This is a genomic window from Microvirga solisilvae, assembly GCF_022808595.1.
Taxonomy (GTDB): domain Bacteria; phylum Pseudomonadota; class Alphaproteobacteria; order Rhizobiales; family Beijerinckiaceae; genus Microvirga; species Microvirga solisilvae.
The window spans coordinates 110,201-167,871 of sequence record NZ_JAKUCN010000003.1 but is presented as its reverse complement, the minus strand read 5'-3'; the positions used below and the strand labels follow the sequence as shown (position 1 = coordinate 167,871).

The following is a 57,671-nucleotide window of genomic DNA, read 5'->3' as shown; positions in this document are numbered from 1 at the left end:
CGCACGAAAAACACGACATCCCCGTTATCCCGATAAGAACCCACTTCGATATGAGATGTATCCCGAGTTCGGGAATATTTGACGGCATTATCCAAAAGATTCTCAAAAACAAGCCGAATCAGCACTGGATCGGCAACGATGGGCGGCAGGTTCCCAATGCTCCATTCGATCTTCTGGTCGCCCACATGCATAATCAGATTCCGGCGAACTCCCTCGACAAGCTCAGCCGTATCGACGGCTCGGGGCTTGAGAGCCGTCCGTCCCATCTGGGAAAAGCGGAGCAAGTTGTCGACGAGAGTTCCCGCCGTATAGGCCGATTCGATGATGGTATCGATGTACCGTTTGCCACGCTCGGACAGATCGGACCATTCCTGCTTCTTCAGGAGTTCCGAATAACCCACGATATGCCGGAAGGGTGCCCGCAGGTCGTGCGAGACGGAATAAGAGAAAGCTTCCAGCTCCTTGTTCGAGCGGCGCAGCTCATCGGCGAGAGCCGCCAGCTCCTCCGCCCGGCGCAGAACGATGCCGACGACGGCGTTGCGCAATTCCTTGACCGCCTCGATCTCGCTTCTGTCCCACGCCAGCGAGCGGCCACTTACCGTCTCCTTCCAGATCTCGAATGACAACCGCGGATGAAGCCGCGTGGCGCCGGCCTCCTCCCGAACGGGTTTTTCGGGATTGCCACCCCATTTCACGGTCTGCACGATCTCGGGGCGGAACCAGAGTATGTAGCTCGACCGCATCTTGGAAATGGAGATGGAGAGGAGCCCGCTGGCCTTGTCCACATAGGCTTGCGCCTGCGGAAAGGTCTCGGCGAGCCGGTCGGTGACGAACACATCTTCCGGATGATGCTCGGAGAGCCAGGCATAGAGCGCCTTGACCTGCCGTTCGCCGGGCGTTTCGCCCAGGCACCAGCAATGATCCTCCGTGACGATGGCGACGCCTTGGGCTCCCGCGAGCCGCATAAGATCGTCAGGATTGTTCACGAGACCGTCGATAAAGAAATTCTCGCCCGCCATGTAGGCGAGAAGACGGGCCTGAACGGCGCGCAGACGAACGCGATTTTCCGCCAGCGTCGTATTTTCCCGCGCTTCAAGCTGAAGCGAGAAGATCTGGGTGAGGAAGTCGCAGGCACTGCGCACCGGCAGCGAGACGCGCTTCGGCACGCTGTTATGGCAGGAAATGAGCCCCCAAAGCGCGCCGTCCCGCAGGATCGAGATCGACATGGAAGCGGGCGTTCCCATGTTGCGCATGTATTCGAGATGGACCGGCGACACGCTGCGCAGAACCGAGTCGCTTAAGTCGAGCGGTGCGGGATCATGCGACTGGATCGGCACCGGAATGTAGGCCGCATCCGGGATGATGCGCAGGCGGTTGCGGCGGTAAAGCTCGCGCGCCTGGGCCGGAATGTCGGATGCCGGGAAGCGCAAATCGAGATAGGACGGCAGCGCGTCGTTCCGGTCCTCCGCAATCACGGTTCCGTTCCACTGCTCGTCGAAGCGGTAGATGAGCACCCGGTCGAACCCGGTCATGCGGCGGATATCCGCGGCCGCCAATTGGCAGAGCCGATCCACGGTGGAAGCGCCATGCAGCTCTTCCACGAAGCGTCGGAGAGTCGGATAGAGCGCGTCGATGCTGGAGATCGTGTCTTCCGGCACCATTTCGAGTTCGAGAACCACATGGCCGTCGGAATGGGAGACCACCGCATCGAAAGCGATTTCTCCGTTCGCCGTCTTCAGAAGAACCGTCCGGATGAAGCGGGCCGTACCGGAGGGCATCGGCTCGGTCACATCTTCCGCAAGAACGGCGGCGATGTTCGGCAATGCCTCATGAAAGGGCTTTCCAAGCAGCGAGGGCGGATCGATTCCGAAAACGGAAGCAATGTTCGCAGTCGCATGGGTCACCGTCATGTCCGTGCGCGACAGAGCGAACAGCACGCCATGGGGCTGGATGCTGCCGGGGATGTGGATGGGCTCCCGCTCGCAGGCAGTGAGGTCGATTTCTTGCGGTTCTTGGCTGCTCATGGAATCTCACATAGCCAATCGTGCATCACGTCGAAGGTTTTCTGTGCCGTGCTCACGATTTCGTCATCGGTATCGGGAGACGACACCTCCAGAAGCCTTGCGCCGAACTGCTTCCACATCATAGCCGTCTCACGCCCGTAGCTTTTGAAATAGGCACAGCCCGTCTGTTCATCGAAGCCCAGCTTCCGCTCCACTTCGCGCGCGATGATCGCGCCGCCCAAGGTGGCTCCCTCGACCACATACATGCTGCCGAGCACCGCGGAGGGCGACGGCAAGGGCATGAGAGGGTCGCATTGCGGCAATCGAATGATCTCTTCTTCCGACAGGCCCAGAGTCACAAGATCTTTCACCAGGAGTTTCGTCTTGCACCGGCTCTCGAAGAACGTCTTGTCAGGCGCGATGGCTCCGGCCGCTTTTTCCCAGGCGCTGTGGAAGCCGTAGAAGCGGATCAGCAAATCCTTGTAGCCGTCGCGGGCGGCGATGCGGCGTTCGAGATCCATTGCGGTCTCGATGCGATCGTGGGCGGGCCGGGTTTCCGTTTTCAACCGCTCGAGCAGCGTCATGACACCTCATCCAGAGATCGGCCGAGCTTTCGCGCCGCGAGCCGTTCGATCAAGCCCAGCCCGTCGTGGATCAGAACCGCCAGCAATGCAACCACCAACCCGCCCTGCAGAACGAAAGCGATGTTGTTCGACTGCAATCCTGCGATGATCACCTCGCCGAGCCCTTTTGCCGCCACCGTCGATCCGATGGTGGCGGTGCCGAGGCTGATGATGACCGACAGGCGAATGCCGGCGAGAATCAAAGGAAAGGCCAAAGGCAATTCCACCTGGAACAGGCGCTGGCGATCGTTCATCCCCATGCCGCGTGCCGCTTCCAGCGTTTGCGGCGAAACCTGCGTCAGGCCTGTGAGGGTATTTTCGAAAATCGGCAAAAGGCCATAGAGAAACAACGCGATGAAGGTGGGCTTCTCGCCGAAACCCACGAGAGGCACGGCGATGGCGAGCACCGCGATGGGTGGGAAGGTCTGCCCGATATTCACGAGGCTGCGTGAGAGCGGCAGGAACTCTGTCCCTGACGGGCGCGTGACGAAGATGCCGAGCGCGACCGCGATGACCGTGCTGGCAAGTGTCGCGAGAACCACTGTTCGCAGGTGCTGCAGGGTCAGGGTCAGAAGACTGCCCTGGTTATAGATGGCAGGCGCGCGATTGACGGTCAGGGGCTCGAACACGAACGCGAAAGCATGCGGCATGACGATGAAGGCCACGAGCAGGATCAGAGCCGTCAACCGGATGAGCGAGGAGAGCTTCATGGGAGTGACCGCCCATGCTCCAGAATGCCGTCCACACTGACCCTGCCGATGATCGCACCCTTGGCATCCGCCACAGGCAGCGCCCTGTGACCGGTCCACATGAGGCGCGAGAGCGCATCGTGGAGACTGTCCGACACGGCAATCGGCTCGCCTTCGGCAGCGCCCGGCTCGACGGCCTCCTGCACCTTCGCAAGCGAGAGGAGACGGAAGGGGCGCTCCGCCGTTCCCACGAGGCGCTCCACGAAATCATCCGCCGGATGCATCAGTAATTCGGCGGGCGAGGCATATTGCAGAAGACGCGCCTGATCCATGACGGCGATGCGGTCGCCGAGATGAAAGGCCTCGTTCATGTCGTGGGTGACGAGCATGATGGTCGTGCCCAGGCGTCTTTGGATGGCGAGAAGATCGTCCTGGGCTTTTGCGCGGATCACGGCATCGAGAGCGCCGAACGGCTCATCCATCAAAAGAAGCGCAGGCCGCGCTGCCAGCGCGCGCGCCACACCCACGCGCTGCTGCTGGCCGCCGGACAATTCATGCGGAAATTTTCGCGCGAACTCCGCCGGGTCGAGCTGGAAGAGATCGAGCAATTCCTCGACGCGCTGCGCGATGCGCTTACGGTCCCATCCGAGCAGGCGCGGCACCGTGGCGATGTTGTCGGCCACGTTGCGATGGGGGAACAGGCCATAACCCTGGATCACATAACCGATGCGGTGCCTGAGGGTATCCTCCGGGATCCTGCGCGTATCCTCGCCGTCGATGAGTACCCGGCCCGATGTGGGCTCGACGAGACGATTGATCATGCGGAGCAGGGTCGACTTGCCCGCGCCCGACGTGCCGACGACGACGGTAAGCGTGCCTTCCTCAACCTCGAAAGATACGTCTTCCACCACGGTGTTGGTGCCGTAGCGCTTGGTGAGATGTTCGATCTCGATCATGCGAGCGCTCCCTTGGCGATGTCGACCAGCGCATCGAGAACGATGGAGGCCACGAATGAAAGACCGACGGTGGGAAGGGCGCCGAGCAGCACAAGGTCGATGGCTGTCTGGCCGATGCCCTGGAAGACGAAAGTGCCCAATCCCCCTCCTCCGATGAGCGCCGCCACCGTCGCAAGGCCGAGATTTTGTACTGATACGATCCGGATGCCCGCAAGGATCACCGGCAATGCCAGAGGCATCTCGACTTCCAGGAGACGCTGGCGCTCCGAGAGGCCCATTCCGCGCGCGGCATCCACGACGGAAGCAGGCACCTGGCTCAGTCCGGCAATCGTATTCGCCACGATGGGAAGCAGCGCATAAAGAACGAGAGCGATGAACGCTGGAGCAGCGCCGATGCCCTTGATGCCGAGAGCCGCAGCAAGCGGCACGCTGGCGGCAAGGGCTCCGAGCGGCGCCATGAGCAGGCCGAACAGGGCAATGCTCGGAATCGTCTGCACGATCCCCAAACCTTGCAGCATCGCGATGCGCAACGTTCTGAATCGATGGCCGGCAATACCGATGGGAATTCCCAAAAGGCACGCTACCGCCATGGAGCCGAAGGCCAACACGAGATGCTGTCTCGCCTCACGCCAGAACGTGTCGGCGCGCGTGTGATATTCTTTAAGAATCGAGAGCTCGTTCCAGATCCCCGAAAACAACAGCAAGGCCACGGCGCTGATGCCGACAGCCAGGGCGGCGAGCCTTCCATAAGGGCCGAGTCTCATGCGCGCCAGCGCATCGATGGCGAGAATCGAGAAGGCCGCCGTCAGAAGCCAGAAGCCCGTAGACGGCGAGACGCGCGCGAAAGTGTTGTCCGCAGGCGTGAGATACCCGGCGGACAAGCCGAGGGAAGGTAAAAGTACGGCAAGGCCGATCACGGCGGAGCCCAAACGCCCCAACGGATCGCGCACGATTGCGGCCCCCGCCGCAACGGCCAGCGCCACGATCGCGACGACGGCACTCATGGTGAAAGGCAGCGCCTCGATCAGCAGGCGCGACTGTCCTGACGCGATGCGGGTTGCGCGATAGGTAGCGAAAGGAGCGGCAAAGAGCGCGACGCCGATGAGAATGGCGATCACGGTGCCGAGCCGGTCGAGAGAAAGCATGGGGCGTGGAGGAACCACGCCCAGCACACTCGTCCTTGATTTTGCGGAACTCACGTTGAACCTTTGTCTTGGCCGTCCCGCCGCCTGTTTCGCGAGAGAAGCCTTACGCCTTATTTAAGAAACCCTTTGGACTTCAGATAGTCGCTCGCAACCGCCTTTGCAGCCTCACCGCCCACCTGCACACGTGCATTCAGCTTCTGAAGAGTTGTGAGATCGAGCGAGGCGAAGACGGGCTTCAGGACCTCGGCGATCTTCGGATTTTCCTTCAACACGGATTCGCGAATGATCGGCGCGGGCGCATAAACCGGCTGCACGCCCTTGTCATCCTCCAGCACTACGAGACCCGAAGGCGCGATGCCGCCATCGGTGCCGTAGACCATCGCGGCATTCGCACCGCTGGTCTGCTCGGCCGCCGCCTTGATGGTGGCCGCCGTATCGCCACCGGACAGCACGATGAGCTGTTCGGGCTTCATGGTGAAGCCGTAGACTTTCTGGAAGGAGGGAAGAGCCGCATCCGAATTCACGAATTCGGCGGAAGCCGCGAGTTTAACCTGCCCGCCGCCGGACACCCATTTGCCGAAATCGGACAGGGTCTTGAGCTTGTTGGCCTCGGTCACGTCGCGACGCAGCGCGATGGCCCAGGTGTTGTTGGCGGGAGCCGGATCGAGCCAGACGATCTTGTTGGCGTCGTAATCCAGCTTCTTGGCGGTCTCGAAACCCTTGGCCGCGTCCTTCCAGACCGCATCGTCCGCCTTGTTGAAGAAGAAGCCGGCATTACCGGTATATTCGGGATAGATGTCGATCTCGCCCGCCGTGATCGCCTTGCGCACCACCGGGGTCGCGCCGAGCTGGATGCGGTCCTGCGTTTTGATGCCGTTGGCCTCCAGGGTCAGGAGAATCATGTTCCCCAGGACCGATCCTTCCGTGTCGATCTTCGAGGAAACCACCACATCGGCTTTAGCGGGGCTCAGGGCCGCCAGACCCAGGCCCAGGGCAACGACAACGGTTTTCAAAGCGGGCTTCATGCTTGTTCCTCAGCGTGATCGAACGAGAGACAGACTCATTCTAGGTCACGACACGGATTTAGGCAGAGGGCTGCGCCTCTGAGTCCTGTTCACCCGCATAAAAACTTCGTGCTGAAACGCAATCGCCCACCGCCGGGGCATTCCGGCGATGGACGATGATGAATTCGGAAAAATTCGGTTCAGGCCGTCAGAACCGCCGGGGGCTCCTGCGCGATGGTGAAGCGCACCTGGGCCTGCGGGCGGTGATCCTCGGACAGCGTGCGCCAGGTACGCTCGGCTTCCGTACGGCTCTCGAAGGGGCCGACCACCCGCTCGGTTCCCTTCACGATGGTTTCGCACTCGCAAGACGTGTACTCGCCGCCCACCACCCAGAATCGCGATTGTTGCATGGCCGTTCTCCTTGCCGATCCAGGGGCTATGCCCCTTTTTGCTGATTTTACATCCGTTGACAAAAGCTCTTCCAAACCCACAAACTCATAAGATCGGCAGAGCATCTGAAGGGTATAATTCCAGAAGAAGCCTTTGTTTCAATGGCTGATTTCAAAAGAAAAGTGGCCTTGTAAATTGCCGACACGAACTAGCGAGTAAACTTGTAAAAAGATTTACAAAATGGATGAGAGCAGAAAACTCTTCGTCGGCCCCCGCCTCAAGCGCCTGCGCCGGGACCTGAACCTGAGCCAAGCTCGTATGGCCGAGGAACTCGGGCTCTCGCCCAGCTACCTGAACCTGATGGAGCGCAACCAGCGCCCGATCACGGCCCAGGTGCTGATCCGTCTCGCCCATGCCTATTCCCTCGACCCGCGCGAATTCGCCAATGACGACCACGAGCGCACCGCGTCGGAGCTGGAGGAAATCTTCGCCGATCCGCTCTTTCGCAGCGCACCTGTCTCCCGCATCGAGCTGCGCGAAACCATCGAGCACGCGCCGTCCCTCGTGGATGCGGTCAACCGCCTTTACCGCGCCTATCAGGCCATGCGCGGCGCGCGCGAGGCGATGACGCCGAATCTGAATGACCGCGACCGCGCGGAGGATGCGCCGCAGGTCAATCCGGTGGACCGGGTGCGCGAACTGATCCACGAGGCGAAGAACCATTTTCCGGAACTCGACGAGGCCGCCGAGACGCTTGCCTCGGATCTCGCCGTCACGGGTCACGAGCCTTTCTTCGCGATTGCGGAGCGGCTGCGCTCCAAGCATGGCATCCGCGTGCGCGTCATGCCCATCGACGTGATGTCGGATAATTTGCGGCGCTACGATCACCACCGCCGCCAACTCCTCATCTCGGAACTGGTCGATCCGTCCGGCCGGACCTTCCAGGCCGCCTATCAGCTTGCCTTCGCCGAGATGCGCGCGACCATCGATGCGCTTGCCCTCAAACTCGAGCCGACGGACGGGCCCGCGCGGCGATTGCTGCGCGTGTCTTTCGGCAATTATTTCGCCGGCGCGCTGATGATGCCCTACGGCAAGTTCCACGCGGCGGCCGAAGCCCTCGGCTATGATGTGGAAGTGCTCGGCGCGCGCTTCGGCGCGAGCTTCGAGCAGGTGGCGCACCGCCTCACCACCCTGGCCCGGCCCGGCGCACGCGGCATCCCGTTCTTCCTCGTGCGTGTGGATGCGGCAGGCAACGTGTCGAAGCGCTTTTCATCAGGCCGTTTTCCGTTTTCGCAATTCGGCGGCACTTGCCCGCTCTGGAACCTGCATTCGACCTTCAAGATGCCCGGACAGGTGGTGACGCAGATCGTCGAATTGCCCGACAGCTCGCGCTGGTTCTCCATGGCGCGCGCGGTGAAGCGCGCGTTCAATCCCTGGGGCATGCCGGATCCGCAATTCGTGGTGGGCCTCGGCTGCGAACTGAAATACGCGCATCGTCTCGTCTATGCGCGCGGTCTCGATCTCGCCGCTGCGGACGCCACGCCCATCGGCATCAATTGCCGCCTGTGCGAGCGCGTCGCCTGCCCGCAGCGCGCCGCACCGCCCATGATGCATGCCCTGATCGTGGACGAGATGAAGCGCGGCGTCTCGCCGTTCGAATTCGATGCGACCTGATCAGGATCGAGGCCGGTCGTGCCGGTAGAAGGCGTTGGGGATGCCGTTGAGATCGCGCGCATCCGTGAGCTTCATGCCGACTTTCTCGAGCACGCGGCGTGAAGCCTTGTGATCGGCGACTGCAAACCCGATCACGTGATCGCGGGATGTCGTCCGGTAGATCCATTGAAGCAGGGCGCCGGCCACTTCCGTGGCATAGCCCTGCCCCCAGAAATCGCGCTTAAGGCTGTAGCCGAGTTCGAGTTCGTCAGTGTCACCATGAAGACCGAAGCCGGCCCGGCCAACGAACCGTCCCTGCATGTCGAAGATCTTGAACTTCGACCAGCCATAGGCAGCATAATCGGCGCGAAACCTGGCGAGCTTATCTCGAAGAATCGCCTCATCCCAAATTGGTTCTCCGGCTTCGAGGAAGTGCTGCACTTCAGGGTCGCCGTGCAATTCGGCGAGCAAGGGGAAATCGTCTTCCTCCCAGGGATAAAGCCGCAAGCGCTCCGTCGTGAGAACAGGATCGGTCATCAGGCGTTCGCTCTCTCATCGAGCCAGTGATCGAGAAAACGGTTGATCCAGAGCGACACATGCGGATCGTACTGAAAGCGCCCGTCGATCTGGCGGATGCGGTCCTGGGCGCCCGGCATGGAGAGACGTTCTTCTGCCACCACGGTCCAGCGGCACATCATGGCGTGGGTGACTTCGGGGTGAAACTGCAGGCCGAAGGCCTTGACGCCGACCTGAATCGCTTGGGTCGGAAAATCGTCGCCCATGGCAAGCGTTTCCGCTCCGGACGGGCAATCGAATCCTTCGCGATGCCAATGATAGACATGGCTGGGCCAAGGCATGTCCCAGGCCTCGCTCAGGCGCATACCGGCTTCCGTCGGGACCAGGGGATAATAGCCGATCTCGGCGCGGCCTTCCGGATGCTGCCAGACACCTGCTCCCATATGCTTCGCGAGCATCTGAGCGCCCAGGCATAATCCGAGGAAGGGCTTGTTCTCCTTCAGGGGCACGCCGATCCAGTCGATCTCCGTCTTGATGAAATCGTCGGGATCGTTGGCGCTCATCGGACCGCCGAAGATCACGGCGCCGGCATGCTCGCTCAGGGTCTCGGGCAGAGGATCGCCGAAACGGGGACGGCGTATGTCGAGCCGGTGTCCGCGTTCCGCGAGCAGACGCCCGACCCGGCCGGGCGTCGAATGCTCCTGATGCAGGACGATGAGAACCGGCGCTTTGGCCTTCCGCCTAGGCATGACTGCACTTTCTTGCAGCGTCATCCCAGACCCGTTGCGGACAAGCACGGAGAGACGCCGGAACCCTTCGACTGAACATGGCTCGATTATTCAGGAGAAAGGACGCCTTTCGCAAGACCCTTCAAGCCGGGCCCATCTCAAGGCGAGGTTCTTGGACCCGGCGCTGCTTTACCCAACGTGTCGAGATAGCGCCGGGCCACGTCTTGCGGGGTTTTCTCCTCGACGACGATCTCCGCGTTGAGGGATTGGAGTTTTGCCGTCGTGAGGGAGGCAAAAACCGGAGCAAGCGCTTGGGTGATCTTGGGGTAGCGCTGCAGAATCTCCGCGCGGATGACGGGCGCGGGCTCATAGACGATCTGCGCGCCCTTCATGTCCTTCATCACCACGAGATCGAATGTGGCGATGGCCCCGTCCGTCCCGTAGACCATCGCTGCGTTTACGCCTTCGATATTGCGCACGGCGGCGCGCATGGTCTTCATGGTGTCGCCCCCCGGTTGAATGACGATGCGGTCGCGGGGGAAATGGAAGTTATAGATCCGTTCGAATGACGGAAGAGCCGCAGGGCTCTCCACGAATTCCGCGGAGGCGGCGAGCTTGAGATCGGCCGAGCGTTTCACCGCTTCCGCGAAATCCGCCATGGTGATCAGATTCCGACGCCGCGCCACATCGCCCCTAACGGCGATCAGCCAGGTGTTGTTGGCCGGGGCCCGGGGGAGCCACACGAGCTTGTGCCGTTCGTGATCCAATCGCCTGACGGTTTGGAAGGCGGTTTCCGGCGTCTTCCATGCCGGATCGTCGGGCATATTGTGGAAGAACGCCCCGTTTCCCGTGTATTCGGGATAGATATGGATTTCGCCTGCCAGAATGGCCTCGCGGACCCTTTGAGTCGGCCCGAAATGCAGCTTGCGGTCGACGGGAATGCCTTGCCGCTCCAGCACCAGGGCAATCATGCTCCCAAGCAGCGCCCCTTCCGTGTCGGCCTTGGAAGCCACCACCACCCGTGGTCCATCCTGAGCCGCGAGCGGCGCGCAAGACATGATACCAATGAGACATAAGGCGAAGAGTCGCATGAAAACCTTGAATAACCGGAATTTCCCCATCGCTTTACCTAATAAAGTCAAGCTCTTCGGGACCTATGCAATTGGCATTGCCTGCTCTAAGATCAACTAGGCTATAAGGCGGGGAGATTGGCAAGGTTTCCATCGGCTTTTGCACCTTGGTGCAAGAATGATAGAACTTTGATTCTCAACGTCGTTTTCGGGGCGCGTCGATTAACATAAGTTAGTCAGAGAGCAACGAAAGCGGCTGAGTCTCTCTATAAGAGAAAGAGCAACGGTGACTGACGGCATGACCAGCGACGGTGATTTGAACGGCCTGCGCATCCTTGTGGTGGAAGACGAGGCTGCAATCTCGCTGCTGTTGGAAGACATGCTGCTCGATTTCGGCTGCGAGGTGATCGGCCCGGCCGCGCGCCTTTCCGCAGCGCTCGACGCGGTTTCCAAGGAGCAGGTGGATCTCGCCATCCTCGACGTGAATGTCGCCGGCGAGCCGATCTATCCGGTGGCCGAAGCCCTGGCCCAGCGCTCCATTCCCTTTGTTTTCTCGACAGGCTACGGCAGCGCCGGCATCCGCGATTCCTTCCGCGACCGCCCCGTCCTGCAGAAGCCTTTCGCCCAGCACGACCTGAAGCAGAAGCTGATCATGGCCCGGAGCACCAGCTCCTCCTGACCGGTCACCCTCTTCAAAGGCTGCATTCTCTCCGAGTTTACGCAACGGAAGAGGCATGTGCTCCAGAGCACAGCTGCTCCCGACTGATTCAGCTTTGATCCTGCAACATTCCTGCTAAGCTCGGATTCCCCAGGGTCAAGTAACGTTATCACGTCTGTTGCGGTAGCCATGCGTTCTCTCCAACTTCTTGCGGCGGCAAGCACCCTCGCGCTTTGTCTCAGCGAGGCTCATGCCCAGTCACCCGTCCCCCGACAGATTCCGGCCGTGGGCTCGATCGTGGCCGCCAAGGGCGGCGAGGAAATGCGCTTCGTCCGCGAGGATCTCTGGCGCGCGGCTGAAATCAGGCAGGACGTGATCGGCGGCGACGTGCTGCGCACCAACGCTATCGGCAATTTGGCGATCCTCTTTGCCGACCAGACCCAGATCCGCGTCGGCCGCAATTCCACGCTCACCGTGAACGGCGTCGCAGGCGGCGGCAGCGGCACCACGAACCTCAATCTCGATGCCGGCAACATCTGGGCCCGCGCTGCCCGTGGAGGAACCGGTGTCGATGTGAAGACGCCGGCGGCCGTAGCCGCCATTCGCGGCACCGATTGGTCGCTGTCCGTCGAAGGAGGCCGAACCTCTCTTGTCGTGCTCGAAGGCGTGGTGGAACTACGCAACCCGCAGGGCTCCGTGACGGTGCGCCAGGGCGAAGGCGCTGTTGCATCCATCGGTCAGGCGCCGACGAAATTCGTGCTCACGAATTCCGAGGATCGCGAGCAGATGCTCTTCTACATGAGCCTGCGCGATACCTTCTCGTCGATGCCGGTCTCGCCGCTGACGGGCCCTGCCCTGCGGGCCGAGCGTGTAAGAGTCGCAAGCATTGCGCCCGAGCGGCGCAGCACCGAGGACTGGCTGAGCCTTGCCGAGACAGCGCTCGTTCTCGATGGTCGCAACGTTGCAGCGCAGGCTCTGGCGGAAGCACGCGCCAAGGGTTTGAGCGCCACGCAGCGCGCGCGGGCCGATCTTGTGGAGGCAACCCTGCTCGGATCGGAGCACCGCTGGTCCGAGGCTGCCGCCCTCTTCGGCAAAGCCGAGCGCGGCGTCGATGCCAAGCGGCGCGTGATCGCTTCTTACGGACGCTACATCGCGCAATCGCTCGCCGATCCCAAGCGCGTTTATGCGGAACCGAAATTCTCCTCCAACGATCCTCTCGCCGCTTTGGCCCATGCCTATGTGGTCGCTTTCCGGCAGGATCTGAAAGCCGCCGCTGACGTTCTCAAGGCCGCAGAGAAACGCTTCCCAAACGATGCACGCATCGCCGTGATGTCGGCGCAGGTCTCCTACGCTCTCAACCGGCGCGAGGAGATGCGCGCATCGATCGCCCGTGCGAAAGCCATCGATCCTGACGATCCGGAAGTGATCTCTGCCGACAGCAATATTCGCGGCGACATCGACGGCGAGGTGAATGCCGCCGTCGAATCCTTGCGGAAAGCTGCCGCTATCGCGCCGGGCAACTCGAATATCTGGAACAGCCTCGGCCTGTTCGAATCCGACCGCGACCGGCCTCTCGCAGCAGAGGAAGCGCTGCGGCGCGCGATTGCTGAAGATCCCGGCAGTCCGGTCTCCTACGCCAATCTCGCCATTATTCTTCTCGACCAGAGCCGCGTCGAAGAGGCTGGCGCTCTGATCGACAAGGCGCTCGCGCTCGATCCCGGCTTCCACGTGGCCTACATTGCGCGTGGCCGTTACTTGCTGCAGAAGGGCGAAGCCGTGAAGGCCATCGAGGCCATTCTTGCTGGTTCCGCCGCCAATCCGGCCTTGTCTCAGGGCCTGCTGATGGCCGCCATCGCCTATTACCAGAATGGCGATGAGGACCTGGCCGATCAGGCCCTCGACAATGCCGACCGTCTCGATCCCAACGATCCCGTCGTATCGAGCGTCCGCACGGCCATCGCTATCGATCAGTACCAGGCCGATCAGGCCGTGCTCGCCGCACGTGAAACTCTGCGGCGTTACCGTGACCGTGGCGGCGATTTCGCAGGACTTGCAGTCAACAAGGATGGCGGCTCCTATCCGGCGCAAGCCTATCGCTTCCTGAACTTGAATGAGTGGTCGCGCTTTTATGGCGACCGCACGTTCGACCCGTTCAATGCAGCGAGCTATTTCGACCAGGCAGTCGTCGAGCGTCCCAACCTGTTCACCGCGCGGCCCGATGTCTCCACCATCGAAACCGGTGTCGATGCGGATCTGACGACGCTCAACCTCACGCTCCAAGGCCTGTTCTTCGATCCCCTCGCCGTCTCAGGCCGCATCGGGCGTCTCGACCTGATCCGCCGCCCCTTCCTCGATGCCGAAATTGGCGGCGGCGTACTGTCGCGCAACGGCCATGTGGGTTGGCTAGCGGAAGGCACTGTTCAGGGCTATTCCAACGAGCCGTTGCCGACTTCCTTCTCGCTGACGGCAGGCCGAGCCCGAGCAGGCCGCGGCGCTTCCATCGACCGCGAGGACGAAACCAGGGGCGCGTTCTTCATCGGCGCGGCCCCTTCTGCCTCGGATCGCTTCGTGCTGTTCGGCGCAGCCTCGGAGAGCGAGCCGGGCCTCGCAACCATCGACACGCCGACGACTGCGTTCACGGGTACGCAGGACACCACCACCGTTCTCGGCGGCGCGGGCTGGAGCCACAGCTTCAGCGACAGAAACGTGCTGACGGCAGCGGTTTTCGGCCAGCGCGGTCTCGACCTTCAATCTTCAACCTTCGGCCTTCTCACTCCAACCAGCCTTCTCTTGGGAAATCAGAGAAAGCGCATTCGCACAGAAGGCGCCATGGCGGCTCTGGCGCACACCATCGGCTTCGGCGATTTCACTCTGCGTTACGGTTTCGAGGCGCAACGCGGGAACACATTCAGCAGGACGACGGGCAGGCTCTACACCTTCGACATAACGGGCCAGCAAACGAGCGCTCCCATCGCTGAGGAATCCGACATCGATTTCAGCGCGAACCGCCTCTATGCCGATCTCTACTGGCGCCCGTCCGATTGGTTCGAAGCGCAAGCCGGCATCCAGCGTACCGCACTGGACACGGATTCAGGCGACACCGATGCCGTCTCACCACGTGTCGGCATCGGCTTCTCGCCGTTCGAGGGCCACTGGCTGCGGGCCGCCTATCGCAGCGACGGCCTGATGCCGTTGGCCTTTACGCTCTCGCCTGTGACCACCGTGGGTCTCGTTCCCAACAATCTGCCGCTGGCACTCGGCGGCGAGGTCGACACATTGGCCCTGCGTTGGGATGCGGAATGGTCGCCCTATCTGTTCACCGCGCTCGAATATCAGCGGCAGGAAGCGGAGAACCTCGATATCGGCGTGCCGAACACGTTCGGCACGATCCCCATCGACAAGGCGCGCATCGAGCGTTTTGCCGCAACGGCCAATCTCTGGCTGACCCATGGCTTCGGCGTCTTCGGCACTGTCGGCACACAATCGGCTGAAGTCACTGCCGGATTGGCGGACGGCAGGGACGTGCCGCTGATCGCAGGCAATTTCGCGCGGACCGGCGTGACTTTCGTTCACCCTTCGCGTCTCAAGTTGACAGTGGCAGCCACCTTCGTGGGTGATCTCACCGGCAATCTCGCCGGACGCGAGCTCGACGATTACTGGACGGCGGATGCTGCGCTCACCTGGGAAACGCCGGATCGCAGGTTGCTTGTGGGCCTGAGCGTCCTCAACATGTTCGATGAGCAATACGAGGTCGCCCCGGACGTTCCTGGATCGGGACGCACCTTCGCCGCAACCCTGAAGGCGCGGTTCTAAGAGTGGACGGTCGCGGCAACGCCCCGACATCGCGGATCGGAGAGCCGCTCTGGCGGCACTTCGTCATGGCGGGGCTCATCGCGGCCCTGCTGACGCCGCTCGTTTTCTTCGAGCCTTTCAAGCTCATCGAGGCGAAGGTGTTCGACATTCTCTCGATCATCTCGCCGCCGAAGCCTGATCCTTACGGTGTCGAGGTGGTGGCCATCGACGAGCCGTCCTTTTCCCAGATCGGGCAACGCTGGCCCTGGCCACGCACCTTGCATGCGCAGCTTGCCGAGCATCTGCGTGCAGCGGGCGCGAAGGTGATCGTCTTCGACGTGATCTTCTCCGAGCCTTCGACGGAGGAAGACGACAAGCGGCTCGCGGCCGCACTCGGCCCCGACGTGGTTCTGGCAGCCGACGATGTGCTGACCAAACTCGAACACGGCGTTCAGGTCACGCGCGTCAATCCCATCGACCCGTTCCTCGATGCAGGCGCAGTCCCCGGCGTTGCATCGGTTGCACCCGATGGCGATATTTACCTGCGCCAGATGCCTACCCAGGCCGACAGCTTCGCGGCGGAGGTTCTGCGCCTTGCCGGACATCCCGTGCAGCCGCCGCCGGAAGGGGCACTCATCCAGCACTTCGGCCCGACACGCACCTATCCCACCGTGTCCTATTATCAGGCGCTCGATCCGGAGGAATTCCTCCAGCCTGGACGCTTCAAGGACAAGATCGTGCTGGTGGGCTTGAGCCTGAAGGCCGCGACTTCCGCCGATGCCGGCGCGCCCGATACATTCGCAACCGCCTACACCCTGACGACAGGCGACCTGACCGCCGGCGTGGAAGTCCAGGCCACCATCATCGACAATCTGCGTCTCGGCCTGTTCGTCATCCCGCTGCCGCGCATCGCTGTTCTGGCCTTGCTCTTCGGCGGGGCCTTTCTCGCAGCCGCCCTGTCCATTCGCGGTGTCACATGGCGCACCGGGTTTGCCGCGCTCTTCGTGGTCATCCTTCTCGTCGCGGGCGCGTGGGTCGTTCTGCGTTTCGAGCGCGTGTGGATGCCGCCCGTCCTGCCTGCTGCAGCGGCGCTTGCCGTCTTCGGCACCCGTTTCGGTCTCGATTATGCCCGCGAACGCCAGTTGCGCCATGCGGTCTCGGAGGCTTTCTCGCGCTATCTGTCGCCAGATCTCGTCGCCGAACTCGCGCGCGATCCGAGCTCGCTGAAACTCGGCGGCGAACGACGCAATCTCTCGATTCTCTTCTGCGACGTGCGCGGCTTCACCTCCCTGTCGGAAAGATTGAAAGACCAGCCGGAGCGGCTGACCTCGCTCATCAACCGCCTGCTCGATCCGCTCTCGGAAGCCGTGCTCAAGGAAGGCGGCACCATCGACAAATACATGGGCGACTGCGTGATGGCCTTCTGGAACGCGCCGCTGCCGCGCCCGGATCATCCGCAGCGCGCGGTGAGCGCGGCCCTGCACATGATGGAGGCGGTGAGCGCGCTGAACGAAACCCTGCGCCGTGAGGAAGGCGAGGACGCGCCCGTCTTCGCGGTTGGCATCGGCATCAACACGGGCGACTGCGTCGTGGGCAATGTGGGCTCGCGCTGGCGCTACGATTATTCCGTACTCGGCGATACGGTGAATCTCGCCTCGCGCCTGGAGAGCCTGTCGAAGGAATACAAGGTCTCGCTCATCCTCGGCCCGGATACGGCGGAGGCCGTGCGCGATGATTACGTGCTGATCGAATTGGATCGCATCGCGGTGCGCGGACGCGCGACGGAATCCGCCATCTTCACCGTCGTGGCGCCGGCTTCGCAACGGCATGATCCGGCTATCGCGGAGCTTGCCGAGACGCATGCTCGGGCGATCGAGGCGATGCGCGAGGGGCGACGGGACATCGCTCTCACCCATGTGGTGCGATGCCAATCCCTCGCGCCTTCTCTTGCCGATTACTACCGTACACTCCTGTACAAGATCAGCGCGATGCGGGATTGAATGGGCCGCTCTTGCGAGCGAATTGCAAGTAACCAGAAGGACTTGCACTCGATCTGCCAGTCATTATAAGGGCGGCTCACGTCACCCGTCGCCCCGTTATCCGATTCAAGCCATGAGCCGCATTCAAAAGCTTGCCATGGGCAGCATATTCGTTGGAGCGCTCGTCTTCGCGCTCAAATATGCCGCCTATTATCTCACGGGGAGCATCGCGCTCTATTCGGATGCGCTCGAGAGCATCATCAATGTGGTGACGGCGGTTGCGGCCCTCATGGCCATTCGCGTCAGCGCCGCGCCGGCGGATGCCAACCATCCTTACGGCCACCACAAGGTGGAATATTTCTCCGCCGTTCTCGAAGGTGTGCTGATTATCGTCGCGGCGCTGATGATCCTGCGCGAGGCCTATTTCGGATTCTTCTCGCCCAAGATGCTCGACGCGCCGGGAATCGGACTTGCCGCCAACGCGATAGCCACGGCCATCAACGGCTTATGGTCATGGGTTCTGATCCGCCAGGGCCGCCGCATGCGCTCGCCCGCGCTCACCGCCGATGGGCGCCATCTCATGACCGACGTGGTTACCTCTATCGGTGTTCTCGTCGGCCTGGTCTTCGTCCCGATTACGGGCTGGGCGTGGCTTGACCCTGTGCTCGCGGCTTTTGTCGCCGTGAACATCCTCTGGTCGGGCTGGGGCCTGATCAAGGAAAGCATCGGCGGTCTCATGGACGAAGCCCTGCCGGAAGCCACCCTTTCCAAGGTGCGTGAGATCATCTCGAGCAATGCAGAAGGCGCCATCGAGGCGCATGACCTACGCACGCGTCATGCAGGCAAGATGACCTTCATCGATTTTCACCTCGTGGTGCCCGGTGCCATGAGCGTGACGAACGCACACGATATCTGCGACCGCATCGAGCGCGCGCTCAAGGACGAGATCGAGGATGCGCTCATCACGATCCACGTGGAGCCCGACAACAAGGCAAAGCACGCCGGAATCGTGGTTCTTTAAGGCTCCGGACGACATCTTCAGACAAGCCTCATCCCATATTTCTCAGCCGAATGTGTTTCGGCAGGCCGCCATGAATGATTGGTGGCAAGGATGAGGATCGAGATGTCTCAGGACAATATTGGCAATCGTTTGAAGTGGACCCGGGCGTTTACCGGAGTGGCGGGCCGGTTCTATGCCGGTATGACCGTCGGCATTCTGGCGTTGGTCGCGCTCTCTATTTTCGGATCGCTTACGATCTCCAATATCCTGCTCGAGCGGAAGCAGCTGGAGCTCAAGAGCCTCGCCCAGACAGCCACCACGCTCATTGCCGGCTACCAGGAGAGCGCCAAGAAGGGTGACATCTCGGTCGAAGAGGCAAAAAAGCGTTCCGCCGATGCCCTTCGCGCGATGCGCTATAACGGAAACGATTATTTCGTGGTGCTTGACTACAGCAATCTCGTTGTCGTGCATCCCAACAAGGACACGGAGGGCAAGAACCTCTCGGACATGAAGGATGTCAACGGAACCTACGTGACCCGCGAGCAGGTAGCGGCAGGCAGAAGAGGCGGCGACTTCGTGAGCTTCTATTGGCCGAAGTTGAATGAAACCGTGCCATCGCCGAAAACGGTCTACGCGATCGCCATCCCGCAATGGGAATGGGTCGTGGCGGCAGGCATGTATATCGACGATCTTGCTGTCATCAATGCCACCTACCGCAACATGTTTCTCGCTTTCGTCGGCATTTCCGCCATCGTTCTGATCGCGATTGCTTTCGGCCTCGGCCGCAGCATCTCCGGGCCGATCCAGAAACTCGTCGTCAGCATGCGCAGCCTCGCCAATGGCGATCTGACAGCGACGGTCGAAGGGGCATCCCGCCGGGACGAGATCGGTGTGATGGCAAAGGCCGTTCAGGTGTTCAAGGACAATGCCATCGAGGCACGTCATCTGGCGGAAGCACAGGAAGCGGAAACGCAAGCCAAGATGCGCCGCGCTCAGATGCTCGACGAGCTCACCAAACGCTTCGAGACAAAGGTGTCCTCTCTTACGCAGGGACTTACCTCGTCTGCGACGCAAATGGAAAGCACCGCGCAGTCGATGACCTCGGTCGCCAACCAAACGACGCAGCAATCGATGACCGTTTCCTCGGCGGCACAGCAGACTTCGGCTAATGTGCAGACGGTGGCAGCCGCCACGGAAGAGCTGTCGATCTCGATCCGCGAGATCGCTTCTCAGGTCGGCCAATCCTCACAGGTTGCCGAGCGTGCCGTGCAGGGCACCCAGCGTACCAACCAAACCGTGCAGGCGCTCGCCACATCCGCCGAGCGCATCGGCGACGTGGTGCAGCTCATCAACACTATCGCCGGCCAGACCAACCTCCTTGCGCTCAACGCCACCATCGAAGCGGCGCGTGCGGGCGAAGCCGGCAAGGGCTTTGCCGTGGTCGCTACCGAAGTGAAGGAGCTTGCCTCGCAGACAGCCAAGGCCACGGAGGAAATTTCCGCACAGATTTCCTCGGTGCAGCAGGCGACGCAGGAGACGGTGTCGGCAATCCAGGAGATTGCGCGCACCATCACCGAGATGTCGCAGATCTCGACCTCGATTGCGGCGGCAATGGAGGAACAGGGCGCGGCGACTGCCGAGATTGCCCGCAACGTGCAGGAGGCCGCCCGCGGCACCGAGGCCGTCACGGGAAGCATCAGCGATGTGCAGCAAGGCGCAGGTGAAACCGGCGCGGCCGCGAGCCAGGTTCTGGGCGCGGCCCAGGAGCTGTCCCGCCACTCCAACGAGTTGACCCTGGAAGTCTCGACCTTCCTCTCCGGCGTCAAAGCGGCCTGATAATCTCAAGCTTCTCCTAAAGCCCGGCAGTGCCGGGCTTTTTCTTTTCCGCTACGCTGAAACCAGGATCCTCTGTCGGCTTTTAGACAATGACAGGTCTTTTCTTCCATTCGAGGCATACCTGTCACGAGCAGCGGATCGGCATCATGGCGTCATGCGGGTTCCTTACAGCCGCCGACCGCAAGCATAACTGGCCGCGCACCCGCCCCGGCTTTGGAAGGATGGAGGCTGAGATCGTAAATCCGCCTGGGCTGAAAGCATCCTCCCCTCTGCAGGTTTGAGCGTGGGAAGGATTTTCCAGCTCCACAATCGCCTACGAAATAAACCGGTTGATCCGGATGAGCATCAATGATGCATGACCCTTGAGGTCACGACGGGCCCTGCACCTCCTCGCAAGGGCCCGTTTGCTTGAAGGCACGGTTCCGAGCGAGTAAAAGGCTCACTCATAGTAACCACCTAACTCCGCCAGAGCTTCGCACTGGGAGTATATCGACACGAGTTAGATTGTGATTAAGTTCACGTTATTCAGGCAATTTCTGGGGATTTTTTTCCATACCCAAGGGTTCGCCTGAAGAGGTCGATGCAGGCACTTCATCCCTAGCCCGCACGACTTCAAGTATTTGAGCGCGAAGCTGCTTGCTCTGCAAGACACCGAGGACTCGCTTTGAACGTTTCCGGACAAGCTTCCTCAAATAATCAATTGTCAGGGTTTTTGGTGCCCCGCATCCCAGCCAGTAATTGAGTTGTCGGGGATCGACCAGCCAAGCCTGTGGCGCTGTGCCTCGGGCAATTCGCACGTAACGTTCCGCGACTACCTCGGGAGCCCATTCTCGAGTGACATAGTTTTTCACCTCACGACCAAGATCCTGTCTGAGTGCTGGCGACAAGAGAAGATCTCTTACCCGATCCTTCATATGCTCCGGCTTTACATAGAGCGACATCGGAAGGTCTGTATCGCCGAGGAACCGGAGAGTTTCTTCCTGCGCATAACCACCAACCACAGCTGGCTTACCGAGAGTTGCAGCTTCAGTCGCAAGGCCGGCCAAGGGACCATCCGAGTACGCCTGGTCTATGACAAAGTCGCACTCGGAAAGCGCCTGCAGAACCTCGCTGTTACTCATTTTTGTCATCGAGGAGAAATCGATTGAAAAGCCTTCGGCTTTCAGTTCGGCAATGATCTGCTCAATGAAATCCGATCCCTTCACGGATCTGTTTGAAGGCGCATGGATGATACGGACAGGTCTAGGCTGATCTAACGGATCGAGCTCCTTCTGTGCTTCCGTTCCAGCGGCGCGTTGTGACAATGAAACGGGAAAGCCGATGATTGAGTGGTTGTAAAATGGCCGGGACTGCATTTGCCCGGCCGGCGGATTCTCAACGATAGCGGTACAATGCCTTGCAATCTTTTCGAGCTGAAGACGCTTGTCGTGACTATGCTGCACGGCTTTATTAAGCGACAATTCCTTCCCGGTATTCGTATAGACGCCATTGATGAAAATGGGGCGGGAAGCGCTTCCCAAGAAGGTGAAAATTGTCTTCTTGCGCAGGGCTCTAAGAATGAGGAGATCGTTCAATCCGTAGAAGGTTTCACCGATCGAAAATATGTAGACATCGCAGCGCAAAAGACTGAACACGAAGCAAAGAAACTTTGAGCAGGCAAGAAGCTGCCTCGTCCAGAACGAAGGGCTCAGCTTATGCTTACGATGCGCGCGCTCAAACCATCGCACTGGCAATGATGGTTTCTGGGATTGGAACTTTCGCAGGTAAGGATGATCATGTTCAAGGTCGATATACTCGACCCGATGCCCCAGCTTATCGAAGCCCTCTGCCAGAGAACTGAAATAACTTGCGGTGTTGGAGAACCCAATGAAGACACGGAAGTTTTTTGATTTCTTTGACATCTATATTAACTAGAACTTATGAAGACCACGAATTGCTGCTGTCATAGATCGAACTGCCGTCCTTGAAGCCCAGCAAGCGAGCCTTTTCCCAGCGATCTACGATATAATCGCCATATGGAACCGCACGATTGTAAAGCTCCCGCTTCTTCTTGAAAGCGCGCAACCAAGCAAAGCGTAGAAGTCGTTCAACCACGCGCTGCGGCATTTCTCAAAACCGTTTCCAGAGTAGCGCACACCGTTTCGATCTCGTCTGCTCTTAAGTTTTCGAACATCGGAATGGCGAGGCCCTGATGATAAAGTCGTCTAGCCACGGAGACGTTGCCGAGCAGGGTAGCCTCTCCGTAAAGGCCGATCGCGCTTAGACATTGCGCTCCAAGATTGACTTCCACGCCTTCGCTCCGCATTGCCTTCACAACGGCATCACGCTCGAACCTGTCAGGAAGAACCAGCATGAATGTCTGCCAGCTATGGCCCGGTGCCTGTGCTGGCAACTGCACACCCAGCTCTTCAGAGAGCGGCTTTAATCTTCCAATGTACCGTTCAGCAATTTTGCGGCGCGTTTCGATCCATTGATCGAGGGACGAAAGCTGAGAAAGTCCAAGAGCGGACTGGAAATCGGTAAGGCGATAATTCGTAGACGCCTCAACAAAGGTAAAACCGTCTGGGCCTCGTTCCATTCCGTGATTGCGCAGCCGACGCAATCTGGATGCGAGCTGAGCGTCGTTGGTACTCACCGCACCGCCCTCACCGGTGGTCAAGGTCTTTCGTGGATGGAATGAAAAGCATGACAGCAATGTCGACGGGCCGCCGATAAGAGCACCCTCATTCGAAGCACCCAAAGCACAAGCAGCATCTTCAATAATGTGAAGGTCATAGCGAGCTGCCAAATCTCGTAAAGCCGCCAGGTTTGCCGGCGAACCGAACTCATGCACCGGCATGATCGCCTTGAGCTTTGCATCACCTTTGTAGCTTCGAATTGCTTTCTCCAACGCCTCGGGTGAAATGTTGAAGTGAACCGGTTCGACATCGACGAGAACAGGTTCAGCTCCCGTCATCAATACTGCATTGGCGGTTGCAGGAAATGTGAAATCCGGAACGAGAACTGCATCACCCTTTCCTACATCCAGCGCCAAGAGCGCCAGATGGAGGGCTGCAGTCCCAGATGAGACGACGACCACATCTTGGCAGCCGAGATATGCCGACAGGGCTTGTTCAAAGTCTGCGCCGTTCTTTCCGTGGACCAGCATCCCGGATCGAAGGACATCAGACACCCGCTGATGTGCCTCGTCAGGGATATTGGGCCGCGATAGAGGGATCATCTCAATAGGTCCGGTCAGGAGCGGAAGATGTCGCTTAAGGCCGGCAGCGAGCCTTCGTTCTTCGATATCCACTCAGCGGTCCTGCGCACACCTTCATCCAGGTCGACTGATGCTGTGAACCCGATCTTATCCTGCGCCTTCTGCACGCTGGGTATGCGGATCTCGATATCAGCGGAGAGAGCATCACGGTAGATGATCCGAGATTGGCTTCCCACCACACGCTTCACCGTTTCGGCCAACCCGTGAATGGTCGTGACCGCACGCGAGTTGCCAATTGTTGAAGCTTTCTCCGACGGCATTTGGATGAGTAAGGCAGATCATGATCGCTTCGACCATATCATCCACGAAGCACCAAGCACGTATCTGGCTGCCATCGCCGAATATCAGCAGGTCTTCATTCTTCAGGGCCTTACGCACGAAGATCGACAGAGCACCTTCACCCATCTGTCCCGGCCCATACACGTTGAAGGGACGGACCGTGACCGTGGGAAGCCCGTACTGCTTGAAATAGGCATGAGCGAGATGCTCACCCGCCAGCTTGCTTGCAGCATAGGTCCACCGCGCCTCGCCAACGGCTCCCGTGACCGTATTGTTGCTCTCGTCGACCCTGAAAGCGAAGCTCCCGAAAACCTCTGATGTCGAGAAGTCGATCACCCGGCTGACATTTCCGCCTTCAAGTGCTGCTTCGAGCACATTGGCGGTGCCAATCATATTCACGCGCATTGTCGTGACGGGATTACGAACCGTCGCATCTATGCCGGCAATTGCGGCAGCGTGAACAACGATATCCACGCCCTTCATAGCCCGCTTCAACGCTTCTAAGTCGAGAACGTCACCTTTGATCGTTTCGACATTAGGATGGTTGTAATAAGGGGTCTTGCTCAATGTATCGCGGGTGAAATTGTCATAAACGACGATCCGGTTATTGTCGCATAGCCGCGACAGGAGCGTCGTACCGATGAAACCTGCTCCTCCGGTTATCAGAATTTTCTTATCATTGATCATTAGCGAGCCTCATCGGTCAGATTTTCTTTGCTAGGGCTGAATTCGCCCGAGGTCAATTCAACGTTCTATAATTGTGTTGGGGTAGATTGATGCCATTCACCCTGTGACTTCAAGCAAATCTGCCGGGCCGGTGCTGTCCGTGACTTTGCCTTGGTCTGGGGGATGGCTGAATGCGGATCCTTCTCGGGAGTCCACTGCAGCATTATCGACATTTCTAAAAAATGGAGCAGCGCAGCGACAGACCTGGCCAACGGGCCTCCAAGCGCATACGCCGGACACGCCACCTACTAAATTGCGCTTTCAGCATCCATCCGGCCTGGATGGATGCTCCATCATCAGGCGGCATTTTGGAAATGGAGCGGGCGAAGGGATTCGAACCCTCGACCCCAACCTTGGCAAGGTTGTGCTCTACCCCTGAGCTACACCCGCACGCTCCGTTTCTTCGCATCGGATGGATGGTGGAGCCAGGCGGGATCGAACCGCCGACCTCTTGCATGCCATGCAAGCGCTCTCCCAGCTGAGCTATGGCCCCCTTCCATGCCTCCCATCCGAAACAGCAACGCTGCCCGAAGGCCGCCTTGCTACATCGATTGGGAATGGTGCCGCAAGAGGGATTCGAACCCCCGACCCCCTCATTACGAATGAGGTGCTCTACCAGCTGAGCTATTGCGGCGTACCGATCATGCGATCGAAGAGGGCGTCCTCATACCCTCTCCCCTACCGCTTGGCAAGGGCGGGACTACGCTGAATTTCGCCTACCAGATGGAAAAAGCGCTGCGGCGCGCGGACGCTGGCTCCTCGGGCTTGGGCACGTCGGGCGGCGTCGCCGGAAAGACCACCGGCTCGGGCTTAGGCAGCGTCACCTCTTCCTGACCCTGCGCAGGCTCGGGCCAAACCGCTTCGACGGCCGCGGCGGGCTCGGTAGGTGCGGGCTCGGGCGCTAGTGAAGCGGCAGGGGCAGGCTCCGGCTCTTGCACGGCCACAGGCAAGGCCCTGGGCTCGTCATCGAGATCAGCCGTCACATCGTCGTGCATGGTGATTTCGGGCGCGATCAACACATCCGGCGGTGCCTGCCAGACGAAGGCATCGAGACGGCCTGTGACCGGCGAGATCGGTGCCCACTGATCGGAGACCACGCCGTCCGCGATCCAGGCTGGATCGCGCGGCGCGCGGGTGGCGCGGGCGAGCCATTCGCGGCCCTTGCCCGTAGAGCCGTGCTCCGCCTGTTCGAGATCGGACATGATCAGGCACACACGCATGCTCGGCCTTTCCACGACGAGTGGCTCGAGCGCATCGCGGACCCGGTCGAACTCGCGCGCCTCGAGAGCTGAGCGCGCCACGGCCAGGCGTCCCTCGGCGGCGCCGTTCGAGAGCTTGAACAGGGTCTCGGCGCGCTTGAGGCGGTCGAGGCCCGAATCGCCGGGACGCAGGTTGAGATAGACCTCCGCCAGATCCGGGTGCGGCTGGCTGCGCCAGGCGGTTTCCACGACCTTCGCGGCACGGCGCAGATCGCCCCGGCGCGACAGGAGCCTTCCGGCCAAAGCCGCGGCAGGCACGAGATCGGGGGCGAGCTTCACCGCATCCTGAGCGCTGCGCAGCGCGCCCTCCGGATCGTTCTCGGCCCTATCCAGAGCATCGGCGGTCAGGAGCACGGCGCGATGGCGCTTGGCCGTCACCTTGTCGAGAAGGCCGAGAGATGTGCGGCGCTCGATGGCATCCAGCGCTCCGCGCCAATCGCGGTCGGCGCAGCGCGCCTCCAGCACCGCATCGCTCGCCCAGGCGGCGGCGGGGGCAAGGCGCACGGCCTCGGAGGCGTATTCCTGGGCGGCATCCGTATCGCCCCGGCGGCGGGCTTCCACGAAAAGACCGCGCAGACCGAGCACCCGCGTCTCGTCCTCGTCCATCATGAGCTTGAAGGCGGCCTCGGCCGCATCCCGGTTACCGGAGACCTGAGCGGCCTGGGCCTTGAGGAGGAGCGTCAGGGGTTCGCGGCCGAGCAGGCGCTCGGCTTCGTTGGCATAGCGCCGGGCGGCAATGGTATCGCCCGCGCCCACGGCCACCATGCCGCGCGAGACGGCTTGGTATCCCCTGGAACGGCGGCGCGCCCGCGACGCGAAGGTCAGGCGCGAGGGCAGGGTCAGGATTCCGCTCACCAGCGACCAGAGAAGCGCCAGCGCCAAGCCCAAGCCCGCTAGGGCGACGGCGGCCACTGCAACGGAGGTCTGCACCTCATAGCCGCCGAAGGTGATGAGAACCGTACCCGGCCTGTCCGCCAGCCACACCGCGCCGAAGGCTGCGACGCAGAGAAGACCGATGAAAACGAGTGCGCGCCACATTCTGGGCTTTTCCTTTTATTGCGTCGAACGGTTGAGGGCGGAGAGAGCATCATTGGCAAGCACCTGGGACGCCTGATGTGCGCCTGCCAGCGCCACAGCCTGACGGCCCCAAGCCTCCGAGATCTGCTGCGCCGGCTCGGGCAAGGAGGACCAAGCGGCGGCCACGGCCCCCATGTCGCCCCAGGACAGCGCCTGACGGATCCGCCCCAGTGTTGCGGGAACGCCCGTATCCCCCGGTTCGTTCACGGGCCGCACGGTCACCACCTTGTCGAGCATGCGCAGCATCCGGTCCGACCATTCCCCCGAGGCCGTGCGCTGATCCCGCAGGATCTGCGCTTCGAGAGGCTCGAAGCTCGCCAGCATGGCGGACGCGGTGGGCGCGCCCTTCTCAGCGAAGGGCTCCAGGGCTTTGAGCCGCTCAGGCTCGGCTCCATTCTTCCGCAGAGCCTTCAGCACATCCGCATAAGGCGCACCGCTGCGCAGCGCATCGTTCAAGCGCTCGGTGAGCACGACGCGGGTGCCGGTCTGGCCTGCTGTTTCTGCGTTCTTCGTATTCTGTGTCACCTGTTGAGACAGGGATGCGAGGCGTTGATCCTGCTCGCCGATCCGGCGGTCGAGCCCCTGCACTACGTTCGCGGCGCTGGCAGCATTCTGCGCGTTCGTTCGCACCTCGTTCTCAAGAGCGGAGAGACGATTCGAAAGATCGCCAAGCGCCGCCTCGTTCTGCGGAGCCTGCGGCTGAGGCAAAGGACGGTTCAACGCCTCCTCGGCGCGCGAGGCGGCGCCGTTTGCCGTATTCTGAATCTCCTGCAGCCGCTGATCGAGCGGGCCACGCGCGGATTCGAGCGCTCGCAAGCGCCCCTCGATGGAGGACAGGTCTGGAGCCTGGGGCCTCGACTGGCCCAGCGCATTCACCCGCTGCTCCAGCTGGGCGACGCGTGGATCGTTCTGGACGGACGGCGTCTCCTGCGAGAGCTGCAGGGCATAGACGAGACCGGCGCCGACCAGGCCACCGAGAAGGCCGGCGCCTGCAAGAGCAACCGGCGATGTGCGACGCTCGGAAGCCGAAGGCGGCGTGAAACGTGGCTCGTCGTCCTGCGGCGGCAGCTCATCGGCGGCGGCGCTCGATTCGACGGTTTCGGCATTCACCTCCGGACCGGGCGTCGCTTCTGATGCACCGATCGTTTCATCCACGCGATTCTCCGCCTCGGGAACGATGGTTTCCTCAGGCTTCACGTCGTCCCAGGCTTTGTCCTGCTGGGCTCCCTCGTCGATCACGGTCGCCTTCAGATCGATGGTGGCCGGCTCGCGGGAGTTCTTCTTGCGAGAATTGTTGGGAGCTTTGGGATTGGATGAATCAGTCACAGGTCACTCGTGATGGGGCAATCGTGAATGGTCAGATTGGAATGCAAATGAGGCAAGCTTGAGCGCAGCGTTTCGGTTCCCTTGGCGAGGCAGGCCGTGAAAAGAGGGATATGCATCGGATCATGATCCTTCTTCTTAAGCAAAGATCCCTAAATCGACATCGTAAACGAAGCGATGACGAAGTCACGAAAGGCCTGACAGCATCCTGAGCAGCGCATCCTCGCTCGGCTGGTCGGCTGCGCGGATGGGAGCACCCATGGCAGCAAGAGGAGCCGCCACATCCGCCGACAGGCACAGATGCGGGAACGCGAGGATCGCCGCATGATGGCCTGCCAGCCGGACGAAGAGCTCCGCGCTCCTTCGAGAATAATGGAGCGCAGCCCCGATTTGGCCAGTGCGGAGGGCCTCCACGGCCACCTCGGGCAGGCTCTCCGTGGCTCTGGCCTCGTAGACTTCCCAGGTCACCATGTCGAAGCCTTCCGCGCTCAGCGAAGCGGCAGGTTCCTCCTTGTGATGACGCCCGGTGACATGGAGCAGGGTGCAGGGCGGCCTGAGGCGTTTTCGAATCAGCGCCGACAAGGAAACGGCATCGCCTTCCGCCGCCGTGACGGATAGGAACCCTGCCGCACGCACCGAATCCGCCGTGCGATCGCCCACGGCGAAGACGGGAATGCTCTTCTCGACATGCGTGGCCAGAGCTTTCACCGCATGGGCGCTGGTGACGATGACGGCATCATAAAAATCATCAGGCACCGGATCGCTGGTCGGCACGATCTCGAGAACGGGCGCGATCAAAGGCTCGTGCCCGAGCGCCGCGAGCTTCCTCGCCGTGCGCTCGGCATCCTCTCTCGCGCGTGTGACGAGGACCCGCATCAGACCTCGAGAAAACCGGCCGGCATGCGGGTACGAAGCTCGGTGCCCGCTTCGCGTCCGAGCGCCACCGCATCATCCGGCGAGCCGCGCCGGACGGCTTCAAGACATTCCGATCCGTCGGGGCGCAGCACGAGGCCGCGGATTTCCAGCTCATCGCCCACCATGCGCGCATGGCCCGCAATCGGCGTGCGGCAGGAGCCGTCGAGAATGGTGAGGAAGGCGCGCTCAGCCGCAAGCGCGTGGCCGGTCTGGGCATCGAGAATCGGCCGCAAGGCATCACGCACGCGCTCGTCCTCCGCGCGGATGGCGATGGCGATGGCGCCCTGCCCCACGGCGGGGAGAAAATCATCCGTGTCGAGCGTAGTGGTGACATGATCGGTGAGACCGAGACGGCGCAGCCCTGCCATGGCGAGCAGCGTCGCATCCACCTCGCCGCGTTCGAGCTTCGCAAGGCGCGTCTGGACGTTGCCGCGCAGCAGCGTGACCTTGAGGTCAGGACGCAGGCGCTTGATCTGAGCCTGACGGCGCAGCGACGCGGAGCCCACGACCGCGCCTTGCGGCAGATCGGCAAGGCTTTTGTAGCGATGGCTGATGAAGGCGTCGCGCACATCCTCGCGCGGCAGGAAGCCCGCGATCACGATGCCTTCCGGCAGAGTGGTCGGCAGGTCCTTGGCGGAATGGACGGCAAGATCGATGGAGCCCTCCAGCAGCGCGATGTCGAGCTCCTTGGTGAAGAGCCCCTTGCCGCCGGCCTCGGAGAGGGGCCGGTCCTGAATGGCGTCGCCCGTGGTCTTGATGATCGACAGGGGCAGATGCTCCACGGTCCAGCCATGGGCCGCGACCAGCCTGTCTTGCGTCTCATGAGCCTGCGCCAGCGCCAGGGGGCTGCCGCGCGTGCCGATGACCAGGGTCGGTGAAGTGGCCATTCCCGCTCGATACTCCTGTAAGAGCTGCTCCCACTTACGTGGAATCATCCCTTTTCTTTAATTTGCCGCATTTTTTAGCAGCGAACCGGATCCACTTCGCCGAAAAATGCTCTGTACAACATCCGCGTTTGATCTTGTGCGGCGGGGCGGACTATAGGGGGAGGACAGCCGGGCCGAAAGCCCGAAAGATCACGTAGCGACGGTAGCCCCAGACCATGCGCATTCTCGGCATCGAAACCACCTGCGACGAAACCGCGGCCGCCGTGGTGGGCGTCGGCTTCGACGGCAAGGGTGAGATCCTCTCCAGCGAGGTGCTGAGCCAGATCGCCGAGCACGCGGCCTATGGCGGCGTGGTGCCGGAGATCGCGGCCCGCGCCCATGTGGAAGTGCTCGACCGCCTGATCGTCCGCGCCCTGAAGAACGCCCATTGCACCGTAAAAGACATCGACGGCATCGCTGTCGCCGCAGGCCCCGGCCTCATCGGTGGCGTGCTGGTGGGCCTGACCACGGCGAAGGCCATGGCGCTCGTCACACGCAAGCCCCTGATGGCCGTGAACCATCTCGAAGCCCATGCGCTCACCGCGCGCCTGACCGACGGCATCGGCTTTCCCTATCTCCTGCTGCTGGCCTCCGGCGGCCATACGCAGCTCGTGGCGGTAAAGGGTGTGGGCGATTACGTGCGCATCGGCACCACCATCGACGACGCCATCGGAGAAGCCTTCGACAAGGTCGCGAAGATGCTGGGCCTCGGCTATCCCGGTGGGCCGCACGTGGAGCGCGAGGCCGCGAAGGGGAACCCTGAGCGCTTCGCCCTGCCCCGCCCCATGCAGGGTAGACCTGAGCCCAATTTCTCGCTCTCCGGCCTCAAGACCGCTGTGCGGATCGAGGCGGAGAAGATCGCCCCGCTCACGCAGACCGATGTCTCCGATCTCTGCGCGAGCTTCCAGGCCGCTATCGTCGACGTGGTGGTAGACCGCACCCGCGTGGGCTTACGCCAGTTCCGCGAGATCGCGGGCGCGCCCAAGGCCCTCGTGGTGGCGGGCGGCGTCGCCGCGAACCAGACCATGCGCCTCGCGCTTCAGCGCCTTGCAGTGGAAACCGGCCTCAAGCTCGTCGCCCCTCCCCTGGCCTTGTGCGGAGACAACGCGGCCATGATCGCCTGGGCGGGTCTCGAGCGCCTGCGTCTCGGCCTCATCGACGACATCAATGCGCCCGCCCGCGCCCGCTGGCCCCTCGATACCAGCGGTCAGGCGGTTGGGGTGAAGGCCTGATGACGGCAACGGGTCCGATCGGGATCGTCGGAGCGGGCGCCTGGGGAACGGCGCTTGCCAATGCCGCCGCCATCGCCGGCAACGACGTGATCCTCTGGATGCGCTCGCCCGAGCAGGCGGACGAACTTGCCGCTACCCGCACCAATGAGCGCTTTCTGCCGGGCGCGCGTCTGCTCGACCGCATCGCGCCCACCGCCGACCTGAACAATCTCGCCTCGTGCTGCGCCGTCCTGCTCGTCACGCCCGCACAGACGACGCGCGAGATGGCGGGAGCCCTGTCCGCCGTTCTGCCGAATGAGACGCCCCTCGTGCTCTGCGCGAAAGGCATCGAGCGAGAGACCGGCGCGTTTCTCTGCGATGTAGTGCAGGAGGTTCGTCCTGGCGCAAAGGTTGCCGTGTTGTCAGGCCCGAGCTTCGCGCATGATGTAGTTCGTGGATTGCCCACCGCCGTGACGCTCGCCTGCCGCGATACCGATCTTGCCGAAGATCTCGCAAACGCCTTGTCCGGCCCGACCTTGCGCGTCTATCACAGCAGCGATGTACGCGGCGTCGAGATCGGCGGCGCCGCGAAGAACGTGCTCGCCATCGCCTGCGGCGCGGTTGTGGGACGCGGTCTCGGCGAAAGCGCGAAGGCCGCTCTCATTGCGCGCGGCTTCGCAGAGCTTTTGCGCTTCGCACGCGCCTATGGCGGCGAGGCCCAGACGCTGATGGGTCTCTCCGGCCTCGGCGATCTGGTGCTCACCTGCTCCTCCGCGCAGTCACGCAACTTCTCCTTCGGCCTGCATCTCGGCCAAGGGGCGAATGTGCAGGCAGCCTCCGGCGGCAAGCTGGTGGAAGGTGCGACGACGGCAAGCGCTCTCGTTGCTCTGGCAAAGGCCAAGCATGTCGACATGCCGATTGCACAAGCCGTCGAGCGGATCCTTTCCGGTGCGTGGACTGTCGACGAGGCGGTCGATGCGCTGATGAATCGCCCCATCAAATCCGAGCACTAAAGCAAAATCCGAAAAAGTGGTCGCCGGTTTTTCGAAGATTTTGCGTCCAACAAAAGAGTAACGAAGAATGGCCAAGTGGCTCTACAAGTCAGAACCCTCCGTGTGGTCCTGGGACCAGCAGGTTGCGCAAGGCGCAAAGGGAACCCATTGGAACGGTGTGCGCAACCACGTTGCCAAGCAGAACCTGATGGCGATGAAAAAGGGCGAACAGGGCTTCTTCTATCATTCCAACGAAGGCAAGGCCGTCGTCGGCATCGTGGAAGTGATCAAGGAATACTACCCCGACCACACGGACGAGAGCGGCAAATTCGGCATGGTGGACGTGAAGGCCGTCAAACCCTTCAAGCGCCCGGTGACGCTCGACGAGATCAAGAAGCAGCCCGGCCTCGAGAAGATGATCCTCGTCAATAACTCGCGCCTCTCGGTGCAGCCGGTGACGGACGAGGAATGGGCCATCATCTGCAAGATGGGCGGAGTTTGACGAATGGCGTCATCCCGGGGCTGCGCAGCAGAACCCGGGATCGTCGGACGAGATTGGCGCCTGTTCCCTCCCCCTTGAGGGGAGGGGTAGGGGTGGGGGTCGCAAAGTCAAAGTGCGACGCGAACTTCAGTGAACATGAAGGCCACTACCATCTGCTCCCTCTCCCTGAGGGAGAGGGTCGGGGTGAGGGGTTACAGCGCTTTCCGGAAAGGTCTCACCCCCCTCACCCTCGCTGCGCTCGACCTCTCCCCACCGCAAGTCGGGTGTTCCCGACTTGCGCATGCAGGAACTGATCTCGGAAACATCCGAGATCAGGGGAGAGGTGGTCAGAGCCCCGCTAGTTCAATCGCTCACCCGGTCGTCCGACCCCCACCCCTGCCCCTCCCCGCAAGGGGGAGGGAACACGCGCCTTATCCGGCTTGCGATCCCGGATCTGCGTTGCGCTTCGTCCGGGAGGACAGCCTGTGAGCGATGTTCCGCTTTTGTTCTTGACAATGGTCCTAAGCTGGGCTATATGGGGGATGTCCTGGCTCGATGAGGGGCGCGCTCGCGAGGCGTCGTGATCGATGGAGCCGGGAACGGTCCCGGGTCGGTCTCGCAAGCCGGGCCGGGAGGCCCATCGTTGCAAGACGCGGTGTCCGCCTAAAAGAACCGTGCGCGAGGGGCCGTCAGGTTCTTCTCACAATCACAAGCGAACCGGACGGCCTCTCGCGCCTCCCTCACCCCATACCCTCGGAGCACACAGCTCGCGAGGCCGCTCTCCCATGCCCGCTCTTTGACAATTCAGGTTTTGACACAAAGAGAGCGCAATGGGCGTTCCAGATACACATCCCATTCATCCTGAGACGTCTCGATGAAACCGAAGCGTTTGTAAAAGCGTTCGGCATCGCTTTTCTGGAGAACGCTGAGCCGCACCGGTTGATGGGCCGCATCAGCTTCGGCCAAGAGCCGGGCAAGCACAGCGGCTCCTAATCCACGGCTCTGAAATGCCGGATAGAGATAAAAATGCTCGAGCAGAAGGCCGGTCTCGACGGGCTTCATGGCAACGCAGCCCGCAAGAGCGCCATCCACCAGAATGAGCTGCGTATGCTCCGGCTGAAAGGATGCCTTGAACCGCTCGAAGGCTCGACCCTCATCGAAGCGCCCGATCCGCTCCAGGCTGTCGCGCATCGCGGCGATCCGCAGGTGAAAGAGACGGTCGAAGTCTTCTTGAGAAGCTGCCTTGAGGCAAAAGGCGGGTTTGGCACTCCGTTCCATGCTTCACTCAAACTGTGCTGAAAGCATTGCGAGTATCATCGCAATAAAGTTTCGTTTCTATCGGTCCAGAGCATTCGGCAGCCAGCGCCAAAAGTATGAACGACCAAAGTCCGATCCCGCCCGGCTTGCGGGACCCCTCTCTCTTTCCGTAAACCTAGACCTAATTACCCCATAACAACCTGTCTGGGAGAAGCGTCATGGAAGAGAAGATCTACGACGTGCCGTCCGAATGGACCCATCGTGCCTATCTGGACGATGCGGGCTATCGCGCGAAATACGAGGCCTCGGTGAAGGACCCTGAGACGTTCTGGGCCGAGGAAGCCAAGCGCATCCATTGGTTCAAGGCGCCGACCCGGATCAAGAACACCAATTACGGCCCTGGCGACGTCTCGATCCGCTGGTTCGAGGACGGCATCACCAACGTCGCCTATAATTGCGTCGACCGGCATTTGCACACCCGCGGCGACCAGGTCGCCATCATCTGGGAAGGTGACGATCCGTCGGAATCGAAGAAGATCACCTATCGCGAGCTCTACGCGCAGGCGAACCGCATGGCCAACATCATGCGCAATCGCGGCGTCTCGAAGGGCGACCGCGTCACGATCTACATGCCCATGATCCCGGAAGCGGCCTATGCGATGCTGGCCTGCGCGCGCCTCGGCGCGATCCACTCCGTGGTGTTCGGCGGCTTCTCTCCGGATTCGCTCGCAAGCCGCATTCAGGATGCCAAATCCGCCTTCATCATCACCGCCGACGAGGGCCTGCGCGGCGGACGTAAAGTCCCGCTGAAGGTCAATGTCGATGCCGCCATCGAGCGCGTGGGCGCGGGCGTGGTGGACCATGTGCTTGTCGTGCGCCGCACCGGCGGCGCGGTGAACATGGTGCCGGGCCGTGACGTGTATTACGACGAAGCGGCAGCACAGGTCTCCGACGAGTGCCCCTATGAGGAGATGAATGCGGAGGATCCGCTGTTCATTCTCTACACCTCCGGCTCGACGGGAACGCCGAAAGGCGTGCTGCACACCACCGGCGGTTATCTCGTCTATGCGGCGATGACGCATGAATACGTCTTCGATTATCACGACGGCGACATCTATTGGTGCACCGCCGACGTGGGCTGGGTGACGGGCCATTCCTACATTCTCTACGGACCGCTCAGCAATGGCGCGACGACGCTCATGTTCGAGGGCGTGCCCACCTACCCGTCGATCTCCCGTTTCTGGGATGTGATCGACAAGCACAGTGTGAACACCTTCTACACCGCACCGACCGCGATCCGCTCGCTCATGCAGGCGGGAGAAGAGCCGGTGAAGAAGACCTCGCGCAAGTCGCTTCGCCTGCTCGGCTCCGTGGGTGAGCCGATCAATCCGGAAGCCTGGGAATGGTATCACCGCGTGGTCGGCGACAGCCGCTGCCCCATCGTCGATACCTGGTGGCAGACGGAAACCGGCGGCATCCTCATCACGCCGCTGCCCGGCGCGACCAAGCTCAAGCCCGGCTCAGCCACGCGTCCCTTCTTCGGCGTGAAGCCTGAGATCGTGGATGCGGAAGGCAAGGTTCTGGAAGGCGCCTGCGAGGGCAATCTCGTGATCGCCGATTCCTGGCCGGGCCAGATGCGCACGGTCTATGGCGACCACGAGCGTTTCGTTCAGACCTACTTCTCCACCTATCCCGGCAAGTATTTCACCGGCGACGGCTGCCGCCGCGACGCGGACGGCTATTACTGGATCACCGGCCGCGTGGACGACGTGATCAACGTCTCCGGCCACCGCATGGGCACGGCTGAAGTCGAGTCGGCGCTGGTGGCGCATCCGAAAGTGTCGGAGGCCGCCGTCGTCGGTTATCCGCACGACATCAAAGGCCAGGGCATCTACGCCTATGTGACCCTGATGGCGGGCGAGCAGCCGACGGAAGAGCTTCGCAAGGAGCTGGTGGCCTGGGTTCGCAAGGAAATCGGCCCCATCGCCTCGCCGGATCTCATCCAATTCGCACCGGGCCTGCCCAAGACCCGCTCCGGCAAGATCATGCGCCGCATCCTGCGCAAGATTGCCGAGGACGAGTTCGGCTCTCTGGGCGACACCTCGACGCTCGCCGATCCCACTGTGGTCGACGACCTGATCACCAACCGCCAGAACAAGCGCACGCAGGCGGCGTGACAAACACGTCATCCCGGGGCCGCAACGCGGAACCCGGGATCACATGACCAGTATGGCGCCTTATCCTGACAGCGATCCCGGATCGGCTCACGCCGTCCGGGATGACGCTTTCTAGGGCTCTCGGAACCGTCGCCGTTCCTTCGACGTCTCACCCTCACGCACTTCAAGCAGGAGGGTTTTCACATGATCGTCCGGGTCGCCGCCGCCTTGGGCATCCTCATCCTTGCCACCTCGGGCGCATCCGCCCGTGAGGTGGTGCCGTTCGAGGCGCGCGTGTCGCCGGGCACCATCGTGATCAAGACAGCAGAGCGAAGACTCTATTACGTGCGCGGCGACGGCACGGCCCTGCGCTATCGCGTAGCGGTCGGCAAGCCGGGCAAGCAATGGTTCGGAGAGGCGCGGATCGACGGGAAATACGTGCGGCCCGCTTGGTCGCCGCCAATGGAAGTGAAGCGCGACAACCCCCGCCTGCCCGATGTCATTCCCGGTGGGTCGCCCAACAATCCCATGGGCGCGCGAGCGCTCACCCTCGACCTCGACGAATACGCCATTCACGGCACCAATCGCCCCGGCTCCATCGGCACCTATGCATCCTACGGCTGCATCCGCATGCTCAACGAGGACATCGTCGATCTCTACGATCAGGTGAGCGTGGGAACGCGGGTGGTGGTCACGCCTTAGGGTAAAGATCCGCCCTCGATGGCGGCAATCCTGCCGGCCCGCGCGTGCGCTTGGAGACAAGCGTCTGGTTCACGCCCACCGCCGCGCGCTCGAAGGCGAGCGAGCAGCCGGCGAGATAGAGGAGCCACATACGGGTCTTCTCTTTGCCCACCATGGCTTCGGCCTCTTTGCGCTTCGCACTCAGATTCTCCCACCACAGGCGCGTGGTGCGCTGATAGTGCTCGCGCCAGCCCTCCACGTCATGCACCTCGAAGCCGAAGCGTTCGAGATTGGCGATCGACATGCCGAGATGGTCGAGCTCGCCGCCGGGGAAGATGTAGCGCGTGAGCGCCTTGTATTCGGGCTTGAGCTTGCGGAAGGCGCGCTCGCTCTTCTTGGCGCGCCGCGCGATGGTGTGATGGAGATAGAGGCCGCGCGGACGAAGCAGGCGATGCACCGAGCGGAAATAGGTGGGGTGATTTCTGATGCCCACATGCTCGAACATGCCGATCGAGGAGATCTTGTCGAACTCACCATCCATCTGCGTGAAATCCTTCACGAGAATCTCGACGCGGTCCTGCAATCCCAGGCGCGCCACCTTCTCGCGGGCGAGCTTCGCCTGCTCCTCGGCCAGCGTCACGCCTGTGGCCTTCACGCCGTAATGCTGCGCCGCATGGCAGATCAGCGCGCCCCAGCCGCAGCCGATATCGAGGAAGCGATCATTGGGTTTGAGCCGCAGCTTGCGGCAGATCATGTCGAGCTTGTCGAATTGCGCGCGGGCGAGATCGTCGTGCCAGTCCGGTTGGAAGTAGGCGCAGGTATAGACCATCTCCGGATCGAGGAAGAGGCCGTAGAACTCGTTCGAGACGTCGTAATGGTAGGCGACGTTCTTCTTGTTGGTCTGGGGCTTTCCTTCGCGCGCCTTCGGGTTCTCCTCGACGCGGGCGAGCGGGCGCGGCATGTCGGCGGGTGCGCGCCAGAAGTGATAGGCAGCCTTCAGCGCTTTGAGCTTGCTGATCCGCCGAAGCCGCCGTCCGGCCTTCTGCGGGCGCTGGGCGGCAAGATCGAAGATGGTGCCGTTCTTGAGGTCCAGCAGACCCGATACATAGGCGTTGAGCGCCGTGTCGAGGTTCGGGCGGCGGATCAGGCTTGCGATGACGTTCTCGTGCCGGATCGCAAGGCGCATGGCATAGGACGGCAGGTCGGCGGGAACGGTGGACCCATCCCACAGCTCGAAACCGAACTGCAGATCGAGCGCCTTGTGCGCCTCCTCCAGAAGCTCCCGGAAAAGCTTGAGCCGCTCAGCCCCGTTCATCACCCCGCGATCCTTAGTGTTTTGTGTTGCGACGTGACACTAGGGGATCGGATTCAAAAGGGGAATGCATTTTTGCAATTCATCCGCAAAGGGGACGGGAAACATCGTCCCCGACGGCTTTTTCTCTCAACAGAGGCCCTTAGAAGTCGCTGGCGAGGCCTTTCACCTCCCAATCGTCGTAGCGCACGGGCTCCAGGCCTCCCCGGCCCTGATGCTCCTTCTCCTTGGCGATCTCAGCCGCATGGGCATCGATCTGCTGTCGCCTTTGGGCCGCCTCCTCAAGAGCGCGTTGGGCGGCAGGCGAGAGGATCTTGCCGGGCACGGCCCCTTCCAGGGTGGAGCCGGAGGTGTTTTCAGGGGTGTCGTCGGTGCTCATAGGAGGCCTTTATCAGGTCCTTGGCCCTCATGGGAATGGGACCTCTTGGCCCAAACCCTTGGTCGGGAGCTGGACCATTCCCACATGAAAGGTCTAACGGATAATATCCTGCTCGAGGTGGAGACCCCGATGAATACCGTCAAGACCGGAATGCTGCTGGCGGCCCTGATGGCCCTGTTCGGCGTTGTCGGCTACATGCTGGGCGGCGCGACCGGCATGATGATCGCCCTAGGCCTTGGCCTTGCCACCAACCTCTTCGCTTATTGGAATTCCGACCGGCTGGCGCTGGCAGCCCACCACGCCATCGAGGTGGATGAGAACACCGCGCCGGACCTTGTCCATATGGTGCGGGACCTCGCCCGCAACGCGAACCTCCCGATGCCGCGGGTCTACATCATCGAGAACCCGCAGCCCAACGCCTTCGCCACCGGGCGCAACCCGGAAAACGCGGCCGTTGCCGCCACCACCGGCCTGCTCGACATGCTCACCCACGACGAAGTCGCGGGCGTGATGGCGCACGAGCTTGCCCATATCAAGAACCGCGACACGCTGATCATGACGGTGAGCGCCACGATTGCGGGCGCCATCGCGACGCTGGCCCAGTTCGGCTTCCTGTTCGGCGGGCGCGGCAACGACCGGCCCAATCCCATCGTGATGATCGCCACAGCCCTCATCGCCCCCATGGCGGCCATGATCATCCAGATGGCGATCAGCCGCTCGCGGGAATACGACGCCGACAAGATGGGCGCCGAGATCTGCGGCCAGCCGCTCTCGCTCGCCTCGGCGCTGGCGAAAATCGCGGGCGGCGTGGCGCATGTGCCCAACATGGATGCGGAGCGTCACCCGGCCACCGCGCCGCTCTTCATCATCAATCCGCTCTCCGGCCACGGCATGGACAACCTGTTCTCGACCCACCCGGCGACGGAAAACAGGATTGCGGCGCTCAACGCTTTGGCGCAAGAGATGGGAACGACCGCGCAACCCGGCTTCTTCGCGCAGAGTTCAACCAGTCCTTGGGGCCAGCCGCCCCGCCGTGGACCCTGGGGTTAAGTATTTTGAATCAATCGGACGATCAGGTGGGCCTCGGCCCCCGACGCCTCGCCTGGATGGCGGTGACGGAAACCATGAAGCGGCGCGTGCCGCTCGACGACGTGCTGGACGAGCTCTCGCCCAAGGAGGACCTCTCCTCGCGCGACGAAGCCCTGGCGCGCGCCATCGCCATCGTCACCTTCCGCCGCCTCGGCACCCTGGGACGCGCGCTCAACGAGCGCCTCAACCGCGACCCGAAGGATGAGCGCCTGCTGCATCTTCTCGCCACCGGCGCGGCGCAGATCCTCTTCCTCGACATTCCCGACCATGCCGCCGTGGACAGCGCGGTCAGGCTCGCGCAGGAAGATCCGAAGCTCCATCACGCAGGCGGCTTCATCAACGCGGTCCTGCGGCGCGTGGCGCGCGAGCGCGACATGATCCTCAGCCAGCAGGAAAGCGCCGAAGAATCCTGGCTCGACACGCCCACCTGGCTCGAAGAGCGTTGGGTGACGCAATATGGCGAAGAACTCGCGGCGAAGATCGCGGCAGCCCATCGCTCCATGGCCTCCGTCGACATCTCCGTGAAGAACGATCCTGCCTCCTGGGCCGAACGGCTCGGCGGCGTTCTTCTGCCGACGGGCAGCATCCGTCTTGTGGAGCGCACCGCGATCCGCGACCTGCCGGGCTTCGATGAAGGTACATGGTGGGTGCAGGATGCCGCTGCAGCCCTTCCCGCCCGCCTGCTCAACGCCAAACCCGGTGAGCGCATTGCCGATCTCTGCGCCGCGCCCGGCGGCAAGACGGCTCAGCTCGCAGCCGCCGGCGCCGAAGTGCTGGCGGTGGACCGCTCGCCTAAGCGCCTGAAGCGGCTGGAAGAGAATCTCGCCCGCCTGGACCTCAAGGCAGAAACCCGCGCCATCGATGCGGAAAAGCTCGACGAGGCGCCTTTCGATGCGATCCTGCTCGATGCGCCCTGCTCCGCCACCGGCACCATCCGCCGTCATCCCGACGTCGCCTGGACCAAGAGCGAAGAGGATATTCGCAAGCTCTCAGGATTGCAGACGCGCCTGCTCGACAAGGCGGCGCACTTGCTCAAGCCCGGCGGCCGCCTCGTCTATTGCACCTGCTCGCTGGAAGCCGAGGAAGGCGAACGGCAGGCTGCTGAATTTCTTGTCCGTCATCCCGAATTCGCACGCCAGCCGATCACGGCCGACGAGATTGGCGGCCTTCATGAGTGCGTGACGCCCGACGGCGACGTGCGCACCCTGCCCTGCCATCTTGTCTCGCCCGAGCACGAGCGCAGCGGCATCGACGGCTTCTTCATCGCGCGCTTCGTGAAGGCTTCGTAATACAAACACATCGGCTTAAGCCTCGTCCTGAGACGCCTGCATGGCACGCGTTCTCGGGATGAGGCTCTGTTTCTGTTGATACCGATCACAACACGGCCTGCTTACGCGTTGTTAACCTGTCAGCAGGAACTGCCCTCTATGCTGGCGCGGACGAGAATGAACCCAAAGGGAGCGCCACGGGTGGATTTCGGGCCGGATCGCTGGCGTTTGTACAAGCTTGCCTTTTCCGAGGCAGGCCGCGCCATGCGTGGCGGAACGGTCTGGGGATTGTCCAAGCTGTTCTCGCGAGCGCCCATGCCCACGCGCCTGCTCTTCGCGCCGCAGGATCTGCGCACCGCCGATCCCACCATCGCCACCGACATCTATTCCGGATTCTTCGCCTTCGCAGGCCGCGCCATCACCACGAGCGGCCGCTCGCCTTTCGCATTCGCGCCGCCGAGCCGCGCCTGGGCCGAAGCGCTCTACGGTTTCGGCTGGCTGCGCCATCTGCGCGCCGCCGGCACCGCACTTGCCCAAGCCAATGCCCGCTCGCTGGTGGACGAGTTCGTCTCCTCGAAACTCGGCGACAAATGCACCGCCTGCGACACGCAGGTGATCGCAAGGCGGCTGATGTCCTTCATCAGCCAGTCGCCGCTGATCCTGGAGGGCGCGGATCATGCCTTCTATCAGCGCTTCCTACGCCTCATCGGCCAACATGTGCGCGAGCTGGAGCGTCATATCCGCTCCGGCGCGCTGCCGCAGCAGCAGCTGATGGCGGCGATTGCACTGTGCTATGCGGGCCTGTGCTGCGAAGGTCTCGACCGCCATCTGCGCCGCGCGAGCCGTCTGCTCACCCGTGAGCTGGAGCGCCAGGTTCTCGCCGATGGCGGACATGCAAGCCGCAATCCACGCGTCATCGTCGATCTGCTCTTCGATCTTCTGCCCTTGCGCCAGATGTTCGCGAGCCGCGAGGTCGATACGCCGGAAGCGCTGCTCAACGCCATCGATCGCATGCTGCCCATGGTGCGCATGTTCCGCCACGGCGACGGCACGCTTTCGCATTTCAACGGCATGGGCGTGACGGCAGCGGACCATCTCGCCACGCTGCTGACCTATGACGACATGCGCAGCCAGCCGATCCAGCATGCGCCCTATACGGGTTACGAGCGGCTGGAAGCCGGACGCACGCTGCTCGTGGTGGATGTGGGCGCGCCGCCATCGACACCGCTCTCGACGGAAGCGGGCGCAGGCAGCCTTTCCTTCGAGTTCTCGTCGGCCTCGCAGCGCATCGTGGTCAATTGCGGCACGCCGCGCATTGCCAATGACACGATCATCCAGGCCTCGCGCTCCACGGCGGCCCATTCGACAGCCTCCGTCAACGATATCTCGTCCTGCCAGATGGTGGGCGACAGGGGCGGCTGGTTCAATCGCCGGATCGCCCGCTGGCTTCTTCGCCGCATCGGCCCCGTCGTGCTTTCAGGCCCTGAAAAGGTCACGGCGGAGAGAAGCGAGCGGGAGCACGCGCAGGTTCTCACCGCAAGCCATGACGGCTATCGCCGTCGCTTCGGCCTGACGCATGAGCGGCGGCTGCTGCTTACGCCGAAAGGCAACAGCCTGGAGGGCGAGGATGTCTTCTGGGGTGAAGGCACCGCGACGGCCTCGGCGGAGGCTGTCATCCGCTTCCATCTCGCTCCCGGCGTCAAAGCGAGCCGCGCTCAAGGCGGGCGCGTGGTGATGTTGGTTCTGCCGAACCAGGAAGCCTGGCAGTTCACGGCCATTCCCGTCGAAGCGCAGGTGGAGGACAGCGTGTTCCTCGCCGCCTCCGATGGCATGCGCCGCACGGAACAGATCGTGCTAAGCCTTCGTCCCAGCGAGACCCCTTCCGTCCGCTGGCGCTTCGAGCGCCTCGCCCGCAATTTCAACCCAAGCCAGCCTGCGGGCACGACGGGTGACCTGCTGTGAGGCTTCAAGCATCATGAGCATCGCCGATATCGTCGGACTGTTCGGAGTCGCAGCCTATCTCTCGGCCTATGGCCTGCTGCAGCTCGGCATCCTGAAGGTCGAGGACGGACGCTATGCCCTGCTCAACGGAACGGGCGCTCTCCTGATCCTCTATTCCCTGATCTACGACTTCAACCTGCCCTCCTTCATCACCCAGACGGCCTGGCTGATCCTGACGATCATCGGCTATGTAAGATTGCGCGCCAGGCAACGGTCGTCGGCAGGGTCGGGGCAGTAGGCATAGAATAGTGGGCTGATCAGTTTAAGCCGGCCACGAAGCATGCTACTCAGTTTCGCATGTTAATCAAAATAGCAATACGTTGGCTGGAGATACTCTCGGCGACTTGGTGGGCCTTCGCTCTCACGGCGATAGGACTGATGCTGATCTTCGCTCCGGAAAGCAATCAATATCCAGGTCCTGATGGGTGCTTCTTCGCGTCCGATCTGATTTTCCACGTGATGTGCAATGGGACATGGAATGATAGGATCATCGGCGGACTCCTGTCTTGGGCTCTCTACTGGACTTTTGAAAGCCCGATCCTGATCTCAATGATGGTGGCAGCACCAAAGAAGATTCTCGGCATCGGCTTCACCGTATTGTGGTTTGCCTCCCTTCTCTTAGCGCTCAGCTTCTTAATCCGTCAGCTTCGCAAGTTGAGGCGAAAGGCCCAAGGTTGAGATACCCCGTCCGTGCAAGCCGTTGTGAGATCTCGCCCAGCGCATAGAGCGTTGAGAATGCTATCGAGATAGCCTTAGCGATTTAAACTATAAGCAATTCTCCAGGCAGAGGGTGCGATCAGGAGCGGGCGGCAGAAGTCTGTCATGCGCTCCTTCGAACCAAGGAATACCATGCGAATCGATATACTTAAGGAAGCCGATCCTCCGGGAGCGGACGACATCACAGCCGGGTTGCGGGCTCACATGATCGAGCAGACCGGCAACTTGCCGCGTGTTCCTCTGACCCTCATGATACGCGATGCCAGCAACCGCGTCCGCGGCGGCATTCGAGGGAACATCGTTCTCTGCTGGCTTCAGATTGATCACTTCTGGGTGGATGAAGCCCTGCGCGGTCAAGGCTACGGCTCGCGCCTGCTGGATCTCGCCGAGGATGCAGCCCGTTCTCATGGCGCGATCGGTTCGCAGCTGACGACGTCGACCTTCCAGGCAATCGGCTTCTACGAGAAGCAGGGCTATGCGGAGATCGGCCGCCTGAAGGATCGCCCGCCGGGACACGACCGCGTCTGGATGGCGAAACGCTGGGGCTGAATTCCTGGCTCGGCCCCTTGCTCCTCATGGAATGCTCCACCTCCTGAGCTATTTGCGCTTCCGACGCCAATTGAGAAGCGATGCAACCATGACCTACCTGATCATCAAAGCAGCCGTTTCAGGCGTCCTCGTCATGATCATCTCGGAGGTCGCACGGCGCAGCCCTGGGCTCGGTGGGCTCATTGCTTCGCTCCCCCTGGTCTCCGTGCTCGGCATCATCTGGCTGTGGCGCGACACTTCCGACCTGGAGCGCATCGCCAGCCATTCGCAAGCGACCTTTTGGTTCGTCCTCCCGTCCCTCCCGATGTTTCTCGCCTTTCCGATGATGCTCCGGCATGGACTCGGGTTCTGGCTTTCCCTGGCGCTGTCCTGCCTTCTGACCATGGGACTTTATCTCGTCACCCTCTGGATTCTGCCCAGGATCGGCATCGATCTCTGAGCGTCATCCATCCTCAAAAGCCTGGAACGCCACCCTTCGCGGTTCCCATCCGGGACCTCCCGTGCTATCGCGCCCGCATCCTTTACCCCTTCATGGAGCGGCCGCCATGCCGAGCGATCTGAAGCGCGTTTCCCGCGCTCTGCTTTCCGTATCCGACAAGACGGGCCTCGTGGACTTCGCCCGTGCTTTGTCCGCGCGCGGCATCGAGCTGGTCTCCACCGGCGGCACGCACAAGGCGCTGAGCGAGGCGGGTCTGCCCGTGAAGGACGTAAGCGATCTCACGGGCTTTCCCGAGATGATGGACGGGCGCGTGAAGACGCTTCATCCGTCCGTCCATGGCGGCCTTCTTGGCATCCGCGCCAATCCTGAGCACCAGGCCGCCATGCTGGCCCACGGCATCCAGCCTATCGATCTCTTGGTGGTGAACCTCTATCCCTTCGAGGCCACCGTCGCCGCGGGTCGCCCCTACGACGACTGCATCGAGAACATCGATATCGGCGGCCCTGCCATGATCCGCGCTGCCGCCAAGAACCACGGCGACGTAGCGGTGGTGGTGGACGGCGCCGACTACGCTGCCGTTCTCGACGACCTGAAGCAATATGACGGCGCAGTGACCTACACGCTCCGCCGCCGCCTCGCGCAGAAGGCCTATTCCCGCACCGCAGCTTACGACGCGGCGATCTCCAACTGGTTCGCCAGCGAACTCGGTGACGCCACCCCGCCCTTCCGCGCGCTCGGCGGCTCCATCGCGGAAGTCATGCGCTACGGCGAGAACCCGCACCAGAGCGCCGCTTTCTACCGCACGCCCGAGCAGCGCCCCGGCGTCTCCACCGCGCGTCAGGTGCAGGGCAAGCAGCTCTCCTATAACAACATCAACGACACCGACGCCGCCTACGAAGCGGTTGCGGAATTCGCGCCCGAGCGCTCGGCGGCCATCGTGATCGTGAAGCACGCCAATCCCTGTGGCGTGGCTGAAGGCGCAAACCTCGTGGAGGCTTACGAGAAGGCCCTGCGCTGCGATCCGGTCTCGGCCTTCGGCGGCATCGTCGCCATGAACCGCACCCTCGATGCGGAAGCAGCAAAAGCCATCACCGAGATCTTCACGGAAGTGATCATCGCGCCCGACGCCAGCGAAGAGGCCATCGCCATCGTCGCCGCGAAGAAGAACCTGCGCCTGTTGCTTGCAGGCGCCCTGCCCGATCCGCGCCAGGCCGGCCTGACGCTGCGCACCGTGGCGGGCGGATTCCTCGCTCAGTCGCGCGACAACGCCGTGGTCGATGCCATGGACCTGAAGGTGGTGACGAAGCGCGCTCCCACGGAGCGTGAGCTCGCGGACCTGCGCTTCGCCTTCCGCGTCGCCAAGCACGTGAAGTCGAACGCCATCGTCTATGCGAAGGATCTCGCGACCGTCGGCATCGGCGCCGGCCAGATGAGCCGCGTCGATTCCTCCCGCATCGCAGCCTGGAAGGCCGCGGAAGCCGCGAAAGCAGCAGGCCTGCCGGAGACCCTCGCCAAGGGCTCGGTCGTCGCCTCCGACGCTTTCTTCCCCTTCGCGGACGGCCTTCTCGCTGCCGCGGAAGCCGGCGCTACCGCCGTGATCCAGCCCGGCGGCTCCATGCGCGACGACGAGGTGATCAAGGCCGCAGACGAGGCCGGCCTCGCCATGGTCTTCACCGGCCACAGGCACTTCCGTCACTAAGCTAATGGCGTCATCCCGGATCTGCGCTTCGCTCCGTCCGGGATGACGTTTCTCCTTTCGCTTCCCATATATGCGACATCAAAAGGAGACCCTGATGATCGTCACCACCACGCCCTCCATCGAAGGCCGCCGCATTGCCGCTTATCGCGGCATCGTCTCGGGCGAGGCCATTCTCGGTGCGAATGTCTTTCGCGATTTCTTCGCCTCTATCCGCGATGTGGTGGGCGGGCGCTCGGGTTCGTATGAGCGCGTGCTGCGCGACGGGCGCGATACCGCCTTGAACGAGATGATCGAGGAAGCGCAGCGTCTCGGGGCTCATGCCATCGTGGGCGTGCACATGGATTACGGCGCGATCGGCAAGAACGAAGGCATGATGATGGTCACCGTCAGCGGCACCGCCGTGACGCTGGAATAGTTCACGCCCGCTTCACGCCGCTCAGCAGAATAAAGCCCGCGAAAAGAAACAGGATCAGCACCGCTGGTCCTGCGGCTTGCGTTTGGAAGATCGCGGTCGCCACCGCCACCGCGAGCGGCGCGAGGAAGGACGTGACCTTTCCGGACAAGGCGAGCAATCCGAAGTAGCGCCCGGCCTCGCGCGGTGGAACGAGCCGCGCGAGTAGACTGCGAGAGGAAGCCTGCAAGGGACCAGCGACGGAGCCGATGACGAGGCCGAGCAGGACGAAGAGCTTTTCCGGCGTGCTCGCATAAAGCCCCTCGCCTGCCGGCACGGTCGGGATGACGAAGAGAATGTGCTCCCGCCCCAAGGACAGCACGCCGAGGCAGACGAGCGCGAGCACGAGGATCGCGCCCATGATCACGGGCTTTGCGCCGAAGCGGTCGTCGAGGCGGCCGCCGATCAGCGCGCCGATGGTTCCGGTGATGGTGAGTAGGATGCCGAAGAGTCCGAGCTCCGTCGCCTGCCAGCCGAAGACGCCTGCTCCGTAGATTCCGCCAAAGGCGAAGAGTGCGACGAGCGCATCCTGATAGACCATGTTGGCGATGAGGAAGCGCAGCACGCCCTCATGCCGCCGCGCGTCGGTGAGCGTGTTTTTCACCTGCGCCAATCCATGGCGCACAGCCTCACCCAGTTTCAACTTTGAACGCGCGATGTCGGGCGTAAACAGGAAGAGCGGCATCACGAAGATGAGAAACCACAGGGCCGAAAATGGGCCTGTAATGCGGTCGCCTTCGCGCGCCGCAGGATCGAGTCCAAAGAGCGGCGCAAAGCCAAGCACTGTCTTGCCGCTACCCGCATCCGCCGCGAGGAAACCCAGCACGATCACGAGCGACACCAAGCCGCCGAGATAGCCCATCGCCCAGCCGGCGCCGGAGAGGCGCCCGAAACGCTCCGGCGGCACGAGATGCGGGATCATGGCGTTGTTGAACACCGCTGCCACTTCGACCGCGATTGTCGCGAAGGCGAAACCGATGAGGGCGATTGGAATCGCGTTCGGCTGGCCCGGCGCGGCATACCAGAGCGCGAAGGAAGCGATGAATAGCACGAGGCCGCAAGCCGAAATCCACGGCTTCTTCGGGCCCGTCGCATCGGCGACGGAGCCGAGAACCGGCGAGAGGATGGCGAGCGCGAAGCCCGCTGCCGCCGTCGCATAGCCCCAGAGGCTCTGGCCCGTCACCGGATCGGGCGCGAGGGATGCCGCGAAATAGGGCGCGAAGACGAAAGTGGTGACGAGGGTGAAAAAGGGCTGGCAGGCCCAATCGAAGAGCAGCCAGCCCAGGATCGCGGGGCGCGAGGCGAAAGCAGGCTTTTCCTGCACTTCGCCCCCGCTCACCTCGATGATCCCATCACGATGTCCGCGCCAGATCGCCGAGGAGGCTCGCCGCCACGGTGATCTTGGAGAGCGTGAGGCCCGATGACACGATGCTGTCGACTGCACCGCGGATGCGGCTCACATCCGCGCCGCGCTTTTCGCTCCAGGCCTGGACCGCTTCCGTGCCGGAGAGATCGCCTGCGGCGACCTCCGCCGTCAGGCCGCGATGGGCATAGGCGATGCTGTCGACGGCACGGTCGAGCGCCAGGCGGTCGAAGTAATCGCTGACGCTGATCTCATGCGCCGCGCCGATGAGCGCGCCGAGACGGAACGCGGCCTCGAGCGCGAAATGCGTGCGCGCGATGTCGCTCACGGGTTTGCCCGTCTTCTGTGCGGTCAGCACGATATCGGGCGCCGCGACGAGATCGGGCAGAGCCGCGATGCGGCGCGCGAGCGCCTCAGGCGTGCCCTGATCGATCAGCGCCTTCGCGCGGGCATTCAGGGCTTCGAGAGCCTCAGGCGACAGGGTTGTCGGCAGGCCGCGCTCCACGTCCGCGATACCGGCCTGATAGGCGCCGATGATCGTGTCGAGGGAATGCGTGCTGAAATCCACGTTGCGGATGAACCAGACGATCCGGTTCATGAGCAGGTCCTGCAACTCGCCATAGAGACGCAGCTGCAGCGCGCCCGGCACCACGCCGTCGAGGGCATCGATGGCGAGGTTCATGTCGGTCAGGCCGAAAGCATCGCGGGTCGCCGCATAGGCTGCCGCGATCGTCGGTGCGTCGGCACCGGTCTGATCCACGAGGCGCGCCACCATGGTGGGGCCGCCGCGATTTATGATGGCGTTGGCGAGCTGCGTCGCGATGATCTCGCGGCGCAGGCGATGTGTTGCAATCGCATCCGGGAAACGCTCGCGCATGGCGGCCGGGAAGTACCGGTCCAGCTCCTTGCCGAGATACGGATCATCGGGCACCGCGCTCTCAAGCAATTCGTCATGCAGCGAGAGTTTGGCGTATGCGAGCAGCACCGCGAGTTCGGGGCGCGTGAGCGCCTCGCCACGACGGGCGCGCTCGGTGAGCGTTGCGTCGTCGGGCAGGTACTCCACCTTGCGGTTGAGACGACCTTGCGATTCCAGCATCTGCATGAGACGGCGCGCGAAACCAAGATCGGCGAGGCCGCGCTGCTCGGAGAGCGAGAGCGCCAGGGTCTGCAGATAGTTGTTGCGCAGCACCAGGCCCGCAACCTCGTCGGTCATGTCGGCGAGAAGCGTGTTGCGCGCCTCTTCCGGCAGACGTCCATCGCGCTCAGGGGTGGTGAGTGCGATCTTGATATTCACTTCCACGTCAGAAGTATTCACGCCCGCCGAATTGTCGATGGCATCAGTGTTGAGGCGCACGCCATTCTGTCCGGCTTCGATGCGGCCGCGTTGGGTCATGCCGAGATTGGCGCCCTCGCCGATCACCTTGGCGCGGACATCCACACCCGCAATACGGATCGCGTCGTTGGCGCGATCGCCCACCTGCTCGTCGGTTTCGGAGGACGAACGGATGTAGGTGCCGATGCCGCCGAACCAGAGCAGACCCACCTGCGCCTTCAGAATCGCCGTCATCACCTCGGCGGGCGTTGCCTGAGCCTGGGGGAGGCCCAGGAGTGCCTGCACCTCTGTCGAGAGCGGAATCGACTTCGCATTACGCGGGAACACGCCGCCGCCCTGTGAGATGAGCGACTTGTCGTAATCCTGCCAGCTCGAACGCGGCAGGGCGAACAGACGCTCGCGCTCCTTGAACGAGGTTTCCGGATCCGGATTCGGATCAAGGAAGATGTCGCGATGGTCGAAGGCCGCCACGAGCTTCAGGGCGCGCGAGAGCAGCATGCCGTTGCCGAACACGTCGCCGGACATGTCGCCCACGCCCGCCACCGTCACGGGCTGCGTCTGGATATCGATGTCCATCTCGCGGAAGTGGCGCTTCACCGCTTCCCAGGCACCGCGTGCGGTGATGCCCATCTTCTTGTGATCGTAGCCCTGGCTGCCGCCGGAGGCGAAGGCATCGCCGAGCCAATGGCCCTTTTCGATGGAGAGCGCATTCGCCGTGTCGGAGAAAGTGGCCGTGCCCTTGTCAGCGGCGACCACGAGATAGGGATCGTCCCCATCGTGGCGCACCGTGTCGGCAGGCGGCACGAGGCGATCGCCCTCGATATTGTCGGTGAGCTGCAGGAGCGTGCGCACGAAGATGCGGTAGCTCTCGGTGCCCTCGTTGAGCCAGGCCTGACGGTCGCTCGCGGGCGGCAGGTGCTTGGGCACGAAGCCGCCCTTGGCGCCGACCGGCACGATCACCGCGTTCTTCACCTGCTGCGCCTTCACGAGGCCCAGCACCTCGGTGCGGAAATCCTGCGGACGGTCGGACCAGCGAAGGCCGCCGCGCGCCACCTTGCCGTAGCGCAGATGCACGCCTTCGACGCGTGGCGAATAAACGAAGATCTCGTAGAGGGGCTTGGGCAGCGGCAGGCCTTCCACCTTCGCGCATTCGAACTTGAATGCGATGGTCTGGCGCGGCAGGCCGTTGCCTTCCAGCTGGAAGAAGTTGGTGCGCACAGCCGCTTCGATCAGGTTGATGAAACGGCGCAGGATGCGGTCGTCGTCGAGGCTCGTGACGTTCTTCAGCTGCTCCTCGATGGCCGCACGGACAGCCGCTTCAGCCTCGGCATTGCCGGCATGGCGCGGATCGAAGCGCGCATAGAACAGCTTCACGATGTTCTTCGTGATCTCTGAATGGCGGGCCAGCGTGTCGGCAAGGTAATCCTGCGCGTAGGCGACCTGGATCTGACGCAGATAGCGGCCCAGCGTGCGCACCATGGCGACATCGCGCCAGCCGAGGCCCGCTTCGAGCACCAGACGGTTGAAACCATCCGACTCCGCAAGGCCACGGAAGAGAGCGAGCAGGGCCGCCTCGATCAGCGTCTGGATCTCGTCAATATCGATAGCACCACCAGCTGCGCGCTCCAGCGCCATGTCGTGGAGCCACACACGGTCCATGCCCGACACGCCGGTGGAAATCACGCGGTAGGTTCGCTCGTTCACCACGCGGAAGCCGAGATTCTCGAGCAGCGGCACGCGGTCGGAGAGCGGCAAAGCCGCATTGCGCGAAAACACCTTCAGGTTAACGCGCGTGTCGTCATCGCCTTCGCGGCGATAGAGATCGACGGCGCGCGGGCGCGCCTCGGAGAGCTGCTCCAGGAGCGCGATGTCCTTGATCGCCTGCTCGGCGCCGAAGGCCTCGCGATAGGCCGCGCTGAAGGCTTCGGCGTAACGCGTGGCAAGGCCACGCGCACGGGCGCCGCCCATGGTCTCGTCGAGCTGGTCGCGAAGGGAATCGCTCCAGGTGCGCACGATGGCGGCGATGCCCTTCTCCAGGGTGTCGCGGGAAACGTCCGGCGTTTCGCCCTCGTCGCGGCCGATGATGTAGTGAGTGCGCGCCAGGGGACCTTGCGGATAATCCGGATAGGATGCGGAAACGCGGCCTTCATAGATGCCCGCGAGGAACTGGCCGATGCGGTGGCGCACGCTGGTGTCGTAGCGGTCCTTCGGCACGAAGACGAGAACCGAGACGAAGCGGTCGAACTCGTCGACGCGCGGAAGCGCCCGAACACGCGGACGCTCCGACAGGTTCATGATATCGATGGCGAAGTGATAAAGCGTCTCTTCGTCGATCTGGAACAGCTCGTCGCGCGGATAATTCTCGAGAACGTTGAGAAGGGCGCGGCTCGCATAGCTCGACGGATCGAAGCCCGCGCGGGCTACCACCTTCGCCACTTTGTGACGCAGATAAGGCACTTCCGCCGTGGTGTTGGTATAGGCGCTCGCCGTGAACAGGCCGACGATACGCAGTTCGCCGCGAAGCCTGCCATCGGCATCGAAAAGCTTGACGCCCACATAATCGAGATGCGCGCGGCGGTGAACGCGGGATTTCACATTCGCCTTGGTGATGATGAGCGCCTGCGGCTTTTCAAGGAAAGCGCGGATTTCGGGCGTCATCGCCACGAGTTCGCGACCACGGCGCAGAACGCGCACGGAAGGATCGCGCAGCAGGCCGAGACCGGAGCCCTCCACCGGATCGGCGGCGGTGTCATCCTTCGGCAGGCGGTATTCGCGAAGGCCGAGGAAGGTGAAGTTGTCGCGCGCGATCCAATCGAGGAAAGCCACGGCCTCGCGCACCTCGTCGTCCGGCAGCGGCGGCGGGTTGAGACGGTAATTCTGGACGATTTCCGTGACGCGGGCGCGCATGGACGGCCAGTCGTGCACGGCAAGCGACACGTCCTTGTGGACGCGACGCATGGCCTCGATGAGGCGATCACGCGTTTCGGCATCGTCGATGCGCGGCAGGTGAACATGGATGAAGCTCTCGCGCTTCACGCCATGACGCGCCACGGCGGTGGCCTCGCCGATCAGGCGCACCAGAGCGCCCTCAGCATCGCGCTCGACGGCCAGGATGGGATGCGCGACGAGATAAGGCTCGTAGCCCTGATCGACCAGCTCGGCGAGGGTCGAATCAAGCAGGAACGGCATGTTGTCGTTGACGATTTCGAGAACCGTCACATCCCTGCGGCGGCCCTCGCGCTCGATTTCGAGATCGATGAGGCGGACATCCTCGCCGCCACCGGCGCGCGGCGCCTTGAGATGCTCGTAAGCCGCCGCAGCCAGTTCCGCGAGGGCGGACGGCGAATACGCGGCGAGATCCTCAGGCGGCACGCGCCCATAGAGATCGCGAACGAAGGTGGGTGGAATGGCTTTGTGCCCGGCTTCCAGAACCGCAACGGCCTCGGCCGTCAGTTCGCTTCCGCTGGTCGGCGTTTCCAGCTTCATGCGCGTATCCTCTTATGATCGTTTTCTGATCGTTACGCGAGCGTTGCCACAGAGCGGCAGGTCGCGCAAGGAAAGCGTACGCTTCTGCACATGGCAGGGTTAAGTTTCCGCAATTCCAGCAACTTTATGCTGCTTTCGCTGCTTGAGACGACAGATTCGTGTCTCCCCATTGCTTGAGGGCGAGAAGCACGGGCTCCAGGCTTTGCCCGCGCGTGGACAGGGAATATTCAACCCGCGGCGGAACCTGCGCATAGACCACGCGAACGATGAGACCGTCGGCCTCCAGCTCCCTGAGCTGGTGGGTGAGCATGCGCTGGGTCACGCCGGGAATGAGGCGCCGCAACTCGTTGAAACGCAAGGTTCCCTTCAGCAGCTTGTAGAGGATCACGATCTTCCATTTGCCATCGATGAGGCTGAGCGCCCGCTCGACGGAACAGCCGGTGCATGATTGCTGCCTTGGGGCACGGGGCATCACGGTATCCTTTTTGACACTATGGGCTTTAATTGTGCGTTCTTGCGAGCTTAAGCCCTATGGCCAACTATGTCTCTACCGAAATGGAGACAAGTCATGCGCGCTGTTGGTTATCAGCAATCCCTACCCATCGAGGCCGACGCCTCCCTCATCGATATCGAGCTGCCCCGCCCGGAACCGGGCCCGCGGGATCTTCTGGTGGAAATCAAGGCGGTTTCGGTCAACCCCGTCGATACCAAGGTGCGTAAGCGCGCCCAGGCCGAGCCCGGCAGCCACAAGGTTTTAGGCTATGACGCCGCGGGAATCGTGCGCGCCGTGGGCGCGGAGGTTTCCCTCTTCAAGGCGGGAGACGAGGTGTTCTATGCGGGCGCCATCACCCGCTCGGGCACCAATGCGGAATTCCATGTGGTCGATGAGCGGATCGTCGGCGTAAAACCGAAGAATCTGAGCTTCGAGGAGGCTGCCGCCCTGCCCCTCACGACGCTGACCGCCTGGGAGACCCTGTTCGACCGCCTGGATATCAAGCGCCCGGTGAAGGGGGCCGCCAATGCTATCCTGATCGTCGGCGCGGCAGGCGGCGTCGGCTCCATTGCCGTGCAGCTCGCGCGCAAGCTCACGAATGTGACGGTGATCGCCACCGCTTCACGCCCGGAAACGCAAAGTTGGGCCAAGGAGCTCGGCGCGCATCATGTGATCGATCATACCAAGCCGCTCGCCGCGCAGGTGGAGGCTTTAGGGATCGGCGCACCCGCCTTCGTGTTCTCGATCACGCATACGGAGACGCATTTCGCCGAGATCGCGAAGCTCATTGTCCCTCAGGGACACTTCGCGCTTATCGACGATCCGAAGGATCCGCTCGATATCAGCCTTCTGAAAGGCAAGTCTGTTTCAATTCACTGGGAATCGATGTTCACCCGCTCCACCTTCCAGACGGCGGACATGGAGCGCCAGCACGAGATTTTGAACGAGGCCTCGCGCCTGATAGACGCAGGCACTATCAAGTCGACGCTCGCCGATGTGCTTGGGCCGATCAATGCGGCCAATCTCAAGAAAGCGCATGCCTTCATCGAGAGCAATCGCGCCAAGGGCAAGATCGTCCTGTCGGGGTTCTAAAAAAGAAAGGCCGCCTGAAAGGCGGCCTGATGTGTCTCGAGGGTTGGTGGCCCGGCTCTCCAGAGGCCTGGAGGGCTGGGGGGCTGACGTGTCCAAGCCGATGGATAAGCCGGGCCGTCGAGGCAACTTGAGTATTTACGATACCCAGTGAGGCACCTTAGGGGCACGAATGAGGCAGGAATAAGATTTGCAAAAGAAGCGGTGATTCATTTCACCTCAATGGCTTGATCCGCTCGCGGGCCGGTCCCATCATCAGTTTCAAGGTAACGGATGATGGGAGCTTTCATGAGCGAGGGTGACGTCTCAGAGCCGCTGCGTGGCGGCGCGATGCAGAGTTCGGCTCACATCGTGCCCTTTCCCACCGCGTCGAAGCAAGTTGCCTTCGATCGTGCCGAGTTGCAGACGATTCTCAATCTCTACGGGCGCATGGTGGCTGCAGGCGAATGGCGCGATTACGCCATCGATTTCACACCCGACAAAGCCGTCTTTTCGATCTACCGGCGCACATCCGAAATGCCACTTTATCGCATCGAGAAGGATCCCAAGCTCGCCAAGCGGCAGGGAGCCTATTCGGTGATCGTCTCCACAGGCCTGATTCTCAAGCGCGGACACGAGCTCGATCGTGTGCTGCGCGTGCTCGACAAGCCGAAGGTCGTGTCGAACTGAGGCAGGCCCGCATCAGGAAAATTTGTCAGCGCTGACATTCGGCATGCGAAGCAGCCACAGCGCTGACACGAAGATGCCGAGCGCGCCCGCCCACAGGATCGGGCGAATGCCGATGATATCGGCGAGAAAGCCTGCCACGAGTGCTGCAACAAGGCCGAGCCCGACGCTCAAGAGATGCACGACGCCGCCTTCGCGACCGCGAAGCGCATCGGGCGTCACCTGCTGGCGCAAAGCCGCCATATGGGTGTGAAGGACCACGTAAAGCCCATCGCCGAAGAGCTGTCCCATGCACAGCAAGGTCACGGCAAGCCAGAGCGGGCCTTGAGCGAGCGGAATGAAGCTCGTGCCCAATCCATAGATCACCAGCACGGTAATCAGCAGCTTGCGCGGCGCGATGCCTTTTCCCACACGCGCCGAGAGACGCGCGCCGATCACGGCGCTGATGCCACCGAGCGCGATGACGAAGCCGAGAATGCCCGGCGGAATGCCGAGTTCGCGCACGGCGAAAAGCACGTAGAGCGGCGCGAAGACCGACAGTGAGAACATGAGCGTCGCAAAGCAGAGCGTCAGCGGTCTTAAAGTCGGATGCCCGAACACGAAACGCAGGCCTTCCGCCGTCTCGCGCCAGAGATCAGGTGCTTGTTCACCCATCTCGACGGGCTTTTCGGGCCGACGAATGGACGCCAGCAGAACAGCCGACCAGAGATAGGACAAGGCATCGAAGAGAATCGCGAAAGGTGCCGTGAGAAGCTGGATCGCAACGCCTGCGGTGGCAGGGCCCACGACCTCGGCCACCGCATCGGTGGTCGCAAGCTTTGAATTGCCTTCGAGGAGTTGATCCTTCTCAATCACGCTCGGCAGATAGGCGTTGTCAGCCGTCTGGAAGACCATGGAAAACAGCGCGACGATAGTGGCAACGCCCATGACCTGACCGATGGTGATCGCATCGAGCCAGGCCGCCACAGGAAGCGTCAGGAGTGCGGCGGCACGCGCCATGTCCGCCAGGATGAGCACGCGCCGCCGGCGGGTGCGGTCGATCCAGGCTCCGACGAAGGGGCTGAGCAGCACGCCCGGCAAGGCGCTCAATGCGATCAGCAGGCCGAGATCCATGGCCGTGGCCCCGAGCGACAGGGCCGCGATGATCGGCAGGCCCTCGCGGGTGAAGCGGGTGCCGATGGCGGAGAGGCTCTGGGCTGCCCAGAGACGCAGGAAATCGGGATTGTCCCAGAGGCCGCCGCGCGGCTTGGCGATGATGGAAGCGAACATGGAGATTACGAGAGAATGGGCCGTGTCGGCGGTTCCGATGGGCCTCGTCCGAGCGGACGCTGCATGAGTACGGTGGAGAGCCAGCGTCCGTGCTTGTAGCCGATGCCTTTGAGGATTCCCACGGGCTCGAATCCAAGACTGCGATGCAGGCTGATGGAGCCTTTCGACTCCTCATCGCCGATGACGGCAACCATAAGCCTGAAATCGAGTGCCTCGCATTCCTTGATCAGCGCTTCGAGCAGCAAGCGCCCGATGCCTTGGCCCTGCGCGGAGGGCGCGACATAGATCGAATCCTCCACCGTGGAGCGATAGGCAGGCCGCGTACGATAGGCGCCCGCATAGGCATAGCCGAGGACTTCACCATCGCGCTCCGCCACGAGATAGGGATAGCCGCCCTCCAAGAGACTTGTACGGCGGCGCGCCATTTCATCCTGCGCAGGAGGCTCGAGCTCGAAGGAGGCCGTGCCGGTGAGCACCGCATGCGCATAGATGGCGGCAATGGCGGGGATATCGGTATCGGCGGAGGGGCGGACGATGGGGCTCATGCGCCCTTCGTAAGGCGAAGCCCTGCGACGCGCAAATCCCAACAAAAAAGCCCCGGCCTTTCGGCCGGGGCTCGTGAAGCATTCGCTTCGTGTGTTCTTACTCGTTCCGGTTGCCGACGAGGGCAAGCAGGAACTGGAACATGTTGATGAAGTCGAGATAGAGCGTCAGCGCGCCCATGACGGAGACCTTGCCGGCAGCCTCAGTGTCGAAGTTGCCGTACAGGTACATCTCCTTCAGCTTCTGCGTATCGTAGGCGGTGAGGCCTGCGAAGATCAGAACGCCGATCACGGAAATGCCGAACTGCAGCATGCTCGACGCGACGAAGATGTTCACGATCGACGCGATGATCAGGCCGACGAGACCCATGATCAGGAACGAGCCCATGCCCGACAGGCTGCGGCGGGTGGTGTAGCCCCACAGCGACAGCGCGCCGAAGGCGGCAGCCGTGATGAAGAACACCTGCACGACGCTCGCGCCGGTGTAGCGGATCAGAAGCGTCGAAAGCGAAGCGCCCATCACCGCCGCGAAGGCGAAGAAGGTCATACGCGCCGTTGCGGCCGACATGCGGTCGATACGGAACGAGAAGAAGAAGATGAAGGCCAGAGGCGCCAGCGCCACAACCCACATCAGAGGCGTGCCATACAGAACGCGTCCGAACTCGGTCAGCGCCATGCGGCCGGCGTCATTTGTCGTGACGGCCGCCATGTTGATGCCAAGCGCGACCAGAGCCGAAATGGCCAGGCCCAGGACCATGTTGTTGTAGACGCCGAGCATGAAGGTGCGCAGGCCCTGGTCGACCTGAGCCTCCGTCCGGGCAAAGCCGGTGCCATAGGCGTTTTGGTTTTGCTCATACGGTTGCATCGGAGTCCTTTCTCACGGTGTCCCGTTGTTGTTCCCTCGAAAGGCTGGGGATCAGCCTTTGGCCGCCACTATAGCAT

48 protein-coding genes and 3 tRNA genes (1 of these 51 cut by a window edge) are annotated in these 57,671 nt (G+C 62.3%); 22 read left to right on the top strand and 29 right to left on the bottom strand.

Going from position 1 to position 57,671, the window contains the following annotated elements; all coding sequences use genetic code 11:
• The 7 genes from MJ639_RS08075 to MJ639_RS08045 all read right to left on the bottom strand — a co-directional run.
• Positions 1 to 2,024: the 5' portion of an ATP-binding protein gene (locus MJ639_RS08075; RefSeq protein ID WP_243370146.1), read on the bottom strand. 217 nt of this gene lie to the left of the window's left edge; the window shows 2,024 of its 2,241 coding nt (coding positions 1-2,024); its start codon is at positions 2,022 to 2,024; the stop codon falls past the left edge of the window.
• The gene (locus tag MJ639_RS08070) at positions 2,021 to 2,587 is read right to left on the bottom strand and encodes a biliverdin-producing heme oxygenase (RefSeq protein WP_243370138.1); all 567 of its coding nucleotides are present in this window, start codon (positions 2,585 to 2,587) and stop codon (positions 2,021 to 2,023) included. Before MJ639_RS08070 ends, MJ639_RS08075 begins: the two co-directional genes overlap by 4 nt.
• A complete protein-coding gene (locus MJ639_RS08065) occupies positions 2,584 to 3,336 on the bottom strand; it encodes an ABC transporter permease (protein ID WP_243370136.1) in 753 nt (250 codons plus the stop codon). Before MJ639_RS08065 ends, MJ639_RS08070 begins: the two co-directional genes overlap by 4 nt.
• Positions 3,333 to 4,271 (bottom strand): ABC transporter ATP-binding protein, encoded by a 939-nt coding sequence (locus MJ639_RS08060; RefSeq protein WP_243370134.1) that lies wholly within the window; start codon positions 4,269 to 4,271, stop codon positions 3,333 to 3,335. The genes MJ639_RS08065 and MJ639_RS08060 overlap by 4 nt, the downstream gene beginning before the upstream one ends.
• Positions 4,268 to 5,434 carry an ABC transporter permease gene (locus tag MJ639_RS08055; protein ID WP_341482637.1) on the bottom strand — a complete coding sequence of 389 codons (1,167 nt, stop codon included), beginning with the start codon at positions 5,432 to 5,434 and terminating at the stop codon, positions 4,268 to 4,270. The genes MJ639_RS08060 and MJ639_RS08055 overlap by 4 nt, the downstream gene beginning before the upstream one ends.
• Before the next feature lie 92 nt (positions 5,435 to 5,526).
• The gene (gene osmF / locus MJ639_RS08050) at positions 5,527 to 6,441 is read right to left on the bottom strand and encodes a glycine betaine ABC transporter substrate-binding protein OsmF (RefSeq protein ID WP_243370132.1); all 915 of its coding nucleotides are present in this window, start codon (positions 6,439 to 6,441) and stop codon (positions 5,527 to 5,529) included.
• A gap of 179 nt (positions 6,442 to 6,620) precedes the next feature.
• Positions 6,621 to 6,830, bottom strand: a complete 210-nt coding sequence (locus MJ639_RS08045) for a DUF4170 domain-containing protein (protein WP_243370130.1) — start codon at positions 6,828 to 6,830, stop codon at positions 6,621 to 6,623.
• A gap of 220 nt (positions 6,831 to 7,050) precedes the next feature.
• On the opposite strand from MJ639_RS08045, the gene MJ639_RS08040 reads away from it, so the two are divergent.
• Positions 7,051 to 8,484: a helix-turn-helix domain-containing protein gene (locus MJ639_RS08040; protein ID WP_243370128.1), complete on the top strand. Its 1,434-nt coding sequence runs from the start codon at positions 7,051 to 7,053 to the stop codon at positions 8,482 to 8,484.
• On the opposite strand, the gene MJ639_RS08035 is transcribed toward MJ639_RS08040, so the two are convergent.
• The 3 genes from MJ639_RS08035 to MJ639_RS08025 all read right to left on the bottom strand — a co-directional run bounded on the left by MJ639_RS08035 (position 8,485) and on the right by MJ639_RS08025 (position 10,765).
• On the bottom strand, positions 8,485 to 9,000 hold the full coding sequence (locus MJ639_RS08035) for a GNAT family N-acetyltransferase (protein WP_243370126.1): 516 nt from the start codon (positions 8,998 to 9,000) through the stop codon (positions 8,485 to 8,487).
• A complete protein-coding gene (locus MJ639_RS08030; protein ID WP_243370124.1) occupies positions 9,000 to 9,728 on the bottom strand; it encodes a glutamine amidotransferase in 729 nt (242 codons plus the stop codon). The genes MJ639_RS08035 and MJ639_RS08030 overlap by 1 nt, the downstream gene beginning before the upstream one ends.
• Positions 9,729 to 9,865: 137 nt before the next feature.
• Positions 9,866 to 10,765 carry an ABC transporter substrate-binding protein gene (locus MJ639_RS08025; RefSeq protein ID WP_243370122.1) on the bottom strand — a complete coding sequence of 300 codons (900 nt, stop codon included), beginning with the start codon at positions 10,763 to 10,765 and terminating at the stop codon, positions 9,866 to 9,868.
• A 310-nt stretch (positions 10,766 to 11,075) separates the two neighbouring features.
• Between MJ639_RS08025 and MJ639_RS08020 the strand changes: the two genes are divergently transcribed.
• From MJ639_RS08020 to MJ639_RS08000, 5 genes are all read left to right on the top strand, one after another.
• A complete protein-coding gene (locus tag MJ639_RS08020) occupies positions 11,076 to 11,456 on the top strand; it encodes a response regulator (protein WP_243370888.1) in 381 nt (126 codons plus the stop codon).
• 168 nt (positions 11,457 to 11,624) lie between these two features.
• On the top strand, positions 11,625 to 15,248 hold the full coding sequence (locus MJ639_RS08015) for a FecR domain-containing protein (protein WP_243370120.1): 3,624 nt from the start codon (positions 11,625 to 11,627) through the stop codon (positions 15,246 to 15,248).
• 2 nt (positions 15,249 to 15,250) lie between these two features.
• The gene (locus MJ639_RS08010; protein ID WP_243370118.1) at positions 15,251 to 17,227 is read left to right on the top strand and encodes a CHASE2 domain-containing protein; all 1,977 of its coding nucleotides are present in this window, start codon (positions 15,251 to 15,253) and stop codon (positions 17,225 to 17,227) included.
• 112 nt (positions 17,228 to 17,339) lie between these two features.
• Positions 17,340 to 18,227 (top strand): cation diffusion facilitator family transporter, encoded by an 888-nt coding sequence (locus MJ639_RS08005; RefSeq protein WP_243370116.1) that lies wholly within the window; start codon positions 17,340 to 17,342, stop codon positions 18,225 to 18,227.
• Positions 18,228 to 18,329: 102 nt separating this feature from the next.
• Positions 18,330 to 20,042, top strand: a complete 1,713-nt coding sequence (locus tag MJ639_RS08000) for a methyl-accepting chemotaxis protein (RefSeq protein WP_243370114.1) — start codon at positions 18,330 to 18,332, stop codon at positions 20,040 to 20,042.
• Between the two features lie 521 nt (positions 20,043 to 20,563).
• On the opposite strand, the gene MJ639_RS07995 is transcribed toward MJ639_RS08000, so the two are convergent.
• The 10 genes from MJ639_RS07995 to hemC form a co-directional block, all read right to left on the bottom strand.
• On the bottom strand, positions 20,564 to 21,943 hold the full coding sequence (locus MJ639_RS07995) for a glycosyltransferase family protein (protein ID WP_243370112.1): 1,380 nt from the start codon (positions 21,941 to 21,943) through the stop codon (positions 20,564 to 20,566).
• Positions 21,944 to 22,128: 185 nt separating this feature from the next.
• Complete coding sequence (locus MJ639_RS07990; RefSeq protein WP_243370110.1) at positions 22,129 to 23,334, bottom strand: DegT/DnrJ/EryC1/StrS family aminotransferase; 1,206 nt, start codon at positions 23,332 to 23,334, stop codon at positions 22,129 to 22,131.
• 111 nt (positions 23,335 to 23,445) lie between these two features.
• Positions 23,446 to 24,267, bottom strand: coding sequence for an NAD-dependent epimerase/dehydratase family protein (locus MJ639_RS07985; protein ID WP_243370108.1), 822 nt, complete (start codon positions 24,265 to 24,267; stop codon positions 23,446 to 23,448).
• Positions 24,268 to 24,621: 354 nt separating this feature from the next.
• A tRNA-Gly gene (locus MJ639_RS07980) sits at positions 24,622 to 24,696 on the bottom strand.
• Between the two features lie 27 nt (positions 24,697 to 24,723).
• A tRNA-Ala gene (locus tag MJ639_RS07975) sits at positions 24,724 to 24,799 on the bottom strand.
• A 65-nt stretch (positions 24,800 to 24,864) separates the two neighbouring features.
• A tRNA-Thr gene (locus tag MJ639_RS07970) sits at positions 24,865 to 24,940 on the bottom strand.
• 82 nt (positions 24,941 to 25,022) lie between these two features.
• A complete protein-coding gene (locus tag MJ639_RS07965; RefSeq protein WP_243370106.1) occupies positions 25,023 to 26,603 on the bottom strand; it encodes a heme biosynthesis HemY N-terminal domain-containing protein in 1,581 nt (526 codons plus the stop codon).
• Between the two features lie 15 nt (positions 26,604 to 26,618).
• Positions 26,619 to 27,968 carry a COG4223 family protein gene (locus MJ639_RS07960; RefSeq protein ID WP_243370104.1) on the bottom strand — a complete coding sequence of 450 codons (1,350 nt, stop codon included), beginning with the start codon at positions 27,966 to 27,968 and terminating at the stop codon, positions 26,619 to 26,621.
• A 183-nt stretch (positions 27,969 to 28,151) separates the two neighbouring features.
• Entirely contained in the window at positions 28,152 to 28,841 is a 690-nt protein-coding gene (locus tag MJ639_RS07955; protein WP_243370102.1) for a uroporphyrinogen-III synthase, read from the bottom strand.
• On the bottom strand, positions 28,841 to 29,767 hold the full coding sequence (gene hemC / locus MJ639_RS07950; protein ID WP_243370100.1) for a hydroxymethylbilane synthase: 927 nt from the start codon (positions 29,765 to 29,767) through the stop codon (positions 28,841 to 28,843). The genes MJ639_RS07955 and hemC overlap by 1 nt, the downstream gene beginning before the upstream one ends.
• A 215-nt stretch (positions 29,768 to 29,982) precedes the next feature.
• Between hemC and tsaD the strand changes: the two genes are divergently transcribed.
• From tsaD to MJ639_RS07935, 3 genes are all read left to right on the top strand, one after another.
• On the top strand, positions 29,983 to 31,038 hold the full coding sequence (gene tsaD, locus MJ639_RS07945; protein ID WP_243370098.1) for a tRNA (adenosine(37)-N6)-threonylcarbamoyltransferase complex transferase subunit TsaD: 1,056 nt from the start codon (positions 29,983 to 29,985) through the stop codon (positions 31,036 to 31,038).
• The gene (locus tag MJ639_RS07940; RefSeq protein ID WP_243370096.1) at positions 31,038 to 32,030 is read left to right on the top strand and encodes an NAD(P)H-dependent glycerol-3-phosphate dehydrogenase; all 993 of its coding nucleotides are present in this window, start codon (positions 31,038 to 31,040) and stop codon (positions 32,028 to 32,030) included. Before tsaD ends, MJ639_RS07940 begins: the two co-directional genes overlap by 1 nt.
• A 67-nt stretch (positions 32,031 to 32,097) precedes the next feature.
• Positions 32,098 to 32,511 (top strand): EVE domain-containing protein, encoded by a 414-nt coding sequence (locus MJ639_RS07935; RefSeq protein WP_243370094.1) that lies wholly within the window; start codon positions 32,098 to 32,100, stop codon positions 32,509 to 32,511.
• A 783-nt stretch (positions 32,512 to 33,294) separates the two neighbouring features.
• Here MJ639_RS07935 and MJ639_RS07930 read toward each other — a convergent pair.
• On the bottom strand, positions 33,295 to 33,768 hold the full coding sequence (locus MJ639_RS07930) for a GNAT family N-acetyltransferase (RefSeq protein WP_243370091.1): 474 nt from the start codon (positions 33,766 to 33,768) through the stop codon (positions 33,295 to 33,297).
• A gap of 197 nt (positions 33,769 to 33,965) precedes the next feature.
• Between MJ639_RS07930 and acs the strand changes: the two genes are divergently transcribed.
• Together acs and MJ639_RS07920 are read left to right on the top strand one after the other, a co-directional pair.
• Positions 33,966 to 35,924 (top strand): acetate--CoA ligase, encoded by a 1,959-nt coding sequence (acs, locus tag MJ639_RS07925; RefSeq protein WP_243370089.1) that lies wholly within the window; start codon positions 33,966 to 33,968, stop codon positions 35,922 to 35,924.
• A 183-nt stretch (positions 35,925 to 36,107) separates the two neighbouring features.
• Positions 36,108 to 36,605: a L,D-transpeptidase gene (locus MJ639_RS07920; RefSeq protein WP_243370087.1), complete on the top strand. Its 498-nt coding sequence runs from the start codon at positions 36,108 to 36,110 to the stop codon at positions 36,603 to 36,605.
• Here MJ639_RS07920 and MJ639_RS07915 read toward each other — a convergent pair.
• A complete protein-coding gene (locus MJ639_RS07915) occupies positions 36,595 to 37,899 on the bottom strand; it encodes a class I SAM-dependent methyltransferase (protein WP_243370085.1) in 1,305 nt (434 codons plus the stop codon). The genes MJ639_RS07920 and MJ639_RS07915 overlap by 11 nt on opposite strands.
• A 139-nt stretch (positions 37,900 to 38,038) precedes the next feature.
• A complete protein-coding gene (locus MJ639_RS07910) occupies positions 38,039 to 38,275 on the bottom strand; it encodes a DUF1674 domain-containing protein (RefSeq protein WP_243370083.1) in 237 nt (78 codons plus the stop codon).
• A gap of 129 nt (positions 38,276 to 38,404) precedes the next feature.
• Here MJ639_RS07910 and htpX point away from each other — a divergent pair, with 129 nt between their 5' ends.
• The 9 genes from htpX to MJ639_RS07865 all read left to right on the top strand — a co-directional run bounded on the left by htpX (position 38,405) and on the right by MJ639_RS07865 (position 46,452).
• Positions 38,405 to 39,325, top strand: a complete 921-nt coding sequence (gene htpX / locus MJ639_RS07905) for a zinc metalloprotease HtpX (RefSeq protein WP_243370081.1) — start codon at positions 38,405 to 38,407, stop codon at positions 39,323 to 39,325.
• A gap of 5 nt (positions 39,326 to 39,330) precedes the next feature.
• Positions 39,331 to 40,653, top strand: coding sequence for an RsmB/NOP family class I SAM-dependent RNA methyltransferase (locus tag MJ639_RS07900; RefSeq protein ID WP_423790767.1), 1,323 nt, complete (start codon positions 39,331 to 39,333; stop codon positions 40,651 to 40,653).
• A 156-nt stretch (positions 40,654 to 40,809) separates the two neighbouring features.
• Entirely contained in the window at positions 40,810 to 42,594 is a 1,785-nt protein-coding gene (locus MJ639_RS07895; RefSeq protein WP_243370079.1) for a heparinase II/III family protein, read from the top strand.
• Between the two features lie 13 nt (positions 42,595 to 42,607).
• Complete coding sequence (locus MJ639_RS07890) at positions 42,608 to 42,871, top strand: CBU_0592 family membrane protein (RefSeq protein ID WP_243370077.1); 264 nt, start codon at positions 42,608 to 42,610, stop codon at positions 42,869 to 42,871.
• A 140-nt stretch (positions 42,872 to 43,011) separates the two neighbouring features.
• On the top strand, positions 43,012 to 43,311 hold the full coding sequence (locus MJ639_RS07885; protein WP_243370075.1) for a hypothetical protein: 300 nt from the start codon (positions 43,012 to 43,014) through the stop codon (positions 43,309 to 43,311).
• Positions 43,312 to 43,482: 171 nt separating this feature from the next.
• Positions 43,483 to 43,899, top strand: coding sequence for a GNAT family N-acetyltransferase (locus MJ639_RS07880; protein ID WP_243370073.1), 417 nt, complete (start codon positions 43,483 to 43,485; stop codon positions 43,897 to 43,899).
• Between the two features lie 88 nt (positions 43,900 to 43,987).
• Positions 43,988 to 44,338: a DUF3147 family protein gene (locus tag MJ639_RS07875; RefSeq protein WP_243370071.1), complete on the top strand. Its 351-nt coding sequence runs from the start codon at positions 43,988 to 43,990 to the stop codon at positions 44,336 to 44,338.
• Between the two features lie 106 nt (positions 44,339 to 44,444).
• A complete protein-coding gene (gene purH / locus MJ639_RS07870) occupies positions 44,445 to 46,037 on the top strand; it encodes a bifunctional phosphoribosylaminoimidazolecarboxamide formyltransferase/IMP cyclohydrolase (RefSeq protein WP_243370069.1) in 1,593 nt (530 codons plus the stop codon).
• Positions 46,038 to 46,131: 94 nt separating this feature from the next.
• Entirely contained in the window at positions 46,132 to 46,452 is a 321-nt protein-coding gene (locus tag MJ639_RS07865) for a heavy metal-binding domain-containing protein (protein ID WP_243370068.1), read from the top strand.
• A gap of 1 nt (position 46,453) precedes the next feature.
• On the opposite strand, the gene MJ639_RS07860 is transcribed toward MJ639_RS07865, so the two are convergent.
• The 3 genes from MJ639_RS07860 to MJ639_RS07850 form a co-directional block, all read right to left on the bottom strand.
• Complete coding sequence (locus MJ639_RS07860; RefSeq protein ID WP_243370066.1) at positions 46,454 to 47,827, bottom strand: MFS transporter; 1,374 nt, start codon at positions 47,825 to 47,827, stop codon at positions 46,454 to 46,456.
• 13 nt (positions 47,828 to 47,840) lie between these two features.
• Entirely contained in the window at positions 47,841 to 52,670 is a 4,830-nt protein-coding gene (locus MJ639_RS07855) for an NAD-glutamate dehydrogenase (protein ID WP_243370064.1), read from the bottom strand.
• Between the two features lie 124 nt (positions 52,671 to 52,794).
• Positions 52,795 to 53,142, bottom strand: a complete 348-nt coding sequence (locus tag MJ639_RS07850) for a winged helix-turn-helix transcriptional regulator (protein ID WP_243370062.1) — start codon at positions 53,140 to 53,142, stop codon at positions 52,795 to 52,797.
• A 96-nt stretch (positions 53,143 to 53,238) separates the two neighbouring features.
• Between MJ639_RS07850 and MJ639_RS07845 the strand changes: the two genes are divergently transcribed.
• Positions 53,239 to 54,255, top strand: coding sequence for a zinc-binding alcohol dehydrogenase family protein (locus MJ639_RS07845; protein WP_243370060.1), 1,017 nt, complete (start codon positions 53,239 to 53,241; stop codon positions 54,253 to 54,255).
• Between the two features lie 285 nt (positions 54,256 to 54,540).
• A complete protein-coding gene (locus tag MJ639_RS07840; protein WP_243370058.1) occupies positions 54,541 to 54,921 on the top strand; it encodes a DUF2794 domain-containing protein in 381 nt (126 codons plus the stop codon).
• 12 nt (positions 54,922 to 54,933) lie between these two features.
• On the opposite strand, the gene MJ639_RS07835 is transcribed toward MJ639_RS07840, so the two are convergent.
• The 3 genes from MJ639_RS07835 to MJ639_RS07825 all read right to left on the bottom strand — a co-directional run bounded on the left by MJ639_RS07835 (position 54,934) and on the right by MJ639_RS07825 (position 57,594).
• Positions 54,934 to 56,187, bottom strand: coding sequence for an MFS transporter (locus tag MJ639_RS07835; protein ID WP_243370056.1), 1,254 nt, complete (start codon positions 56,185 to 56,187; stop codon positions 54,934 to 54,936).
• A 5-nt stretch (positions 56,188 to 56,192) separates the two neighbouring features.
• Positions 56,193 to 56,732 carry a GNAT family N-acetyltransferase gene (locus MJ639_RS07830; RefSeq protein WP_243370054.1) on the bottom strand — a complete coding sequence of 180 codons (540 nt, stop codon included), beginning with the start codon at positions 56,730 to 56,732 and terminating at the stop codon, positions 56,193 to 56,195.
• Between the two features lie 97 nt (positions 56,733 to 56,829).
• Positions 56,830 to 57,594, bottom strand: a complete 765-nt coding sequence (locus MJ639_RS07825; protein ID WP_243370052.1) for a Bax inhibitor-1/YccA family protein — start codon at positions 57,592 to 57,594, stop codon at positions 56,830 to 56,832.
• Positions 57,595 to 57,671 lie beyond the last annotated feature (77 nt).

Bases quoted from the DNA above. Each gene is read 5' to 3' on its own strand.
- MJ639_RS07910 (WP_243370083.1), bottom strand. From the start codon at position 38,275: ATGAGCACCGACGACACCCCTGAAAACACCTCCGGCTCCACCCTGGAA.
- MJ639_RS08070 (WP_243370138.1), bottom strand. From the start codon at position 2,587: ATGACGCTGCTCGAGCGGTTGAAAACGGAAACCCGGCCCGCCCACGAT.
- MJ639_RS08060 (WP_243370134.1), bottom strand. From the start codon at position 4,271: ATGATCGAGATCGAACATCTCACCAAGCGCTACGGCACCAACACCGTG.
- MJ639_RS07835 (WP_243370056.1), bottom strand. From the start codon at position 56,187: ATGTTCGCTTCCATCATCGCCAAGCCGCGCGGCGGCCTCTGGGACAAT.
- MJ639_RS07875 (WP_243370071.1), top strand. From the start codon at position 43,988: ATGACCTACCTGATCATCAAAGCAGCCGTTTCAGGCGTCCTCGTCATG.
- MJ639_RS08005 (WP_243370116.1), top strand. From the start codon at position 17,340: ATGAGCCGCATTCAAAAGCTTGCCATGGGCAGCATATTCGTTGGAGCG.
- osmF (WP_243370132.1), bottom strand. From the start codon at position 6,441: ATGAAGCCCGCTTTGAAAACCGTTGTCGTTGCCCTGGGCCTGGGTCTG.
- MJ639_RS08015 (WP_243370120.1), top strand. From the start codon at position 11,625: ATGCGTTCTCTCCAACTTCTTGCGGCGGCAAGCACCCTCGCGCTTTGT.
- MJ639_RS07865 (WP_243370068.1), top strand. From the start codon at position 46,132: ATGATCGTCACCACCACGCCCTCCATCGAAGGCCGCCGCATTGCCGCT.
- MJ639_RS08030 (WP_243370124.1), bottom strand. From the start codon at position 9,728: ATGCCTAGGCGGAAGGCCAAAGCGCCGGTTCTCATCGTCCTGCATCAG.
- MJ639_RS07890 (WP_243370077.1), top strand. From the start codon at position 42,608: ATGAGCATCGCCGATATCGTCGGACTGTTCGGAGTCGCAGCCTATCTC.
- MJ639_RS07955 (WP_243370102.1), bottom strand. From the start codon at position 28,841: ATGCGGGTCCTCGTCACACGCGCGAGAGAGGATGCCGAGCGCACGGCG.
- MJ639_RS08040 (WP_243370128.1), top strand. From the start codon at position 7,051: ATGGATGAGAGCAGAAAACTCTTCGTCGGCCCCCGCCTCAAGCGCCTG.
- MJ639_RS07995 (WP_243370112.1), bottom strand. From the start codon at position 21,943: ATGTCAAAGAAATCAAAAAACTTCCGTGTCTTCATTGGGTTCTCCAAC.
- purH (WP_243370069.1), top strand. From the start codon at position 44,445: ATGCCGAGCGATCTGAAGCGCGTTTCCCGCGCTCTGCTTTCCGTATCC.
- MJ639_RS07930 (WP_243370091.1), bottom strand. From the start codon at position 33,768: ATGGAACGGAGTGCCAAACCCGCCTTTTGCCTCAAGGCAGCTTCTCAA.
- MJ639_RS08035 (WP_243370126.1), bottom strand. From the start codon at position 9,000: ATGACCGATCCTGTTCTCACGACGGAGCGCTTGCGGCTTTATCCCTGG.
- MJ639_RS07825 (WP_243370052.1), bottom strand. From the start codon at position 57,594: ATGCAACCGTATGAGCAAAACCAAAACGCCTATGGCACCGGCTTTGCC.
- MJ639_RS08045 (WP_243370130.1), bottom strand. From the start codon at position 6,830: ATGCAACAATCGCGATTCTGGGTGGTGGGCGGCGAGTACACGTCTTGC.
- MJ639_RS07920 (WP_243370087.1), top strand. From the start codon at position 36,108: ATGATCGTCCGGGTCGCCGCCGCCTTGGGCATCCTCATCCTTGCCACC.
- MJ639_RS07840 (WP_243370058.1), top strand. From the start codon at position 54,541: ATGAGCGAGGGTGACGTCTCAGAGCCGCTGCGTGGCGGCGCGATGCAG.
- MJ639_RS07940 (WP_243370096.1), top strand. From the start codon at position 31,038: ATGACGGCAACGGGTCCGATCGGGATCGTCGGAGCGGGCGCCTGGGGA.
- MJ639_RS07985 (WP_243370108.1), bottom strand. From the start codon at position 24,267: ATGATCAATGATAAGAAAATTCTGATAACCGGAGGAGCAGGTTTCATC.
- MJ639_RS07855 (WP_243370064.1), bottom strand. From the start codon at position 52,670: ATGAAGCTGGAAACGCCGACCAGCGGAAGCGAACTGACGGCCGAGGCC.
- tsaD (WP_243370098.1), top strand. From the start codon at position 29,983: ATGCGCATTCTCGGCATCGAAACCACCTGCGACGAAACCGCGGCCGCC.
- MJ639_RS08025 (WP_243370122.1), bottom strand. From the start codon at position 10,765: ATGTCTTGCGCGCCGCTCGCGGCTCAGGATGGACCACGGGTGGTGGTG.
- MJ639_RS08000 (WP_243370114.1), top strand. From the start codon at position 18,330: ATGTCTCAGGACAATATTGGCAATCGTTTGAAGTGGACCCGGGCGTTT.
- MJ639_RS07845 (WP_243370060.1), top strand. From the start codon at position 53,239: ATGCGCGCTGTTGGTTATCAGCAATCCCTACCCATCGAGGCCGACGCC.
- MJ639_RS07915 (WP_243370085.1), bottom strand. From the start codon at position 37,899: ATGAACGGGGCTGAGCGGCTCAAGCTTTTCCGGGAGCTTCTGGAGGAG.
- MJ639_RS08065 (WP_243370136.1), bottom strand. From the start codon at position 3,336: ATGAAGCTCTCCTCGCTCATCCGGTTGACGGCTCTGATCCTGCTCGTG.
- MJ639_RS07895 (WP_243370079.1), top strand. From the start codon at position 40,810: ATGAACCCAAAGGGAGCGCCACGGGTGGATTTCGGGCCGGATCGCTGG.
- MJ639_RS07830 (WP_243370054.1), bottom strand. From the start codon at position 56,732: ATGAGCCCCATCGTCCGCCCCTCCGCCGATACCGATATCCCCGCCATT.
- acs (WP_243370089.1), top strand. From the start codon at position 33,966: ATGGAAGAGAAGATCTACGACGTGCCGTCCGAATGGACCCATCGTGCC.
- hemC (WP_243370100.1), bottom strand. From the start codon at position 29,767: ATGGCCACTTCACCGACCCTGGTCATCGGCACGCGCGGCAGCCCCCTG.
- MJ639_RS07850 (WP_243370062.1), bottom strand. From the start codon at position 53,142: ATGCCCCGTGCCCCAAGGCAGCAATCATGCACCGGCTGTTCCGTCGAG.
- MJ639_RS08020 (WP_243370888.1), top strand. From the start codon at position 11,076: ATGACCAGCGACGGTGATTTGAACGGCCTGCGCATCCTTGTGGTGGAA.
- MJ639_RS07935 (WP_243370094.1), top strand. From the start codon at position 32,098: ATGGCCAAGTGGCTCTACAAGTCAGAACCCTCCGTGTGGTCCTGGGAC.
- MJ639_RS07885 (WP_243370075.1), top strand. From the start codon at position 43,012: ATGCTGATCTTCGCTCCGGAAAGCAATCAATATCCAGGTCCTGATGGG.
- MJ639_RS07880 (WP_243370073.1), top strand. From the start codon at position 43,483: ATGCGAATCGATATACTTAAGGAAGCCGATCCTCCGGGAGCGGACGAC.
- MJ639_RS07965 (WP_243370106.1), bottom strand. From the start codon at position 26,603: ATGTGGCGCGCACTCGTTTTCATCGGTCTTCTCTGCGTCGCAGCCTTC.
- htpX (WP_243370081.1), top strand. From the start codon at position 38,405: ATGAATACCGTCAAGACCGGAATGCTGCTGGCGGCCCTGATGGCCCTG.